Below are 55,037 nucleotides of genomic sequence, written 5' to 3'. Positions count from 1 at the left end.
CGACGAGCTGCTCGCCGAGGTCGACGACGCGTTCGCCGCCGCGCGCGACGAGCACCCCGAGTTCGCGGGCAAGACCGCCGTCATCGGGTCGTACTGGGCCGAGGGCTTCGGCGCCTACGTCTCGACGTCCAGCCGCGGCGAGTTCATGCAGGGCCTCGGGTTCGAGACCAAGCCCGAGATCGACGAGGCCGCCGGCGAGGAGTTCTCCGCGAACCTCGGCACCGAGAACGTCGACCTGCTCGACGCGGACCTCACGGTGATCCAGCCCATCGGCTTCACCGCCGCCGACGTCGAGGCGCTCCCGATCTTCCAGACCGTGCCGTCCGTCGCCGACGGCCGCTACGTCGTGTTCGACGACAAGGACCTCTCCAACGCCTTCTCGCTCGGCACGCCCACGGCCGTGATCTACGCGATCGACAACGTCACGCCGCTGTTCGCGGACGCGCTCGGCGGGTCGTGACGACAGGCCTCCGGGCGTCGGACCGGCCGGTCTGACCGGCCGATTCGGTGTCCGGGGGTCTGACCAGGTATCCTTCCTGGGCCGGGTTTCCCGGCGAAGGTAGCGTGTCCGAGCGGCCTAAGGAGCACGCCTCGAAAGCGTGTGTGGGTGAAAGTCCACCGTGGGTTCAAATCCCACCGCTACCGCCACCCGAAGGGCCCCACCCGCAGAATCCTGCGGCTGTGGGGCCCTTCGTCATACCCGGGCCCCCGTTTCACTCAGTTTTGCCCGGCAGGTCGTCGGTCGCGGCTTGCTGGACGAGCTGGTCGAGGACGACCCGCAGGTCCGGGGCGACGTGAGTGCGCTTCACGTAGTGCCGGACGGTCGTGCCCTCGTCAGCGTGGCCGAGCAGCGCCGTCGCGTTGCCGATCGTCGTCGAGTTCGCGACCTGCGTCGCCACGGTCCGGCGGAAGTCGTGCGGGGTGACCGTGGTGCCGATAGAGGCCTGTGCCTCGCGGAGCTGGTCGCGCACCCGGCTGGGGGAGCGCGGCGTCGCCCGTGTGGACGGGAACACCAGGGCGTCCGGCCCGCCGTCAAGGCACGGCTCCGCCGCGCTGACCTTCGTGCCGGGCGGGGCCCGCGCTCCGCTCGCTGCGCTCGCTATGCGCACGCCACCCGGCACGACGGTCGTCCGGACGCCGCCTGTAGTCTCTCGGCGTGACGCTGCGCGATGACGTGGTCCAGATGATGCGCGATCGCGCCGCGGCGCGGGTCTGGCTGACCACTTTGGCGAGCCCCACGTCAGACTTCGACGAGCTAGCGATCGCGGCAGGTCTGGCGCCACTCGGTAGGGCCTGGGTGTCGGTAGATCGTGGGCGCGCCGAGCACTTTCTTGCAGGGCTGCTCCGGGTCGACTTGGCTTACAAGAGCGAGGTGATGCCCGAGCACCGGGCGGAATGGCTTGCTAGCGAGTTCGTTCGAGCCTTCGGCCGGTACGACGTTCGCTTCGCGACCAACAGTTCAGATCTTCCCGACCGGTTCCCGTTCGGCTGGACGCCTGCGACTGGTCTTGCCTTCGATGCGGGGCTTGCGGTCATCGGCAGGCATGGGGCTGCGATCTACTGGGTGGGCGATGAGGACTAGCTCCGCCACTTCGTGCGCAGGGGTGTCGACGGCTGCGTGACCTTCGATGCCGCCGTGCGGAGTACCGCGCGCACCGGCTCGCGGACTGAATCCGTGGTCCGGTTCGCAAGAGGGGCCGTCCGGCCCCGAACCGACAGCCGAGCATCCGGCCGACTCCGGCCCGCGTCAAGGGCGCCTGCGGCGTCGCTGCGCGATGGCCTGCGGCCACCCTTGACCCGGACCTCCGCCAGCCTCCTGTGCTCCGCTGTCGGTTCGGCGCCTCCGAGTGTCCCCACCGCGGTGCGCTGCCCGAGCCCACCGGTATGCCTCCGCTTTGGCCGTCGCACGTGTGCTCCCGAGCGCAACCCGTACGAAAAGCGCTCGCGCGACGGTGCAGGTCAGGGGTGTTTCTGGGAGCGTCGTCCGAGGGCATGAATGTCGACCATCCAAGCTCACCGCTACCGCCACCTGGAGGGCCCACCCGCGAGAATTCGCGGGCGTGGGGCCCTTCGTCATTCGAGGTCAGCAGAGACTCACCTGTCTTGCGCCCGGATCGTCGCTCCCGCCGCCGAGATCAGTTGGTCGATGACGACCCGCAGGTCCAACGTAGGTGCGCTTCAGGTAATGCCCGACGGTCGTACCCGGATCAGCGCGACGTGTGCGTCGCTGCCAGCCCGAACCGCGCGAAGCGAACGTCGCCGGGCGCACCATGCGCGCCCGAGCAGAGCAACTCCAGCCACAACGGCCCCTTGCGTCGCCCCAGCAAGGAGGATGACGACGAGCTCGAGAGCGGGGAGGAGCGGGTGCGTCGCAGGAAGGTCGATGAGGGCGAGCATCACCAGCGTCGTCCCGAGCGAGGCCCAGGGGAACATCAAGCCGTAGTACCAAGCGAGCCCAGCAAGATCACCGTCGAGCCCGCCGCCGGTCAGCGCCAGGGCGAGCAGCGCAGAGAGGGCTGAGGCAGCCGCGACGAGCCATCGCGCTCGACGAGTCATGGCGGGCTCCTTGGTAGAGGTGAGGTGATGGTACCGATTCGCCGTCGTGCGAGGCGCCGTCTCGGGGAGGGTGCCTAGCGAGGATCCTCATTCGCCCCTGAATCGACGCCGAACACCGGGCAGGTTCTGCTCCGGGGACGCCAGCCGTGTCGCCGCATCATGTGATCCGCCTCTGCTTCCATGCAGGCTCTCCATCCGCAGGTTGGATGAGAGCCATCGCTGCAGCGAGGAAGTGTCCAGGCGAGCTGCTTGAGCGCGCGGTCCGACTCGGGCTGGACGCGACTTCCTGAGGCACCGCGGGACGGTGATCAGGCTCCTCCGGCGAAGAGGTGGTGGAGGTGCTGGTCGATCGCTGCCAGCGCGGCCTGCGGCTGGATCACCTCGAGCTCGAGCAACGGAGTGAACCCGGTCAGCGCCAGAAGGAGATCCGTCTCGATGTCCGGGTCGCGGTCCGGTGCGATCTGGCCCTGGGCGATCGCCGCTCGGACAAGCTGCGCGACCAGGGCGCGGCCGTCACGTAGCCCGAGGCTCGCCTGCTCGTGCAGCGCCGGGTCGTGCAGCGCCTCGAGGACATAGGCGGCGCTCATGCGGCTCGACGCCCGCGCGTCGGGACCCAGGGGGAGCATCTCGACGAGGACCAGCCTGAGCACGTCCCGCGGGTGCGGAGGCTGCTCGAGCGCGGCCAGCCCCCGTGCGACCCGGTCGGCGGTCTGCTCGGCTGCAAACTCCATCGCGAAGGTCAACAGCTCGGTGCGTGAGGCGAAGTAGTGCTGCACGTGCCCGACCGAGACCCCGGCCTCGCTCGCGACCGTCCGCATGGTGGCCTTCGTCCAGCCCTGCTGGTCGACGACGCGCCACAGCGCACGCGCGATCGCCGCGCGACGCTCCTGGTGGTCCACCAGCTTCGGCACTCAGGCCCTCCCTCGTTGACGATACCCGTGACACAATACAGCCGTATGGTCAACGACGGAACGGAGGAGCGATGACCGACCCCCACCCACCCCCGGCGTTCTTCAATTCCTCCGCGGTCGCCATCGACGACGAGATGGCGATCGCCCTGCTGGCCGACATGCACATCCGCAGAGCGATCGAACGCGGCGAGTTCGACGACCTTCCCGGCAGCGGCAAGCCGCTCCCCATGCCGGACCGCTACGACCCCGACTGGTGGCTGAAGAACCTCGTCAAGCGCGAGCGGCTCGTGATCCTGCCGCCGTCCATCGAGCTACGCAGAGAAGACGCCGCGCTCGACGAGCGCCTCGACGAGATCTGGGTCGAGGAAGACGTGCGGCACGAGGTCGAGGAGTTCAACCGGCGCGTGCTGCGCGGCCGCTACCAGCCGCCCGCGGGCCCGCCCCTGGTCACCATGCCGCGGGACGTCGACGAGACGGTCGCCGCATGGGCACGCCGCCGGGCCGCACGCGCCGCGGAGGCGGAGGCGCGGGCGTGTGCGGACGCGCCTGCCGAGGGTCGACGTCGCCGTCGGCGCTTGCTGGGGCGGCACCGCTAGCCGCACGTTCCCCTCAAAGCCCGACCTCGGCTGCCGCGGCTCGCAGCGCGTCGGCGGACCGGTGCAGCGCGGTGAGCTCCGCGTCGGACAGGGGTGTCGGCAGCAGGGCCCCGGCGCCGTCGTGGCTGACCATGGTCGGGACGGAGAGGCACACGTCGTCGATGCCGCGGTACGCGCTCACGAGCGAGGAGACAGGCATGATGCGGTGCTCGTCGTTGGTGATCGCCTCGACGATCCGGGAGGCGGCGAGGCCGATCGCATAGGCGGTCGCGCCCTTGCCCGCGATGATGTCGTAGGCGGAATGGACGACGTCGTGCGCGATGGCGTCGCGGACTTCCTGGGTCAGCGGCTCCCGCCCGTCGAACGGGTCGAGCTCCAGGAGCGGCACGCCGCCGATCGTCGCGGACGACCACAGCGGCACGGCGGTGTCGCCGTGCTCGCCGGCGACGTACGCGTGCACGTTCTGCACGGCCACGCCGACGTGGTCCGCGATGAGGTACCGGAACCGAGAGGAGTCCAGCACCGCGCCGGATCCGAGCACCTGCGCGCGCGGCAGCCCGGAGTACTTCAGGGCTGCGTAGGTGACGACGTCCACCGGGTTCGTGACCATGAGGTACACGGCCTGGGGCGCGACCTCGACGAGCTGGGGCATGAGCGTGCGTGCCAGCCCGACGGTCCGGGCTGCGAGGTCGATGCGCGTCTGGCCGGGCTGCTGCTTGGCTCCCGCGGTGACGACGACGACGTCCGCTCCCGCGCACACCGCGACGTCGTCGGAGCCTTCCACGCGCGCCATGGGCATGAACTGGATGCCGTGCGCGAGGTCGAGGGCCTGTGCGCGGACCTTGGCCGTGTCGACGTCGTACAGGGCCACCTCCCGCGCCGCACCGCGGATCAGGACGGCGTAGGCCAGGGTGGCCCCGACCGAGCCAGCCCCGACCACCGCGACCTTTGCGGTCGTGCCTGCCTGGATCCCGCCTGTCCCGGTTCTCGTCTCGCCGGTCTGGATGTCGCTCCGCTCCTGCCTCACCGCAGTCACTCCCTCGTCGCGTGCGTCGCATGAGAAGTACGGGCCGCTTCCAGGCTAGGACGTCTCGGCGGACGGTGACGCGGGAGCGTGTGTTCGGCCGTTGGCCGGGCAGAGGGTCGCCGACTCCTGGACGGGTGTCCACCGGCCCCGAGTGGGCCGTCCAGCGCAGGAATCTCCGTGCGGGCGAATTTCGTTCGGACCCTGGCGTAAACACCTTCGTCCAGGTACGTTGCAGGAGACCGAACAAATCCCGGGATCCCCAGCCCGGGCCGAAGAGCAACGAGGCCTTCATGAACGATCGATCGACACCCAGCGCGGCCTCCTCGGGCCGCTCGCTCGCCAAGACCTCGCCCGCACCGACCGCCCGCTCGCGCGTCGTCGCCGCCACCGCCGTCGCCGGGGCGCTCGCCCTGACCGCGGCGACCTTCGCGTCGCCCGCCGTGGCGGCGCCGCAGCCCACGGCCAAGCCGGCGGCGTCCGTCGCCGGACCGTCGGACATCAACGGGTTCCGCAGCGTCGGCTACGTGATGGCCGACTCGCGCGTGACCCGCGACTTCCACGTGGTCGACCTCCTTCGCACCGGCGCGATCGAGGACCTCACGCACATCAACTACGCGTTCGGGAACGTCACCACCGACCTCGTGTGCGACATCGCCGACGTCCCGGGCGAGGGCGACCCGCTCAACGACTTCGTCGCGCAGGTCGCGGCCAAGGACTCCGTCGACGGCAAGGCCGACAAGCCCGGCCAGAAGCTCGCGGGCAACTTCAACCAGCTCAAGAAGCTCAAGGCCGTCAGCCCCGACACCAAGATCCTCATCTCGCTCGGCGGATGGACCTGGTCCGACAACTTCTCCGAGGCGGCGTCCACGGCCGAGGGCCGCACGGCGCTCGTCGACTCGTGCCTCGACCTGTACATCGACGGGAACCTGCCGGTCGTCGACGGCAAGGGCGGCCCGGGTGCAGCGGCCGGCATCTTCGACGGCATCGACATCGACTGGGAGTGGCCGGTCACCGGTGGCGAGACGGCGAACGCCCGCCCCGAGGACAAGGAGAACTTCCTGCTCCTCATGGAGGAGTTCCGCACCGAGCTCGACGCGCGCGGCGCGGCGAACGGCGAGGACTACCTCCTGACGGCGTTCGCGCCGGCGGGTGGCTGGAACGCCGGCCAGGGCGGCTGGCTCGACCCGCGCCTGTTCGCGGTCGTGGACTTCCTCAACGTCCAGGGCTACGACTTCCACGGCGGCTGGGTGCCGAACCAGACGGGCCACCAGGGCAACCTGCACCCGGACGGCACGCAGAACTGGGGACTCGGGCTCGACGGCGCGCTCGGCATGTACGTCAACGCGGGGGCGGACCCGTCACAGGTCAACGCCGGCCTCGCCGCCTACGGGCACGGCTGGTACGGCGTCGAGGACGGCACGCAGGGCTGGCAGCCCGCCGCCGGGTACGTCGGCACCAAGACGTACGCCGAGCTGCGCTCGTTCGGCGGGAAGAAGTTCTTCGACCCGGAGATCGGCGCGAGCTGGCTGTACAACGGCGACCAGTGGTGGAGCTACGACGACCCGGCGTCGGTCACGGCCAAGGCCGAGTTCGTCGCGACGCAGGGCTACGGTGGCGCGATGTGGTGGGACCTCTCGGGCGACTACCGCAACGAGCTGGGTGACGCGCTGGGCTCGACGCTCCGCGCGGCGACCCCCGGCCCGGGCGTGGCCGACGAGTGCGCCGTGCCCTGGTACGGCACCGGCGTCTACACCGGTGGCGAGGTCGTCTCGCACGAGGGGTCGGAGTACAAGGCCCAGTGGTGGACCCGCAACCAGGAGCCCGGCGCGAGCAGCGCCTGGAAGAAGATCGGCCCGTGCGGCACGGCGCCCGAGGTCGCGGTCGCGGACTGTGCTCCCGCCTGGTCGCGCGAGGCCGTCTACACCGGCGGTCAGACCGTGTCCCGCGCGGGTGTGAACTACACGGCCCAGTGGTGGACCAAGGGTGAGCTGCCCGGGTCCGTGACGTGGGGCTCGTGGGACCCGGTGGGCCTCTGCGCGTGATCTGACGGGTCGCCCGGGCGCGCGCATCGCCCTGACGACCACCGCACGACGACGGCGGGCCCGGTCTCAAGACCGGGCCCGCCGTCGTCGTGGGAGGGATGTGCAGACCAGCGCTCTCTCCGCGCAGAGTCCGCCTCTGTCAGCGCTGCGCGCGGACGTCGCGGCGCAGGTAGTTCCAGGCGAGCACGCAGCAGACGATGCCGTTGATCAGGCCCACCACGACGTCGGCCGGGCCGTGGGCGCCGCGGTAGAGGCGCGAGAGGCCCACCGCGAGCGGCACAAGGCAGCACAGGACCGTGACGACGACGCGCAGGACGGGGTGGGTGATGCGCTGCGCGAGCAGCGCGAGGGTCAGGTAGAAGGCCGCGGACGCGCCGGTGTGACCCGACGGGAAGCTCGACGTGGGCGGCGCCTCGTCGAGCCGCGAGACGTCCGGGCGCTCGCGCCCCACGACGATCGACGACGTGAGGAAGATCAGGGCCTGGAGCGCGACGGCGAGCGCGGGCACGACGGCGAACCACCACTGCCGGGTGCGCCACCAGACGAGCAGGATCGTGAGCACGGTCCCGCCGATGATGAACTCGGTCGTCGCGATGAGGGAGAACACGTCGGTCACGCTGTCCCAGAAGGGCGTGCGCCGCTCCTCCAGCCAGCGGTTCACCCCGACCTCGCCGGGCAGGTCGCCCAGCGGACCCGTCACGAGGAACCCGGTCGCGACGATGAGCACCCACAGGACCGCGCCGGGGAGGAACGCCCGGAGCCCGACGTCGCGCAGCACCTCCTTCGCGGTGGGTCGGGTCGTGTCGAGCTCGTAGCGGTGCACGAAGGGATGCATCAGACCTCGTTCCCGGGAGCGGAGCCGGAAGAGCGGGCGGTCCGGGCGGACGTCCACCCGTGGTAGCCGACGGCGGACGCCCCCGCGACGGCGCCGCCGAAGAGGATCCCGCCGACGACGTCGGACGGGTAGTGCGCGCCGAGCAGCACGCGGTCGGCCGCGGTGACGAGCGCGAGCACGGTCGAGCCGCTCACCACGGCGACGCGGCCGCGGCGCCCGAGCAGGGGCCACACCAGGACCGTGAGGCTCACCCCGACGGCGGCGGCGTTCATCGCGTGCCCGGACGGGAAGCTGGACCCGGGCACGACGGTCACCGCGTCCTCGACGACGGGCCGCGCGCGGTCGACGAGCTCCTTGGCCCCGAGGCCGAGCGCCCACGCGCCCCAGATGGTTCCCGCAGCCCAGGCCGCGCGCGACCCGAGGCCGCGGCGTCGCCAGGCCCAGAGGCACACGCCCATCGCTGCGAGGTTCATCCACCGAGCGGCGAGCACCTCCTGGCCCACGAGCAGCGTGCGTTCGAACGCGGGCCGCTCGCCGGTGAACCGGGTCGCCGCAGCGACGGCAGCCCGGTCGGCGTCGACGACGAGCCCCGACTCCGCGCGCACGAGCCACGCGAGCACGAGGACGGGGACGGACGCCGCGACCCCGTACGCCGCGGCCCGACCCAGGGCGCGCCCGAGCGAGCGGCGTGGGGCAGGCTCGGCGGGCACCCCCGGACAGTAGCGGGGGGCGCGGAACCACGCCCGTGGAGACGGGGTCAGGTGAGGGGCGTCACGGCCGGAGTGCCGCGACCGCCTCGATCTCGACGAGCGCGCCGGGTCGGCCGATCCCGACCCGCAGGACCGTCACGGCGGCCGGGTGCGGGCCCCAGACCTCGCCGACGGCGGCGAAGCCCTCCATGAGGTCGGCCTCGGGGTCGAGGTAGACGGCGAGCCGCGCGACGTCCTCCGGCCCGGCGCCGGCCTCGGCCAGCACGGCGAGGACGTTGCGCAGCGCCTGCGCCGTCTGGGCCGCGATGCCGCCCTCGACGATCGCGCCGTCCGCGTCGGTGCCGTTCTGGCCGCCGACGTAGAGCGTGCGACCGGTCTCGACGATCGTGCCCTGGGAGAACGCCGGGTTGCGGTGCAGCCCGGCAGGGTTGAGGTGCGTGACGCTCGGCGTGGTCATGGTCGTCCCCTCCTGCGTTCTGGTCCTGAGACGGCCGACGCTACGCCGCGCCACCCACACGCTCCGGGCGGGCGCGCACCGGTTCTGCGCCCCGGACCGGGCTCGCGGCTCACCCGCCGACGGGGCGGCGACCCGGCCCCGACGGGCCGTCCCGCCGTCGGCTGTGTAGGAAGGAGGGGTGAAGCAGTCAGCAGGGCTCGTGCTCTACCGGTTCCGTGACGACGTCGTCGAGGTGCTCCTCGGGCACATGGGCGGTCCGCTGTGGGCGCGCAAGGACGCGGGCGGCTGGACGATCCCCAAGGGCGAGGTGGAGCCGGGCGAGGACGGCCACGCCGCGGCGCTGCGCGAGTTCGCGGAGGAGCTCGGCGTCCCGGCCCCCGCGGCGGAGGCGCCTGACCTGGACCTCGGCACCGTGCGCCAGCGCGCCGGCAAGATCGTCGCGGCGTGGGCGCGCGAGGCGGACCTCGACGTCACGGCGATCTCCAGCAACACGTTCGCGCTCGAGTGGCCGCCGCGCTCGGGGCGGATGCAGGAGTTCCCCGAGCTCGACCGGGCCGGCTGGTTCCCGCTCGCTCGAGCCCGCGGGCTCGTCGTCGCGGGCCAGGTCCCGCTGCTCGACCGCCTCGAGGAACGGCTCGCGCTGCGGGCACCGGGTTCGGCACGGCCGGGCGCCACGCCGGACGTCTGAGGAGCGCCCCGACCCCCCGGGGCGTACCGCGCGGGGGAGGGGCGTACTGTCAGGCGATGGACTCCGCATGAGTGTCATCGAGAAGTGGGTCGGCGTGACGTGCCCGGACTGCGGCGCGCCTGCGCGCGCCCGCGTCCTGCACATCATCGCGTGGGGTGCGATCCCGGGTTCCGCGGTCCCGCACCACGTCAGCATCGTGTGCGAGCACCTGTGCCGGGTCACCGGCATCGCCGCGAGGGAGACCGTGTGCCTCTGCCCGCACTGCCGGGCTTTCATGGGGTGACGTCCGTGCGCGGGAGACCGCGCAGCTTCGCGACGGCCGACGTCGAGACACTGGACCGGCTGCAGCCGGTCCAGCGCCTCAACGGGCTCACGTCTGAGCCCCGGCAAGGGGCCCGAAGCCTCTTCTCAACGACGAGACCGTCACCACGACGATCCTTGCACGGCCCGCCGCCCCACACCGCGCTGGGCTCCGGTGCCCGCCGGCGGGCCTGACCGTCAGCCGAGCAGGTACGGCGCCGCGGCGAACCCGGCGGCAAGGCCGACGAGCGCGACGGCGACGGCGGACAGGTGCGAGTGGCGCGCGCGGCTCGCGGTGCGGCGGGCTGCCTCGGTCACGGTGGTCATGACGGTCCTCTCGTCGGGGGCGGTTCCAGGGAGAGAGACCGCGCCCGACGCGATCCATGACGCGGTTTCGGCCGACCTCGGCGCGATCTGCGTCACACCGCGGCGACCGAAGCGCGCCAACCCTGGTGCAGCATCGTGCACCAGGGTCGGATCGTTCGCGCGGGCAAGCGCGTGCGGCGGGGTCGCGCTGCGCCCGACGAGGGCGTCAGGCGCGCAGGATCAGCGCGTCTCCCTGCCCGCCGCCGCCGCACAGCGCCGCTGCACCGATGCCGCCGCCACGGCGCCTCAGTGCGAGCGCGAGGTGCAGCGCGAGGCGGGCGCCCGAGGCGCCGACGGGGTGGCCGAGCGCGATCGCGCCGCCGTCGGTGTTCACGACGTCCGCGTCGATGCCGAGGTCCGCGACCGACTGCAGCGCGACCGCGGCGAACGCCTCGTTGATCTCCACGAGGTCGAGGTCCGCGGCGGCGATCCCCTCGCGCTTCACGGCGGCCTCGATGGCCCGCGCAGGCTGGGAGTGCAGCGAGTTGTCGGGTCCCGCGACCTGGCCCGCCGCACCGATCTCGGCGAGCCACTGCAGGCCGTTGCGCTTCGCGAAGGCACGGCTCGCGACGACGACCGCCGCCGCGCCGTCGGACAGCGGCGAGCTCGACCCGGCGGTGATGGTCCCGTCCTTCACGAAGGCGGGGCGCAGGCGCTCGAGCGCCTCGAGCGTCGTGTCGGCGCGCACACCCTCGTCGTGCTCGACGACGACCGGCTCGCCCCGTCGCTGCGGCACCTCGACCGGCGCGATCTCCTCGGCGAGGCGGCCGGCGTCGCGCGCGGCGGCGGCGCGCTGGTGCGAGCGCAGCGCGAACGCGTCCTGCTCGGGGCGGCCGATGCCGCGCGTCGCGCAGCCGCGGTCGGTGAGCTCGCCCATGACCTCGCCGCTGAACGGGTCGTTCAGGCCGTCGTGCGTGAGCGAGTCCGCCATCGTCACGTCGCCGAACGCGAACCCGGCGCGCGACCCGACCACCAGGTGCGGCGCGTTCGTCATGGACTCCTGCCCGCCCGCGACGACGACGCTCGCCTCGCCGGTGCGGATCAGCCGGGCCGCGTCGATGATCGCGGTGAGCCCCGAGAGGCACAGCTTGTTGATCGTCACGGTGGGGACGTCCCAGCCGAGGCCCGCGAGGATCGCGGCCTGGCGTGCGGGGCCCTGCTTGGCGCCCGCCTGCACGACCTGCCCGACGATCACCGTGTCGACCTGCTCGGGCGCGACGCCCGACGCCGCGAGGGCGCCGCGGATCGCGTGCGCGCCGAGCTCGGCGGCCGAGAGCGAGGCCAGCGCCCCGCGGAAGCGCGCGAACGGGGTGCGCGCGCCGTGCAGGAGGACCGGAGTGACCTCGTCCTCGGGGGTGACGGCGGCGTCGGGCAGGGGGGTGGCGTCGGTGCTCATGGGGTCCGTCCGGGGAGAAGGGCAGGAGAGAAGGGGAAGCCCCGGCGCCGCGAGGAGGGGCGAGCGGCGCCGGGGAGCGGGGGGAGGGCGTGCGCCCTCGGGACCGTCAGACGAACGCGGAGACGCCCGTGATGTCGCGCCCGACGATGAGCGCCTGGACGGACTCGGTGCCCTCGTACGTGTGCAGGGCCTCGACGTCCGCGAAGTGCCGCGCGACGCGGTTCTGGAGCAGGATCCCGTTGCCGCCGAGCAGGTCGCGCGCGCTCGCGGCGACCTCGCGCGCCCCGCGGGTGCACGTGTACTTGGCGAGCGACGCCTGCGGCCCGGTGAGCGTCCCGGCCTCGTCGAGCCGCGTCATCTGCGCGACCAGGAGCTGGAGCTGCGTGATCGTCGAGAGCATCTTGGTGAGGCGCTCCTGCACCATCTGGTTCGCGGCGAGCGGGCGGCCGAACTGGACGCGCTGCTTCGCGTACGCGACCGCGGCCTCGTAGCAGGCCACCGCGTGCCCGACGGCGGCCCACGCCACCCCGAGGCGCGTCGCGAAGAGCACGCGCGAGGTGTCCTTGAACGACCGCGCGCCGGGCAGCGCGTTCTCGGCCGGGACGAACACGTCGTCGAGCACGACGTGCGCCTGCCAGATCGCGCGCAGCGACACCTTGCCGGTGATGGTCGTGCCCGTGTAGCCCGGGGTGTCCTGCGGCACGACGAACCCGTGCACCTGGTTGTCACCGCCGTCACCCACGAGCCGCGCCCACACGACCGTGATGTGTCCCGACGACCCGTTGCCGATCCACTTCTTCTCGCCGTTGAGCACGTAGCCCTCGACGCCGTCGCGCGTCTCCTTGCGCGCCGTGGTCTCGAGCGAGACGGAGTCCGAGCCGTGGGTGGGCTCGGTGAGCGCGAACGCGCCGAGGATCTCCCCGCGCGCCATGGGCTCGGCGTACTTCGCCCGCTGCTCGTCGGAGCCGAGCATCTGGATGCTGCGCAGCGCGAGACCGCCCTGGACGCCGCAGATCGTCGCGACGGAGCCGTCGCCGCGCGACATCTCCATCGCGGCGAGGCCCGCGCCGAGCAGGCTCACGCGCGGGCGGCCCTCGACGTCGACGCCGTCACGCAGCAGGTCGAGCTCGCCCATGCGCTTGACGAGGTCGAAGGGGACCTCGGCGCGCTCCCAGTAGTCGTCGATGACCGGGAGCACCTCGTCCTGGACGAACTGCCGGACGCGCTGCTGGTGGGCGCGGTCCTCCTCGGTCGCGTCGGCGAACGCGCCGGCGTAGTCGAGGTCGAGCGGGGTCGCGAGGTCGTAGGTGGGCTCGGTGACTCCGGGCATGATCGGGGTGGTGGGCATCGGTGCTCCCCTGGGAGGGCGGCTGCGGTCGGTCGTGCGCGACCGGCTCCGGCGCGGGGTTCCCGGGTGCGGGCCCGGCGTCGGCGGCGGTCTCTCCCATAGTGCAGCGATACCGGGTATCAGTCAATCTGAGACGGCGTATCGCGCCGCTCGGCGACGCCGTGCGGCCCCCGTCCTACCGTCGAGAGATGGACCTCGACCTGTTCGTGACGATGCACGTGCGCGACCACGACCCCGCCCGCGACTGGTACGTGCGCCTGCTCGGGGCGGAGCCGGCGTTCGTCGCGACGCCCACCGAGTCCGTGTGGGAGCTCGCCGAGCGCCGGTGGCTCGTCGTCGAGCAGGTGCCCGAGCACGCCGGCCACGGCGTGGTCACGGTGTTCCGCGACGACGTCGACGTCTTCCTCGCGGCGGCGTCGGACCGGGGGGTCGAGCCGGACCGCCGGGAGACGTACGACGGCGGGGTCGTGAAGACCGTGTTCCGCGACCCCGACGGCAACGAGATCGGGCTCAGCGGCGCGCTCCCGTCGTCGTAGGGTGCGCGCGTGACGACGACGGCCGGCCGGGTGACCTGGGACGACGACGCCTCCGCGGGCGCGTGGATCGCGCCGCGCCTCGGGGAGTTCGGCCCGCGCGTCGACGGTACGGTCCCGCGCGGGTACGCGGCGTACGCGTGCGTCCCGCACCCGGGCTGGGACGACGACGTCACGCTCGCGGCGCGGACCGACGCCCTGGCCGCGGCGCTCGCACCCTTCACCGGCGACCAGCCGGTGCACCTCGCCCTGTGGACGGGCCACGCGTTCCTCTACGACCACGGCACGGACCCGCGTGCGAGCTCGGGGGTCGCGCCGCTCGTCGGGTGGCCCGAGGACGAGCCGCGGCCGACCCCCGAGGAGATCGAGCGCGCGGTCGCCGAGGCGTGGGAGCACCTCGCGCCGACGCTCGTCGAGCGCCCGGCCGCCCCGATGCTCCTGCTCCCGCACCGCGAGTACCACCTGTGGACGGGGACGCTCGCCGACGCCGGCGCGTTCCGCGACCACGAGCAGCCGCCGAACCTGTGGTGGCCCGAGGACCGCTCGTGGTTCGTCGGGACGGAGATCGACGCCGCCGCGACCTACGTGGGCGGGAGCGAGGTGCTCGTCGAGGCGCTGTGCGCGGACCCGACGCTGCGCGCGAGCCGGGTGGCGCCGTCGGACCCGATGCTGTTCGAGGACTGACCTGCGACCCCTGTCCGGGCCGCGGACCCGCGGGTCAGGCGGGTGCGCCCGCCGCCTCGGCCTCGGCCGTCGCGCGGCGGTTGACGCGCCACCACACGAAGAACCCGACGAGCGTGAAGGCGCCGTAGAACACGTACATGAACGCGGACGCGTAGAAGCCGGCCGAGATCAGCAGCGGCACGCCCACGACGTCCACCGCGACCCAGATCAGCCAGAACTCGACCCAGCCCTTCGCCATGCCGTACGTCGCGAGCAGCGAGCCCATGAAGATCCACGCGTCGGCCCAGACGGGTTCGTACGACTCGAGCGCGCGGAACACGGGGGTGAGCAGCGCCGTCCCGCCGACGAGCGCGACGACGAGGAACGCACGCTGGCGCCACGACGCCCAGCGCGGCACGACGGCGACACCGTGGCTGTCCGCGTCGGCGTCGCCGAGCCGGGCCTGGGTCTTGCGCCACTGCACCCAGCCGTAGACCGACACGACGACGAACATCACCTGGCGGCCCGCCTGGCCCAGCAGGTTGACGGGGTTGGGCGTCGCGAAGACCGCGCCGAGGAACACCGTGAGCAGCAGCAGGTTGCCGACGATGCCCACCGGCCACGCCCACACCTTGCGCCGCATGCCGCCCAGCGCCGACGCCAGGCCGAACCCGTTGCCCACGATCTCGCGCCACAGCAGGTGCTGGTCGCCGATCGTCAGCTGCGCGTCGAACAGCGCGTGGATCAGGTCCATCGGATGTCCTCGTCCTCCCGGGCACGTCGGCTCCGGGGTGAGGGCGGGCGGCGGGGCCGGGCCACGAGGGCCCGACGGCGTCGCTCACCACGGCGGGGCCGTGCCTCGTCGCGCGGGCTCGTCAGAGCCCGGCCGAGGACGGCCGCGCCGCACGTGCTTCCTCCCATCCGGACTGTCACCGTCGGTCCTGGAGTTCCACCAGGTCAACCGCGCGTGGGCGCGGGTCGCGGACTGTCACCGCCGGCTCGGAATTGCACCGACCCCGGAGCACGTTCGTGCGTACTGCGTTCTGCAACCGCCGATGCTACTCGGGCATTCCCCGCGCGCGACGTGGTCGCGCGGCCGTCCCACGGGCTGGGACGGGTGGCGTACAGGCTCAGGCGAGCGCGTCGCGGACCGCTCGGGCGACGTCGTCCGCGACGCCCTGCGCGTCCGCCCCCGCGTCGACCACGGTGACGACGACGCGGCGGCCGGGCAGGCCGTCCCCGGGGTCGCGGCGCTGGGTGGTGGCTGCGTCGGGCGCGGCGTACCGGCCGACGGCGGCGCGGCGCAGGTCCGCGAACGCCTCCTCGAGCTGGGGACGCAGGTCCTGGTCGGGGGAGCGCAGCCACCGGCGCAGGAGCGCGTTGTGCACGGCGACGACCGACGCGGCGAACGCGATGGACGCGGTGGAGCGGCGCTCGTCCGGCGGGAGCGCGTCGCGCAGGTACGCGGTGAAGGCGCGTTCGTAGCGGTGGGTCGTGACGAGCTCGCGGTCGCGCAGCGCCGGCACCTGCTGGAGGAGCTGCCAGCGGGCCAGGGACGTCTCGCGCTGCCCCACGTGGTGGTCGAACACGAGCCGCGCCGCGCGGCAGACCTCGACGTACGGGTCGACGGCGGGGTCCGGCGTGAGCCGACCCTCGGCGTCGGGCACGGGTCGCGTCGCGGCGAGCATGACGACGACCTCGTCGAGCAGGAGCTCGTGGTCCGCGAAGACCACGTCCTCCTTGGACCCGTAGCGACGGAAGAAGGTGGCGCGGCTGACCTGGGCGGCGTCGGCGATCTCCTCGACGGTCGTCTGCTCGTAGCCCTTGCGGGTGAAGAGCTCGATCGCTGCGTCGACGGCCTGGGCATGGGTGCGGCTGCGGACGTCGGTCATGCACCGGACGGTACACCGGTACCCGCCGCTCGCCCGGTCCGGGTGGTGGTCGTGCGGCCCGGCCAGGTGCGAGGCTGGGAGCATGCCCGACCAGCCCCGCGTGCACACGATCCACGTCGCCAAGGCCCGGCGGCTGCCGACCCGCGTCGTCGAGCAGGTGGAGGCCGAGGAGGGCAAGGGCCTCGTCGGCGACCGGTACCACGGCTCCAAGCACCGGCACGTGACGATCCAGACGCTCACCGACCTCGCGGACGCGTCCGCGGACCTCGGGCAGGAGATCGACCCCGGACTCACGCGTCGCAACGTCACCTTCACCCACGGCGACCTGCCGACGAAGCCGGGCACGTTCCTGCGGATCGGGGACGTCGAGCTCCAGGTGCTCCGGATCGCCGCGCCGTGCCGGCTGCTCGACGACTGGATCGCGCCCGGGGCGATGCGCGCGATGCACGCCCGGGGCGGGGTGGTGTGCCGCCTGCTGTCCTCGGGCACGATCCGCGCGGGCGACGCCGTCGTGTGGGACGACCCGACCGACGCTCAGGGCACGAGCCGGTAGAACCGGAAGAACGAGAAGTCGTCCACGGGCAGCACCTCGACGTCCGCGAACCCGGCCTCGCGCGCGTAACGGCGCAGCGTCGCGGGGCGCATGACGGTCCCGGTCCCGACGGACGGCGGCGACGACAGCCCGTCGGGCAGGCACACGAAGAGGCTGTACCCGTACATGACCCGGTCGACGTCGTCGGCGGGCGCGGTGAACTCCTCGCCGACGGCCTCGTCCATGACCACGACGACGCCGTCGGGCCGGACCGCGCGGCGCACGGCGTCGAGCACCGCGGCGGGTCGCGGCATGTCGTGCACGCACTCGAACGCGAAGGCCGCGTCGAACGGCAGCCCGGCGGGCTCGACGAGGCCGAGCTCGGCCGCGTCCGCGAGGTGGAACGTCACGCGGTCCGCGAGCCCTGCCTCCTCGGCCGCGGCGCGGGCCGCCGCGACCGACGGCCCGTCCACGTCGACGCCGTGGAGCACCGCGTCCGGGTAGGCGCGTGCGAGGGCGAGCGTCGACCACCCGAACCCGCACCCGACGTCGACCACCCGGGCCCCCGGCCGGCTCAGCACGTCGTGGACCGCGGGGACCTGCGCGAGCGTCGGCGCGAGCCGGCGCTCGAACCACGGCCGGTTGACCTCCGCCTGGGCCTCGCGCGCGTCGTCGCCGAGCTGGTCCCAGGAGACGCCGCCCCCCGTGCGGTAGGCGTCGAGCAGGTGCGGGAGCTGCGGGCCGATCGCGCCGACGAAGCGTGCGAGCGGGGCCACGTACGCGAGCGAGGCCGTGTCGGTGAGCACCTCCGCGTGCGCGGCAGGCAGGGCGTAGAGGCGCTCCCGGGCTGCCGCGCCCGGGTCGGCGGCGAGAGCGGGACCGGCGCCCGGGTCCTCGGCGGCGAGGATCCCGCTGGCCGCCTGCTGCTCCAGCCACTCGCGCGCGTAGCGCTCGTGGGTGCCGGTGCGCTCGGCGAGCCCGGTCGAGGTGAGAGGCCCGGCGTCGACGAGCGCGCGGTACCACCCGAGCCGGTCGCCGACGTGGACCGCGAGGACGTCGATCGCGCCGAGCGTCGCGGCGAACAGGCGCTCGGCGAACGCGTCGGCGTCCGACGTCGTGCCCGACGGCGCCGGGTCGTTCCCCGCGCGGTCGTCCCCCGGGCCTGAGGGACCGTTCTCGGCTGTGGCGACCATGCGCGGCCTCCGGCTGGACGTTGGCCGGGCGCGTGCCGTGGGCAGCGGCGCCCGTGGTTCGACGGTAGACCTCCGGAGCGTCCGCGTCGATGGGTGGAGCGGCTGAAACGTGGGCCGTCCACAGTCGCTCGTCCGTCCACAATCCCGGTGCCCCGCCCGGCGCCGGATGGCACCATGGCGGCCATGCTCGTGACCCTCGCCGCGACGGCGTCCCCAGGGACGCTCGACGACGCCACCGACCTCGGGTTCCTCCTGCACAAGCACCCGGACCGCGCCCAGGTGTTCGACCTGCCCGTGGGCCGCGCGCACGTGTTCTACCCCGAGGCGACGGCGGAGCGGTGCGAGGTCGCGCTGCTGCTCGAGGTCGACCCGGTGGGGATCGTGCGGAACAAGCGCTTCGGCGGAGGGGACGCCTTCGCGCTCGCGCAGTACGTCAACGACCGCCCGTACGCGGCGTCGTCGATGGTCGCCGTCGCGCTGGGCAAGGTGTTCGCGACGGCGATGGCGGGCCGGTGCGACGCCCGGCCGGACCTCCCCGACGTCGCGCTCCCGCTCGACGTGCACGTCCCGTCGCTGCCCTGCCGGGGAGGCGTCGACCTGGCGCGCCGGCTCTTCGAGCCGCTGGACTGGCACGTGACCGCGACCGCGGAGCCGCTCGACCCGACCGTCCCCGCGTGGGGCGCCTCGCGGTACGTCGACCTGCGCCTGCGCGGCTCGCGCCGGCTCGCCGACGCGCTCGCCCAGCTCTACGTGCTGCTGCCCGTGCTCGACGACGCGAAGCACTACTGGGTCTCGACGGACGAGGTGGACAAGCTCGTGCGCGCGGGCGGGGGCTGGCTCGCCGACCACCCCGAGCGCGAGCAGATCCTGCGCCGCTACCTCGCGCACCAGCGCCGCTACGTCGAGGACGCGACGGCGCGCCTCGCCGCGCTCGACGGCGCCGCGCCCGCGGAGGAGCAGGTCGTGCCCGACGGCGGGGTCTCGCCCGACGGCGCGGCGTCACCCGAGGCGGACGCGCCGGAGCCGCCGCTCGCCCGGCAGCGCGCGGACGCGGTGCTCGGGGTGCTGCACGAGGTCGGCGCGCGGACGGTCGTCGACCTCGGCTGCGGGGAGGGCGCGCTCCTGCGCCGCCTCGCCGCAGACCGGACGTTCACGCGCGTCCTCGGCACCGACGTCTCGGCGCGCGAGCTCGAGCGTGCGGCCGCGCGGCTGCGCCTGCACGACGCGAGCGACGCCGAGCGCGAGCGCGTGCGCTTGCTCCAGTCGTCCCTCACGTACACCGACGACCGGGTCACGGGGTTCGACGCCGCGGTGCTCATGGAGGTCGTCGAGCACGTCGACCCGTCGCGCCTCGACGCCCTGGCGCAGGCGGTGCTGGTGCACGCGCGACCACGCGTCGTCGTCGTCACGACGCCCAACGCGGAGTACAACGTGCACTACCCGAACCTCTTGGACGGGCCGGGCGGGAGCCGGGTGCGGCACTCCGACCACCGGTTCGAGTGGACGCGCGCCGAGCTGCGCGCGTGGGCGGACGCCGCCGCGCGCCGGTACGGGTACGCGGTCGAGCACCGCGACGTCGGTCCGCTCGCGCCGGACGTCGGGGCGCCCACCCAGATGGTGGTCCTCACCCTGGACGGGGCCGCGCCGCTCGGCGGGACGGCCGCGGCAGGGTCCGGCACGCACGACGGAGGGGAGGCGCGATGAGCGAGCACGTGACCGAGCAGGCCACCGAGCCGACGACCGAGCGTGCGACGGCGACGCGCGACCTGCGCGTCCCCGCGTCGAGCCTCGTGGTGCTCGTCGGGGTCTCCGGATCCGGGAAGTCGACGTTCGCGCGCGAGCGCTTCGGCCCGTACGAGACGGTGTCGTCGGACGTGTGCCGCGGCCTCGTGTCGAACGACGAGAACGACCAGGCGGCCACCCAGGCCGCGTTCGAGGTCCTGGAGACCATCGTGTCCAAGCGCCTCGAGGCGAACCTGCTCACCGTCGTCGACGCGACGAACGTGCAGCGCGAGGCCCGCAAGTCCCTCGTCGCCCTCGCGCGCGCCCACGACGTGCTGCCCGTGGCGATCGTCCTCGACGTGCCCGAGAAGGTCGCGGTCGAGCGCAACGCGGCGCGCGCGGACCGCGGGTTCGGCGCGCACGTCGTGACGCGTCAGCGCGCGGCGCTGCGGTCGTCGCTCAAGAGCCTGTCGCGCGAGGGGTTCCGCACCGTGCACGTCCTGCGCGGGGAGGACGAGGTCGCGGCGGCGCGCATCGTGCGCACGCCGCTGCTCACCGACCGCCGCGCCGAGCACGGCCCGTTCGACGCGATCGGCGACGTGCACGGCTGCCTCGACGAGCTCGTGGCGCTCCTCGGCGAGCTCGGGTACGCCGTCGTGCGCGACGACGCAGGCCGGCCCGTCGACGCCGCCCACCCCGAGGGCCGTCGCGCGATCTTCCTCGGCGACCTCGTGGACCGCGGCCCCGACTCGCCGGGCGTGCTGCGGCTCGCGATGGGCATGGTCCGCGCGGGGCACGCCCTCGCGGTGCCGGGCAACCACGAGCACAAGCTCGTGCGCGCGCTCGGCGGACGCGACGTCAAGGTCTCCCACGGCCTCGAGACGACGCTCGCCCAGCTCGCCGAGGAGCCCGAGGAGTTCCGGCGCGAGGTCGCGGAGTTCTGCCGCGACCTCGTGTCCCACCTCGTGCTCGACGACGGCCGCCTCGTCGTCGCGCACGCCGGGCTCAAGGAGTCCTACCAGGGCCGGGCGTCGGGCCGGGTGCGCAGCTTCGCGCTCTACGGCGACACCACGGGCGAGACCGACGAGTTCGGGCTGCCCGTGCGCTACCCGTGGGCGGACGACTACCGCGGCCGCGCCACGGTCCTGTACGGGCACACGCCGACGCCCGAGGCCGAGTGGGTCAACAACACGATGTGCCTCGACACGGGCTGCGTGTTCGGCGGGAAGCTCTCCGCGCTGCGCTACCCGGAGAAGGAGGTCGTGCAGGTGGCGGCCGCGCGCGAGTACTACGCGCCCGCGCGCCCGTTCCTGCCCGACGGGTCGGACGGCTCGGGCTCGCCCGCGCGCGAGCCCGACCTGCTCTCCGTGGCCGACGTGCTCGGGCGCCGCGTCGTCGAGACCTCGACGCACGGGCGCGTGACCGTCGGCGAGGAGCAGGCGGCGGGCGCTCTCGAGGTCATGAGCCGGTTCGCCGTCGACCCGCGCCTGCTGCTGTACCTGCCGCCGACCATGAGCCCGGTCGCGACCTCGATGCTGCCCGGCCTGCTCGAGCACCCCGACGGCGCGTTCGCCGCGTACGCGCGCGACGGCGTCGACCGGGTCGTGTGCGAGGAGAAGCACATGGGCTCGCGCGCGGTCCTGCTCGTCGCGCGCGACTCGGGGCCGGACGGCTCACGCGTCGTCGCCGAGCGGTTCGGCATCGAGGCGCCCGGCGCCGTGCACACGCGCACGGGGCGGTCGTTCCTCGACGAGCCGACGACGGCGCTGCTGCTCGGGCGGGTCGCCGCGGCCCTCGAGGAGGCCGGGACGTGGGACGCGCTCGGCGCCGACTGGGTGCTGCTCGACGCCGAGGTGCTCCCGTGGTCGCTCAAGGCCGACCAGCTCCTGCGCGACCAGTACGCGAGCGTCGGGGCGGCCGCTCGGGCCGTCATGCCGTCCGCGCTCGCGGCCCTGGCCGCCGCGGAGGCGCGGGGAGTGGACGTGGGCGAGCTCCGCCGTCGGACCGCGCGGCGCGCGACCGACGCGGAGCTGTTCGTCGAGTCCTACCGACGCTACCGGTGGGACACGGGGGTCACCGTGGACGGCGAGGACGTCCAGGGCGGGGCCGACCCGCTGCGCGGCGTGCAGGTCGCGCCGTTCCAGGTGCTCGCGAGCGGGACGTCCGTGCGACCGAGGTCTGCGGAGGCAACCGGGACGACGTACGCCGAGCGCGACCACCTGTGGCACCTCGACGTCGCGGACGGCCTCGTCGCCGCCGACCCGGCCCTGTTCCGCACGACGCGGCGCGTCGTCGTCGACCTCGCGGACGACGCGTCGCGCGCGGAGGGGACGGCGTGGTGGGAGGAGCTCACGGCGGCCGGGGGAGAGGGCATGGTGGTCAAGCCGCTGGCCAACCTCGTGCGTCGCCGCGGCGCGGCCGGGAAGGGCGGTGGGCTCGTCCAACCGGGCCTCAAGGTCCGGGGCCGGGAGTACCTGCGCATCATCTACGGCCCCGAGTACACCGATGAGCGCCACCTCGAACGGCTGCGCGAGCGGTCGCTCGGACGCAAGCGCTCGCTCGCGCTGCGCGAGTACGCGCTCGGCCTCGAGGCGCTCGACCGGGTCGCGCGCGGGGAGCCGACGTGGCGCGTCCACGAGCCGGTGTTCGCGGTGCTCGCGCTGGAGTCGGAACCGGTCGACCCGCGGCTCTGACCGCCCGCACCGTCCCCCGTCGCGAGCGGGGTCTCGTCACGCGGCTTAGGTTCGCCTATCCTGAGCCGCGTGATCGCGGACGAGACGTCGAACGGCACCCCGGAGCCGCTGCTCGCGGTACGGGGCGTGAGCGTCCGGTACCACGAGCACGACCCTGCGGGACCCGGCGCGGACCCCGCGCCGCGCGCGGCCGGGCGCCCGACGCCGGACAGCGTCACGTTCGACGTGCGCCCCGGCGAGGCGGTGCTGCTGCTCGGCCCGTCGGGCTGCGGCAAGTCGACCCTCGCGCTCGCGACGAACGGGCTCGTCCCGCACGTCGTCGGGGCGGACCTGGAGGGAGCGGTCCGCGTGCGCGGGCGGTCGACGGCCGAGACGACGCCGCCCGAGCTCTCGCGCGACGTCGCGATGGTCTTCCAGGACCCCGACGCCCAGGTCGTCACGGGCACGCTGCTCGACGAGGTGTGCTTCGGCCCCGAGAACCTGCGCCTCCCGGTGGACGACGTGCTCGCCCGCGCCGAGGACGCGCTGCGCCGCGTCGGCCTGTGGGATCGTCGCGACGACGACCCCGCCGTGCTCTCGGGCGGTGGCCGTCAGCGGCTCGCGATCGCGTGCGCGCTCGCCCTCGGGTCCCCGCTCCTCGTGCTCGACGAGCCGACGGCCAACCTCGACCCGCAGGGCACCGAGGAGGTCTACGCGGTGCTGCGCGACGTCGTGGCGCGCGGCGACCGCGCGGTGCTCCTCGTCGAGCACGACCTCGACGCCGCGGTGTCGCTCGTCGACCGGGTCGTCGTGCTCGACGGCGCCGGGAGGCTCGCGCACGACGGCGCCGTGCGCGACGTGCTGGGCGAGCGGGCCGAGGAGCTCGCGGCGCTGGGCGTCTGGCTCCCCACCGCGACGCTCGCCGCGCTGGCTCTGCGCGCCGCGGGCGTGCACCTCGACCCCGTGCCGCTCACTCCCGACGAGCTCGGGACGGCCCTGGCGACCGTGACGCACCTGCCCGACGCGTCCCCGCGCCGTCGCGAACCCGGACCGGCTGCGCCCGAGCCGGTGCTCGTCGTCGACCGCGTGACGCTGCGGCGCGGCGACCGCCGCGGGCGCGGAGCGACGTCCGTGCTGCGCGACGTGTCGCTCGCGGTCGCGCCCGGCGAGCTCGTCGCCGTCGTCGGCGCCAACGGCGCGGGCAAGACGACGCTCGCGCAGCTCGCCGCGGGCGTGCTGCGGCCGCGCCGCGGGACGTTCGACGGCCGTGTGACCGTCGCGGGCCTCGACCCGACGCGTGCCGACCCGCGCGAGCTCTCCCGGCACGTCGGGTTCGTCTTCCAGAACCCCGAGCACCAGCTCGTCACGTCCCGCGTCGACGACGAGCTCGCGCTCGGACTGCGCGTGCGCGGCGTGCCCGAGGACGAGGTCGCGGCGCGCGTCGAGGACGTGCTGCGCCGGTTCGGTCTCGCCGACCTGCGCGCCCGGCACCCGTTCCTCCTGTCCGGCGGGCAGAAGCGGCGGCTCTCGGTGGGGACCGCGATCGTGTGCCGCCCCGAGGTCCTCGTGCTCGACGAGCCGACGTACGGGCAGGACCGCGAGCGCGCCGCCGAGCTGCTCGACCTGCTCACCGACCTGCACCGCGACGGGACGGCGGTCGTCGTCGTGAGCCACGACATGCAGCTCGTCGCGGAGCACGCGACGCGCGTCGTGGCGCTCGCGGACGGGAGCGTCGTCGCCGACGGCTCCCCGGGCGACGTCCTCGCGGACGAGGACGTGCTGCGCCTCGCCGGCCTGCGCACGCCACCGCTCGCGCGCGCGACCCGGCACCTGGCCGACCCCGCGTGGCGGCGCGTCGCGCGCCTCGCGGACCTGCCGGTCGCCCCCGTCCCCGCGGGGGTCGGGGCATGAGCGCGGGCACGCTCGACGCCCGGCCCCGCCCAGCCCGCGCGACACCGGACGACGCGCGCCTCGGCCGGTTCGCCGGACCGGCGTGGGACCTGCGCACCTACGACCCGCTCGTCACGGCGTTCGGCCCGCTGCCCGTGGTCGTGTGGGTGTTCACGACCCGCGACCTGCTGACGCCCGCGCTCGTCGGGCTCGTTGCGCTCCTCGTCATCCTCGTCATGGTCCGGCCGCCGCGGCGCGTCGTCGCGGTCCTGCTGCTCGGCCTGCCCGCGCTCGTCGCCGTCATGACGGTGTCGTTCGGCGTGCTCACCGACCCGCGCGACGTCGACGGCACGACCCTGCTCGCGACCGTGGGCCCGTTCCACCTGTGGTCCGGCGCGCTGGAGACCGGGCTCGCGACGAGCCTGCGCACGTGCGCGCTCCTGCTGCTCGTGCTCGTCGGCGGGCTGTCGACGACCGGGCAGGACGTCGTCCGCGCCCTGGTCCAGCAGCTCCGCGTGCCGTACCGCGTGGGATACGCGGCGCTCGCCGCGCTGCGGTTCGTCCCGCGGTTCGGGCACGAGCTCGAGGTGATCCGCGCGGCGCACCGCGTGCGCGGCGTCGACCACGGGCGCGGGCCCGTCGCGGCGGGACGGCGCCATCTCGGCTACGCCGTCCCGCTCCTCGCGGGCGGCATCCGCCACGGCGAGCGCGTCTCGCTCGCGATGGAGGCGCGCGGGTTCGGCGCGCACGCGACCCGCACCGAGCGGGTTCTCGTGCCGTTCCGCGTGCGCGACGTCGTCTTCCTCCTCGCGACGTGGGGCGTCGCGGCGGGCATCGCGCTCGTCGTGGTGCCCGCGCTGACCGGCTGACCGCGGCTTGCCGCCCGACCCCTCGCGCCCTGGCTCGACCGCTTCCATCCACCCCGCCCAGACCCTCGACGCCCCGGAGCCCACGATGCCCAGCACCACCCGCCGTCAGTCCCTCACGACGCGCTACCTCATGACGTGCGCGGCCATCGGCGCGGCGACGGGCGTGCTGCTCGTCCCCGCGAACTTCGTCGCCGCGGCGCTGGCCTCGACCGTCCCCGTCCTCTACTCCGCCATGCTCGGCCTGTGGATCGTCGGGCCCGTGCTCGCGCTCGCCCTCGTGCGCCGCCCCGGCGCCGCGGTGCTCACGATGCTCGTCGCGGGCGTCATCAGCTCCGCGTCGCCGCTCGGGGCGTCGTCGATCCTCACGTGCCTCATGGTGGGTGCTGCGCTGGAGGTCGCGTTCCTCGTCACGCTCTACCGCGTGTGGGCGCCGTGGCTGTTCTACGTCGCGACGTTCGTCTTCTCCGCGCTGTACACGTGGTCGGCGTTCGTCGCCTTCGACGCCGCGTCCATGGCGTCGGTCGTGCAGGTGCTCATCGTGGCCCTCATGATGGCGAGCTCGCTCGTGGGGACGTGGGCGGGGCTGCTGCTCGCCCGCCGCCTCGAGCGCGCGGGCGTCGCGCGGGGGCTCGCGCCGACCCGTCGCGTGGCGGCCGCCGACGCCGGGGCCGCGGGCGAGGGTTCGCCCGCGGCGGCCGGTCAGGGCTGAGCGGGGATCCTCAGCCGCCGAGGAACGCGTTCATCGCGAGCACCGAGAACAGCACCGCGCCGGCCACGACGGCCACCGCGACGAGCCAGCCGTTCGCCCGCTCGACGGGCGGGACGGCGGGGCGCGGCGCGGGGCGGACCGCGCGTCGTCGGGCACCCCGGCCACGGCGCGCGGTGAAGCGCAGGCCGCGCGCGGCCGCGCGGGCCGACGGCTGCTCGGAGGACCGGTCGGGGAGGGCCTCGGGGAGCTTCTCGGGGAACGCCGCGTCCCGGGCGGGGGTGGGGGTCGTCACGGTGCGCCTCCGGAGGTCTCCGGCGCCGCTGCCCGACGCCGTGCCGCCAGTCTTCCCGCCGAGCCGCCTCGGGCGCGTCGGCCGTCCGGTGGATCCTGCGGTCCACCGGGGTGCGACCTCCGGATGACGAGCAGCGCCACCCCGTGGCCCGTGCGGGCGACGGCGCCCCGGGAGTCAGCGGGGCGCGTTCTCCTGGTAGCGGGGTCGGCCGCCGCGTGCGGCGCGCTGGAGGTAGCGGACCTCGCGGAGCGCGACGGCCGCGGCGACGAGGAGCGGGAACCAGGCCCAGACGCGCCCACGGAGCACGAGGACGAGGCAGACGAGCGCGACGGCGATCCCGCCGAAGACGGTCGCGACGCTCGCCCAGCGCACGCCCGTGCGCACCTCGTCGGCCCGCTGCCACCAGCGCCGCAGCCGTTCGCCGATGCCGGGCCGCGGGGCCGGGCCCGGGGCGGTGCTCACGGGCGGCCCTCGCGGGCGAGCGCGACGCCCTCGATGCTGCGCACGGCCATGCGCAGCGCGTCGGCGCGCGACACCTCGCCCTCGTCATGCATCGCCCACGCGTTGAAGAGCATCCACCACAGGGTGCGGACGAGCCACGAGACGCTGAGCTGGTCGTCGAACACGCCGTCCGCCTGGCCGCGGCGCAGGAGCTCGCGCACCGGCTCCTCCGCGGCGTCGGACTCCGCCCAGAACTCGGGCTCGCCGCCCGCCAGCTCGTTGAACAGCACCATGTACCAGGGGCCGAGGTCGAAGTACTCGAACGCCAGGCGGCGCAGCGCCGCCGCGGGGCTGCCGTCGTCGAGGCGCGCCGCGGCGATCGCGGCACGCGTGCGCTCGACCGCCTCGGCGCCGATCGCGTCGACGAGGTCGGCGCGCTCGGGGAAGTAGCGGTGGAGCGTCGTGCGCCCGACCTGCGCGGCCTGGGCGACGTCGCCGAGCGACGCGGACTTGTCGGTGCTGAGCACGGTGACCGCGGCGTCGAGGATCGCACGCCGGGTACGGGCGCGGGCGCCGCTCTCCGGCGGCGACCCGTCGCCCGGCTCGCTGGGAGGCGGCGCCGTGGTGGCGTCTCGCGCGCTGGTTCGTGCCGTCACGCGCCCACGATAGCCCTCCTCGCCGTGGTACACCTCTTGCCACTAGTGGAACAGTCATGTTCCACGAGTGGCCAAACCTGCTCCGTTCTCGGAAATCCACCCGCGCGTCAACCACAGTTGACACGAGAGAGGATGTCAACCATGGTTGACGCCATGTCCACGACCGACGCGTCCGACCCGCCGACCACGCCGCCCGCCACGGCAGACGCTCCGAAGGGCCCGTTCCTCCCGCGGCTCAAGGTGCTCTGGGAGTTCGTCCGACCGCACCGCCGCACGCTCCTGCTCGGGCTCGTCCTGGGGCTGGGCACCACGGCCGCGGCGCTCGCGACCCCGATGGTCACCAAGTGGGTCCTCGACACCCTCGGGACGGGGGAGTCGCTGACCCCGGCCGTCCTCACGCTCGTCGGGCTGCTCGTCGTGGGCCTCGTGCTCGGGCTGTGGCAGTGGATCCTGCTCGGCACGCTCGCCGAGCGCGTCGTGCTCGACGCGCGGTCGTCGATGGTCCGCCGCTACTTCCGCGCCCGGATCGGCGCGCTCACCGGCCGCCCGACGGGCGAGCTCGTCACGCGCGTCACCTCCGACACCGTGCTGCTGCGCGAGGCGGCGTCGTCGAGCATCGTCAACCTCGTCAACTTCGCGGTGTCGCTCGTCGGGACGATCATCCTCATGGGCGTGCTCGACATCGTGCTGCTCGGCACGACGCTCGGCGCGATCGTCGTCATCGCGGTGCTCGTCGGCGGGCTCATGCCGCGGATCGCCAAGGCGCAGGAGAAGGCGCAGGAGTCGCTCGGCAGCTTTGGCGGGACGCTCGAGGGCGGCCTCCGCGCGATCCGCACCATCAAGGCCAGCCGCGCCGAGGGCCGCCAGATCGAGCGCGTGCTCGACGACGCGCAGGCCTCCGCGCGGCACAGCGTCCGGGCCGTGCGCACCGAGGCCGTCGCGTGGACCATCGCGGGCGGCGGGATCCAGCTCGCGATCATCGTCATCCTCGCGCTCGGCGCGTGGCGCGTCGACGAAGGGCTGCTCGCCGTGTCGAGCCTCGTCGCGTTCCTCCTCTACGCGTTCCAGATCGTCGAGCCCGTCACCGGGCTGACCATGAACGTCACCCAGCTCCAGGCCGGCATCGCCGCCGCGGGCCGGATCAGCGAGGTCCAGGCGATCGAGCCGGAGGAGGACGACGACGCGGCACAGCCGGTCCGGGCAGGCTCGGCGACGCTCGACCCGGCCCGGTCGGAGACGGGCCGGCCGGCGGAGGCGGGTGCGGCGTCGGGCACCGACGGGACCGCGGCCGGGACGCCGCGACTCTCCCTGCGCGGCGTCACGGCGCGCTACCTGCCGGGCGGCGAGCCCGTGGTCCGCGACCTCGACCTCGACGTGCCCCACCGCGGGCAGGTCGCGATCGTCGGGCCGTCCGGAGCGGGCAAGACCACGACGTTCTCGCTGCTCCTGCGGTTCCTCCTGCCCGAGTCGGGGCAGATCCTGCTCGACGGCGTGCCGTACGACGACCTCACGTTCGACGACGTCCGGCGCCGGTTCGCCTACGTCGAGCAGGAGACGCCCGTCGTCCCGGGGACGATCCGCGAGAACCTGCACCTCTCCGACCCGGGTGCGACCGACGAGGCCATGTGGGCGGCGCTCGCGAAGGTCCGGCTCGAGGCCAAGGTGCGCTCGCTCGCCGACGGGCTCGACACGTCGCTCGTCGGTACCACCGTCTCGGGCGGCGAGAGGCAGCGCGTCGCTCTTGCGCGTGCCGTCCTGCACGCGCCCGACGTCCTGCTCCTCGACGAGGCGACGGCCCAGGTCGACGGGCTCACCGAGGCAGCCGTGCACGCCGTCATCGAGGACCTCGCGCGCGACCGCGCGGTCGTGACCATCGCGCACCGGCTGTCCACCGTGATCGACGCCGACCTCATCCTCGTCATGGAGGACGGCCGCGTCCGCGCCCGCGGCACGCACGCCGAGCTCCTCGCGACCGACGAGCTCTACCGCGAGCTCGTCGCCGCCCTGCGCATCGCGACCGAGGAGGCCGCCACGTCGAGGTAGTGGGCGCGATGAGTTCGGGACCCGCGTCCGGTCGGAGGTGGCGACAGGAGTGACGACGGCGGTCGCGGCTCGCGCCGGCCGCGGAGGGTGAGGGTGGCATGGGGAACGTGACGTGCGACGTGGCGGTGTCGGTGGACGGGTTCTCGTCCCGGCCCGACCAGACGCTGGAGCACCCGTTCGGCGAGGGCGTGGACCTGCACCGGTGGATGACCGAGACGGCCGACGAGAACGCCGCCGAGATGGAGGCGATCGTCGCCGCGGGGGCGTTCGTCATGGGGAGGAACATGTTCACGCCCGGGCGAGGGGAGTGGGACCTCGGCTGGCGCGGCTGGTGGGGACCCGAGCCGCCGTACCACGGGCCCGTGTTCGTCCTCACGCACCACCCGCGCGAGCCGCTCGTCATGGAGGGCGGGACGACGTTCTTCTTCGTCACCGACGGCATCGAGTCCGCCGTCGCGCAGGCGCGGGAGGCGGCAGGCGACCGGGACGTCTCCATCGCGGGCGGCGCCGCGACCATCAACCAGGCGCTCGCGGCGGGTCTGCTCGACGAGCTCCGGCTGCACGTCGTGCCGCAGGCCCTCGGTCACGGGGACCGCGTGCTCGACGGCGTCCCGCCCCTCGCGTTCGAGACGGTCGCCGTGCGCGCGGCGTCGCTCGTCACGCACGTGACGTACCGGGTGCTGGGGCCGCTCGGCTGACGGGTCGGTCGCGGGCGGGGCGTCAGCCGAGCACGGCGAGAAGGAGCGGCGCCGCGACGACGAGCACGACGACGGCCCCGACGACGAGGACCCGGCGCCACGGCGCGGTGTCCTGCGACGCGCGGCGCGCGCGGGTGCGGTCGGTCCACTCCGCGCCGTCGTAGAAGCGCTCGCTGCCCGATCCCGGCGCGTCCGCGTACCATCCCGCCGCTGCCTTGCGCACGTCGCCTCCTCGCGTCGCGTCCCGTGAGCCCCTTCGTACGGAACATGTGTCACGGGACCCTCACCTCTTACACGCAGCGGGGCGCTCGCAGGTTCCCTCTGCACGATCGGAGGTCCCGCGACCGATACGTCGAGCCGCCGGCACACTGTGCGCGTGGAGGACGGTCATGAGGCGCGGCACAGCCGTGGATACGACCCCGTGGCGACCTGGGGCCTCGTCGTCAGCCTCGTGCTGGGCGCGGTCGCGGCGGCGCTGTCGGTGGCCGGCTACCTGGTCGACCTGCCGATGTGGCTCGTCGGAGTCTCTCTGGGCGCTGCTGTCCTGGGCGGGCTCGCGGCGGCGGTCTTCGCAGCCCGGCAGGCCCGGCTCGAGCACCGGTCCGCCGGGCGCATCCTCTGGGAGACGGCGACCGCACCTGTCCGCTTCGTGTTCGACGTCCTCTTCTAGGCCCTACAGCCCATCGACCTGCGTGGCACCCTCCGTGGCGATCTGCTCGAAGACGCGCTGGTCGGCGGCGAACTGCGTTCCCGGGATGGGCCAGTGGACGACGATCTCCGTGACGCCGACCTCCGCGTAGCCGCGCGCCGTCTCGACGAACGCGTCGACCGACTCCAGCGCGGGGTCGGGCGTGAAGCCGGTGAGCAGGATCCGCTCGACCGATCCGGGGTCCCGCCCGGCGTCGGCGCACGCCCCCTCGAGCCGCTCGACCTGGTCGCGGACCGCCGCCCGCGACTCCGCCGGGGTCGCGTCGTCGCCGAGGCGCCCGTCGCCCGTCGTCACCCACGCCTGGCCGTAGCGCGCGGCGAGCCGCAGCCCACGCGGACCCGTCGCGGCGATCGCGAACGGCACGCGCGGGGACTGGACCGGGCCCGGAATGGTCCGCGCCTCGTGCGCGCGGTAGTGGCCCTCGTCGTGCGTCACCGCGGGCTCGGTGAGCAGCCGGTCCAGCAGGACCGTGAAGTCGCGCAGCCGGTCGGCGCGCTCCCGCGCGGACCACGCCTCGCCGCCGAGGACCGTCGCGTCGAAACCCGTCGTCCCCGCCCCGAGGCCGACGGTGACCCGTCCGCCGGACAGGTCGTCGAGCGTCATGACGTCCTTCGCGAACGTCACGGGCTCGCGGAAGTTCGGCGACGACACGAGCGTGCCCAGCCGCACGCGCTCCGTCACGCCCGCCGCGGCGGCGAGCGTCGGGACGGCGCCGAACCACGGCCCGTCACGGAACGTGCGCCACGACAGGTGGTCGTACGTGTAGGCGGCATGGAACCCGAGGTCGTCGGCGGCCCGCCACACGTCCCGGCCCTCGCGCCACGGGTAGATCGGCAGGATCACGGTGCTCACGCGCATGGTCGCCAGCCTAGGGTGGGGGAGTGATCCAGCACACCGTCGCCTTCCGCCTCGTCCACCCCTCCGGCAGCGCCGAGGAGGCCGAGTTCCTCGGCACCGCGCGTCGCACGCTCACCGCGATCCCGGGGGTGCGGGACTTCACGGTCTCGCGCCAGGTGAGCGCCAAGAGCCCGCTGACGTTCCAGTTCTCCATGGTATTCGACGACGACGCCGCGTACGCCGCGTACGACGCCCACCCGGACCACCGCGGCTTCGTCGCCGACCGCTGGGTCCCCGAGGTCGCGGAGTTCCAGGAGCTCGACCTCGTCTCCTTGACGGACTGACGGCACCACCTCGGCATCCCCGCCGAAGTAGAACGTCCGGTCTCGAGGTAGGGCACGCGGGTTTCTACCTCGCGACCGGACGTTCTATCTCGCGGATCGGGGTTTCCCGCGGGCGGAGGCAAGCGGGCCCGTGTGGCAGGGTGACGGCATGACCCAGATCGACCTGCGCATCTTCACCGAGCCCCAGCAGGGCGCGTCCTACGACGACCTCCTCGCTGTCGCGAAGGCGACCGAGGACCTCGGTTTCGACGCCTTCTTCCGCTCCGACCACTACCTCGTCATGGGCGACGGCGACGGCCTGCCCGGCCCGACCGACGCGTGGACGACGCTCGCGGGCCTGGCCCGCGAGACGAGCCGCATCCGGCTCGGCACGCTCGTGTCGTCGGCGACGTTCCGGCACCCGGGCGTGCTGGCGATCCAGGTCGCGCAGGTCGACCAGATGTCGGGCGGTCGTGTGGAGCTCGGGCTCGGCGCCGGCTGGTTCGCGCGCGAGCACGAGGCGTACGGCATCCCGTTCCCGGAGAAGCGGTTCGGGATCCTCGAGGAGCAGCTCGCGGTGATCACGGGACTGTGGGAGACGCCCGTCGGCGAGACGTTCTCGTTCAGCGGCGAGCACTACACGCTCACGGACTCCCCGGCCCTGCCCAAGCCGGCGCAGGAGCGGGTCCCCGTGATCGTCGGCGGCCACGGGCCGCGGCGCACGCCGGCGCTCGCGGCCCGGTACGCGAGCGAGTTCAACGCCGCGTTCCCCGACCCGGGCGTGCTGCCGGAGCGGTTCGAGAACGTGCGCGCCGCGTGCCTCGACGCCGACCGCGACCCCGACTCGCTCGTGTACTCGGCCGCGTTCGTCGTCGCGGTCGGCAAGGACGAGGCGGAGTTCCGCCGTCGGGCCGACGCGATCGGTCGCGAGCCCGACGAGGTGCGCCGCAACGGCCTGGCGGGCACGGTGAGCGAGGTCGCGGACAAGGTCGCCGCCGCGGCCGAGCAGGGCGCGACGCGCTTCTACCTCCAGGTGCTCGACCTGCACGACCTCGACCACCTCGACCTCATCGCGTCCGAGGTCGTGCCGCAGCTGCCCTGACGGCTCAGTCCGACGCCCGAACCCGCGTCGCGACGAGCGGATCGTCGCGACGCGGGCGGGCCGGTCTGGCGGGCACGGTGCCGACCGTCAGCCGACCGTCAGCCGACCGTCAGCCGACCGTCAACCGACCGTTAGCCGACGGAAGACGGTCCGTAGACGGTCACCTGGACGTTCCCGCCGACGAAGAGGTCCACGCGGGCGCACGCGGCGCTCTCGTCCGGGACGCTCGTCGTCGGGAACGGGCCGTCGACCGAGGTGAGGGCCTCGTCGGCGATCGCCCGGGCCTCGCCGAGGGAGACGCACCCGTCCGTGATCCCGCTCTTCAGCGCGGACACGATCGCGGCGACCACCGGGTCCTCGAGGATCCCGTCGGAGCTGCCTGAGGCGCCGACGACGACCGCGCGCCCGCCGACGTCGACGGTCGCGAACGCGCACACCGGCGTCCCGTCGGCACCCTCGGGCAGCGCGTCGTGCTCGCCGACGGACCAGTCGTCCAGGCCGAGCCGGTCGAGCTCGTCCTCGGCCCAGGCGACACCCTCGGCGACGGTGCGGCACGTGCTCGCCCCGCCGTCGACCCGGTCGGTCACGCTCTGCTGCAGCTCGACCACGGCGGGGTCCACCGCCGAGCGGCCCTCGAGCCGCTCGACGCCGTCGGGCACCTGGTCGGCCGGGGCGACGTACGTCTGGCCGTCCCAGGCGAAGGCCACGGCGTCCTCGATCGGCGGCAGGCCCTGCTCCGCGAGGAGCGTGGTGCAGTCCGCGTACGGGTCGCCGGTGAGCCACGGTCCGGCCGCGTCGACGTCCAGGCCTTCGGCGACGTCGGGGCTCCAGGCGGTCACGCAGGTGACGCCCTCACCCGACGAGCCGCGGAACGCCTGGATCGCTGCGTACGCGACGCCCCCGCCCGCGAGCACCGTCGCCAGGCCGAGCGCGACCGCGCCACGGCGTCCGAGCCGTCGCCGACGCGACGGCGGAGCGGCGGGGGCCGCGTTCGTGGGGTCGAGCGTGGTGGTCATGAGGATCTCCTCCCGCAGGGCGGCGAACGCCGCCTCGTCCACGGCACCGAGACCCGCACGGCGGGCCGGGTCCACGCTGCGCAGCTGCATCATCGGGTCCGTCATCGTGCCTCCTCGGTTCCGGGGCGGGGCCGTCCCCACCCGGTGACCACGTGTCCGGTCGGGTCGTCCCGTTTCCTCTGCGGTGCTGACGCCGGTGCGCCGGGTGCGCCGGGCGCCACGAGCCCGTCGAGCTGCTCGGCCAGCCGCCGGCGCGCCCGGTGCAGGCGCACCCGGACCGCGGCCCGCGAGATGCCGAGCACCAGGGCGATCTCGTCGCGCGCGAGCTCCTCCCACGCGACCAGGCGCAGCAGCTCCTGGTCGTCGGGGCCGAGCCGCGCGAGCGCACGCTCGACGTCGCTCACCTCGCCGGTCGGAGGCGGGACCGCTTCCGCGACCTCGGCGCGGAGCCTGTCGGCGAGGGCGAGACGGCGCCGCGCGCCCCGGTGGAGGTTGGCCAGGACACGGCGTGCGACGCCGAACATCCACGGTCGCGCGTCGTCCCCGACGGGGACGTCGTCGAGGCGTCGCCAGGCGACGAGGAACGCCTCGGCGACGACGTCAGCGGCGTCGGACGGGTCGGCCACGCGTCGCACCGCGTAGGCGAGCAGGGGACGGTGCGTGGCCTCGAACAGGGCCGTGAACCGAGCCGCGCGGTCCTCGTCCGGCGGTGGGGCCGACGGGGTCCGCTCGGGCGGGCGGTCAGGGGCGGGCATCCGGGGTCCTCTCGACCGGGTGACGTGGACGACCGTCTCATGTCCGGTGCTCGCCGGTGCGTTACACCCTCCCGGTGCGGTGGCGGTGACCGTCCCTCGGTGCGCGACGGCGCGATCCTTGTGGACGGCCGGCTCGCCCTCCGGGGCGTCCACCCGTCGGACGTGCGGCGCGTCGGCGCCGTGAATTCTCCGTTTCCGCCCGTGAACGGCGCGTTTCCGGGTCGTGCGAGCCACCGCTCGGGTGAGCGCTCACCGCGTGGGGCGGGACGGCGTCGGGCGGGGACGGGAGCGGCGCCGCGCCAACGATCCGGGCCGCGAGGACGGTGCAGCGCCGGGTCCCGACCGTTCCGTTCACATTCGCCGTCGTGCGCCGACATCGTGGCGGTCACCGCTCGCGCGACCCGTGACACGGCCGCCTCGTACCGCTACCTTCGGCGCAGACGACGAGGTGGCCCGCTCCCGGCGGGCCACCTCGACCCGTCTCCGGGTCTCTCCGCACGAGGGCACCGGCAGGGGGCTCGACAGCACCGCCGCGCACGCACTCACGACGCCGACGACGTCGCCGCACCCGGGCTCAGGAAGCCGGCGGGCATCCGCTCGCCGACCTCACGTCCGATTCCCGACCCGCGAGGTCCCCGCACGGGACCTGTCGAGAGCCGAGGACCCGCGATGGCCGTCTCCGAGTTCGACCGCCTGGTCGTCACCCCGCGCCGCACGCAGCACGTGCGGCCCGCCCCGTTCGGCCCGCGGGCCGACGCCGACCGTCCGACCGGCCCGCCGCGCGACGAGAACTCCGCCGCGCGCTCGCCGTCGCTCGTCATGATCATGCTGCTCGCGACGCTCGGCGTCGTCGCGTACGCGGTGTTCCTGCTCAACCCCGCGAACCGCGGCGACGCGCTGCCGTACGTCATGGTCATCACGGCCGAGACGGTGCTCGTCGCCCAGGCGCTGCTGGCGATGTGGACCGTGCTGTCGAGCGGGCACGACCCGCGCGGGTTCTCGTTCCACCACGCCAAGGACCGCCTGTTCGACGTCCCCGAGATCATCCGGGACGGCGCCGAGGACGACCCGACGCGCTGGAACCTCTATCTCCACGACCGCCCCGTCGCCGTCGACGTCCTCATCACCACCTACGGCGAGGACCTCGACACCATCGCGCGCACGGTCCGCGCCGCCGTCGCGCTGCGCGGCACGCACCGCACGTGGGTGCTCGACGACGGACGGTCCGACGACGTGCGCGACCTCGCCGCCCAGCTCGGCGCACGCTACGTGCGGCGCCTGTCGAGCAACGGCGCGAAGGCCGGCAACGTCAACCACGCGCTCGCCATCGCCAAGGGCGACTTCTTCGTCATCCTCGACGCCGACTTCGTCGCGAGGCCGGAGCTCCTCGTGGAGACCGTGCCGTTCTTCGTCAAGGACGACGTCGCGTTCGTCCAGACGCCCCAGACGTACGGGAACCTCGACAACCTCATCTCGCGCGGCGCCGGGTACATGCAGGCCGTCTTCTACCGGTTCGTGCAGCCCGGCCGGAACCGCTTCAACGCCGCGTTCTGCGTCGGCACCAACGTCATCTTCCGCCGTGCCGCGATCGACGACATCGGCGGCATGCACACCGACTCCAAGTCCGAGGACGTGTGGACGTCGCTCATGCTCCACGAGCGCGGGTGGCGCACGATCTACATCCCCACGACGCTCGCCGTCGGCGACACCCCCGAGACCGTCGAGGCGTACACCAAGCAGCAGCTGCGCTGGGCGACCGGCGGGTTCGAGATCCTGCTCCAGCACAACCCGCTCAGCCCGCGCCGCTCCCTCACACTCGACCAGCGGCTCCAGTACACCGTCACCGCGACGCACTACCTCGCGGGCATCGCGCCGCTCGTGCTGCTGCTCGTGCCGCCGCTCCAGATCTACCTCGACCTCACGCCCATGAACCTCACCATCTCGTGGGGCACGTGGCTGCTCTACTACGCCGGGTTCTACGTCCTCCAGATCGCCATCGCGTTCTTCACGCTCGGGTCGTTCCGGTGGGAGGTGCTCATGCTCGCGTCCGTGTCGTTCCCGATCTACACCAAGGCTCTGTGGAACGCGCTGACGGGCAAGGAGCAGGCGTGGCACGTGACCGGGAGCAAGGGAAAGGTCTCCTCGCCGTTCAACTACATGATCCCGCAGGTGCTGTTCTTCGCGTTCCTGCTCGTGACGTCGGTGGTCGGGGTCTGGAAGGAGTGGGGCGACCCGATGCCGAGCCTCGCGCTCGCGTGGAACGTCACCAACACGCTGATCCTCGGGGCCTTCGTCGTGACGGCCCTCCGGGAGTCGCAGTCTGCCCGGCGCGCGGCGCGCTCGGTCCGGCGGCGAGGAGGGGCGGCCGCGGCCGTCGTCGACGAGGCGCTGTCGGAGCGCCTCGGCGTCGAGGTGACGGTCGGCGTCGGGACGCGGGCCGGGAGGCGGCGGGCGCGCCGTGGTGGGGTTACGTCCGGACCTGTCGGAGGCGTCGCATGACCTGGTCGAACCGGTTCCGCCTCGTGGGCGGGCTGCTCGTGGTGGTGCTCGTGTGCGCCGCGCTCACGCTCGTGATGAACCGGCGCCTCGGGCAGGCGACGAGCACGACGGCCACCATCCGGGCGGAGGTGCTCGACGTCGGCAGCGACTACGCGGGCACCGTCACCGCGGCCGAGGTGGCCGAGGGGGACGAGGTCGCCGCGGGCGACCCGTTGTTCACCGTGAGCAGCCTGACGCTCCAGCACGACATCGCGCTCGGGCTCGTCAGCGCGGACACGTCCGCGTACCAGGTGGCGCCCGACGGGACGATCACGCTCGTCGCGCCCTACGACGCCGTCGTCACCCACGTCGCGGCCCGCGAGGGCGGGTTCGTCCAGGCGGGAGAGGTCGTCGCGTCGCTCGAGCGGGAGGGGTCGCTGTTCGTCGACGCCCGCCTGACGCTCGACCCGAGCGACTTCGCACGCGTCCGCCAGGGCGCGGAGGTCACGGTGGTCCTCCCGAACCAGGCGGAGGTCGCGGGCGAGGTCGCGTCGGTCGCGGTGCAGAACGCCGCCAACCAGGCGGAGGCCACGATCGAGGTGACGAGCGACGCGCTCGTGCGCGGGGCCGAGCACGGCCTCGTCGCGTCGGGCACGCCGGTCACGGCGAGCATCGAGCTGCACGACGACGGCCCGCTCGCCGGGGTCGACGAGTCGTTCGGCGAGTTCCTGCGGAAGGTGGGGCTGTGACGCCCCGCCGAGGTCGACCCGAGCGTCGCGAGGTCGACCTCCCGAGGGTCGATCTGGGACGCTCGGGCCGATCTCGGGGCCGGGTGGTCGCGGCGGTGCTCGCGTCGGTAGCTCTTGCCGCGGGGTGCGGGCTGTTCGAGCCGGACACCTCACCGGGGGCGACGGGCCCGCCCGGGGCGGGTGTCGCCGTCGGGCATCCCGCCGCGGACCTGACCGGAACCGTGCCCGACGTCGACCCGTCGATCCTGCCGCAGGAGTCGCTCGCCCCGATGCCCGCCGCGCGGCTTGCCGACGGGCTCGTCCCCCCGACGAACCGATGGTTCTCCGGACTCGTGTTCGGCGCCGAGCCCTTGCCGGTGTTCCCCGTGCCGCTCGCGTTCGGCGCGACCGACGGCGGCTTCGCGTTCGGCCTGCCCGACGTCCAGGTCACCGAGCAGTCGATCCTCGGGCCGTTCGTGCCGCAGGTCGGTGTGGACGTCGGGGCGTCGTCGGTCGTGGTCACCGCCTACGACACCGCGTCCGTCACGCTCGACCTGCTCGACGGCGCAGGCTCCGTCCTGGGGGCGGTGACCCTCGTCGAGGGGTCGCCCGTGCTGCGGTACACCGCGGCGACGGACCAGACGGCGGAGCTCACGGTCGCCTTCGCCGAGACGGGCGGGCTCGTGAGCGCCGAGGCCGGCGGGCGCGAGTTCGTGCTCGTCGGGTCGGGCGACGCGCTGTCGGGAGGCGGCCGGTCGCTCGACCTGGCGGAGGGAGACTCCGTCGCCTGGTTCCCCGTGCCCGACGACGCCCCGGACGGCGCGGTCGCGACGCTCGCCGAGGCGGCCGCGCACCCCGTGACGGGCACGACGCTCGCCTACGGCGTGGCGGACGACGCCGTCACCACGGCGATCACGTACGAGACGGGAGACGACCCTTCCGGCGCGGCGACCGTCGTCGTGCGGCTGCCGCACCAGCGCGAGAGCGAGGGCGCGACGTGCGGCCTCGGCACCTACGCGACCGTGCGCGGGACGGTCGACGTGTGCACGGCGAGCACGCTCGCGTGGACGAGCCCCGCCGTCGAACCCGCCGGGACGCTCGACGTGACCGCGCTGGGCGAGGACGAGAAGACCGAGCTCGCCGAGCAGGTGCGCGCCGACGCCTCTGCGCTCGAGCCGCGCCCGTCGGACACGTACTTCGGGGGCAAGGCCCTCGCGCGCGACGCGAACCTGCTCGCGCTCGCCGAGCAGCTCGGTCTCGACGACGTCGCGGCGCCGCTGCGCGACGACCTCGCCGCCGCGCTGCGCGAGTGGGCCGAGCCCTCCGGCTGCGCGGAGCGCGACGCGCGCTGCTTCGTCGACGACCCCGAGGTGCGCAGCGTCGTCGGGAGGACGCCGTCGTTCGGGTCGGACGAGCTCAACGACCACCACTTCCACTACGGGTACTTCCTCTACGCCGCGGGCGTGGTGGCGGCCGACGACCCGGCGCTCGCGGCCGACCTCGCTCCCGTGCTCGACCTGCTCGCGGCGGACGTCGCGTCCGGTGCGGGCGGCGAGGACTTCCCGGCGCTGCGGGTGTTCGACGCCTACGCCGGCCACTCGTGGGCGTCGGGGTACGCGCCCTTCGCGGACGGGAACAACCAGGAGTCCGCGTCCGAGGCGGTGTCGGCGTGGAACGGGCTGGCGCTGTGGGCGCGCGCGTCGGGGGACGCGACGCTCGAGGCGCAGGCGCGCTGGCTGCTGTCCGCCGAGGCGGCGTCGGCGCGCGCGTACTGGACGGACTTCGACCGCGAAGACCCGGCGATCGAGGGGTTCGGGCACACCGTGACGTCGCTCGTGTGGGGCGGCAAGCGCGACTGGGCCACGTGGTTCAGCGCCGAACCGAGCGCGATGCTCGGCATCCTCGTGCTGCCGATGCAGCCCGTCGCCGGGTACCTCGCGGGCGACCCGGAGCGCATCCGGGCCAACCTCGACGAGGCGCTCGCGGGCCCGCGCGAGGACCCGGCGTCGTGGGACGTGATGTTCGGCGACCAGCTCCTCATGTACGCGGCCCTCGCCGGCCCGGACGACGCTGCGGCCGCCCTGAAGTTCGCACGCAGCCTGCCCGCCGAGCGCATCGACGACGGCAACACCCGCAGCTACCTCCTCGCGTGGCTCCTGGTGCACGCGGCCGCGTAGCACCGCCGACCGCCGAACCCGTGGTTGTCGCCGGGCTCGGCGACCTGGCGTGCGACAAGCCCGGGTTCGGCGGGCACTACCCTGCTCCGGGGGTCTTCACACGAACTTCACGGACGGGAGAGACATGAGCGCCATCGGGTGGCGGTTGCACGGGAACGGGAAGACGGTCGCGCCGGGGGACGTCGTCGACCCGGACGAGCGGCTGACCTGGCCGCGGACCATCGGGATCGGCATGCAGCACGTCGTCGCCATGTTCGGCGCGACGTTCCTCGTGCCGCTGCTCACCGGGTTCTCGCCCGCGACGACGCTGTTCTTCTCCGCGATCGGCACCGTCGGGTTCCTGCTCATCACGCGCAACCGGCTGCCGAGCTACCTCGGGTCGAGCTTCGCGTTCATCGCCCCGATCGGCGCCGCGACGGCGTCCCAGGGCCAGTCCGTGGCCGTCGGCGGGATCCTCGTCACCGGTCTCGTGCTCGCCGCGGTCGGCCTGCTCGTGCACGTCGCGGGCGCGCGGTGGATCGACATCGTCATGCCGCCGATCGTCACGGGCACGATCGTCGCGCTCATCGGCCTCAACCTCGCCCCGGCCGCGTGGGACAACTTCAAGAAGGCGCCGGTCACGGCGCTCGTCACGCTCGGGTCGATCATCCTGGTGAGCGTCCTGTTCAAGGGCATCCTCGGACGTCTGTCGATCCTCGTGGGCGTCATCGTCGGGTACGTCGCGGCGCTGCTCCAGGGCGAGGTGGTGTTCGACGCGGTGCGCAAGGCCGCCTGGATCGGGTTCCCCGAGTTCGTCACGCCCACGTTCGACGTCGCTGTGCTCGGCCTGTTCGTCCCGGTCGTGCTCGTGCTCATCGCGGAGAACGTGGGGCACGTGAAGTCGGTCGCGGCGATGACGGGCAAGAACCTCGACGACCTCACCGGCCGCGCGCTCTTCGCGGACGGCCTCGCGACCACGCTCGCGGGCGTCGGCGGCGGGTCGGGAACCACGACGTACGCCGAGAACATCGGCGTCATGGCCGCGACGCGCGTGTACTCGACGGCGGCGTACTGGGTCGCGGCGGCGACCGCGCTGGTCCTCTCGCTCTCGCCGAAGTTCGGCGCGCTCATCGCGACCATCCCTGCCGGCGTCCTGGGCGGCGCGGCGACGATGCTCTACGGCATGATCGGCATCCTCGGCGCGCGCATCTGGGTGCAGAACAAGGTCGACTTCTCCAACCCGGTCAACCTGACGACCGCCGCCGTGCCGCTCGTCGTCGGCATCGCCAACTTCACCTGGGTCGTCGGCGACCTGACGTTCGCGGGCATCGCGCTCGGCACGGCCGCCGCGCTCGTGATCTACCACCTCATGCGGACCATCGCGCGGTGGCGCGGCACCACCCAGGAGCCTGCCAGCCCGGCGTCGGCCCCTGGCGGCGACGAGCCGATCGTCCACGACGCGGTCGAGGACGCCCGCTGACCCAGCCCCGCCTAGGCCGAACCCGGGGATGTCGCAGGACTCGTCGCTTTGATGAGCGACAACCCCGGGTTCGACGTCGGTGGCTGAGGCGACGACGTCGTTCACAGGCCCAGCATTCAGGTGTCTCGTCCACAGACCGTCGACGGCGTCTCGCCACCGGCACAGGGTTTCGGTGTGATGCGGGCATGCCGATACCCGCACCCGTCAGAGGCATCGACGCGATCGACGCCGTCGCGGCCGAGCAGGAGTGGCTCGTCTCCGCTCGACAGTGCCGCGAGGCCGGCGTCGACCATGGCGTGATCCGGCTCCTGCTCCGGCGTGGAGCATGGCGGCGCGTCACACGCGGGGTGTACGACGTCGACCCGTTTCCCGGGGAGCGCGGCTCGTACGACCGACGACGTCGGCGCGCGGCGTGGTCGGGTCTGCTCGCGTACGGCCCGGATGCGGTCGCCGTCGGGCCGAGCGCGCTCGCGCTGCTCGGGGTCTCGGGCCTCCCGGTCGACGTGGCGCCGCAGGTGGCGTTGCCGGCCGCGAGGTCGCTCGAGTCGCGGGACGGGATCTGGCTGCGCATGTTCGACGACGGGATGACCGTGACCCGAGCGGGACGCGCCGTCGTCGCGTCGCCGTGGTGGGCGCTGGCGCAGGCCGTCCCGGAGCTCGACCGCGAGCACGCCGTGTCCGTCCTCGACTCCGCGGTGCACCGGGGAGTGGTCACGGTCGACGAGGTGGCGCACGCCCACGACCTGGCGCGCGGTCGACGCGGCGTCGCGCGTACGCATTCCTGGTGGGGGCTCGCGGACGGGCGGTCGGAGTCACCGCTCGAGACGCGTGTCCGTCTCGACTGTCACGACGGTGGGGTCGGTCCCGACGCGCTCCAGGTGCCGCTCGTCGACGCGTCGGGGGTCGTGCGGCGCGGTGACCTCGGGTGGCGGACGCGCGACGGCCGCTGGCTGGTGGCCGAGGCCGACGGCGCCGAGTTCCACGGCTCGCTCCAGGCGGCGTACGCCGACCGGGCTCGGCACGACGAGCTGGTCGGGGGTGGCGTCGCGGGCACGCTGCGATTCACGTTCGACGACGTACGCGTCGCCGGCCGGTGCGCGCGCACGGTCCGTCGGGCGCTGCACGCCCTAGGATGACGGCCCCGGTGACGCCGAACCCGGGGTTGTCGTCGCGGAGGGCGTCGAACCCGGCGATAACCCCGGGTTCGGCATCGGGGGTCGGGTCAGAGGCGGAGGCCCAGGAGCAGGCCCTCGTCGACGTCGAGGCGGGTGAAGCCGAGGTGCTCGTAGAAGCCGATCGCGGAGACGTTGTCCTCTGCAACGCCGAGGTGGACGCCCTTGACCCCGGCGGCGCGCAGGGCGTCGAACAGCGCGTCCATCAGCCGGCGGCCGTTGCCGCCGCCCTGCGCGACGGGCAGCAGGTCGACGTGGAGGTGCGCCGGGTAGTCGGGGAGCACCGAGGGGTCGGTGCGGTGCGGGCGGTGGATCTGACGGACGAGCGCCTCGTCGCGGGAGCCCTCCGGGAAGCTGCCCAGCGGGTACCGCTCGCGCAGCGGCGGCCACCACTCCCGCTCGGACCGCGCCTCGAACGCGGCGGTGTCGCGCGCGCCCAGCACGTAGCCCGCGGCCACGCCGTCGACCTCGACGACGAACGCGAGCGACGGCTCGAGGGCGAGGTACGCCCCGAGGTAGACCTCGCCGAGCAACCGCGGGTCGGTGTACAGGGAGGTCGCGTCCGCGCCGGACGCGCCGGTCCGCAGGCAGATCTCGTAGAGGCGGTCGACCTCGTCGGGGTCGGTGGTCCGGGCGGGCCGGAGGGGCAGGGTGCTCATGGGTACCGTTCGGCGGTCGTCAGGCTCGGCGGGGCGCCGGGCGAGGGACGTGCTCAGCCCTCCGCGGGCGGCACGGGCAGCGGCTGGGGGGTGATCTCCTCGATCGCGACGCACCCGGCGCGGCTCTCGAGCGGCACGTCGCTGGACAGGCCGACGAGCTCGGGGTCCACGACGTCCTCGAAGTCGGCCCCCACGTAGAGGTCGACGGTGGAGGCTTCGCGCGTGTCGAGCACCAGGCCCGGGTTGTCGTAGTGCGCCGCGAGCGTGTACGCCTGCGCGAGCCCCGTGACGCCGAAGTGGATCTGCGTCTGCGCCACGACGTCCGAGCTGCCGTCGCCGTCCAGGTCCGGCGCGTTACCGGTGGTGAGCACCGTGAAGCCCCGGGACGTGAGCAGTTCCTGGTTCAGCCGCCCGAGGGGGGCGTCCTTGCCGGACGCGTTGTAGACGTTGACCTGGACGTCGGCCGCCGCCGCCGGGAGCGTGCCCTCGGGCAGGCAGGGGACCTTGACGTCCGCGAGGTCGTCGACCGCCTCGGGCGACGACAGCGGCCGGTCGAACGGGGCGTCGATCGCCCCCGTGTAGACGGCCAGCGCACCCAGCCCGACGACGGCGAGCGCGGCGATGAGGAGCCCGAACACGACGGCCTGGCGCTCGTGCATGCGTCGGCGACGCTCGGCGCGTGCGGTGTCGGGGCGGGTGGTCACGCCAGAAACCTACCGGACCCCGCGCTCATCGCACGGTCAGGACGCGGGCGTGCAGGATGGCGCGCTGCTGGAGCGCGGCGCGGACCGCGCGGTGCAGTCCGTCCTCGAGGTAGAGGACCCCCTCGTACTCGACGACGTGCGCGAAGAGGTCGCCGAAGAACGTCGAGTCCTCGGCGAGGAGCGCGTCGAGGTCGAGCGTGCGCTTGGTCGTGACGAGCTCGTCGAGGCGCACCTGACGAGGGGGCACCTCGGCCCAGTCCCGCGCGGTCACCCGGCCGTGGTCCGGGTAGGGGCGCCCGTCGCCGACGGCCTTGAAGATCATGCGGCACATCCTAGAGGCCGGACCCCGCTCCTCGCCCGGGTCGGCGCGGTGCCGGTCACGCAGTCGTCACGATCTCCCCACGTGGAGCACCCGGGTCCTCCGCGTCAGGCGGCGTCGGGCGGCCCGTCCGGTCGGGCCCTGAGCAGTCGCCGCCGGCCGAGCCGGCGTCCGAGGTGGAGCTGGACGAACAGGGTCACGACCCCGGCGGCGAGCAGCCCGGCGACGTTCACGAGGAGCTGGACGCCCGCGCCGAGCGCCTCGTCCCACGCCCCGACGGCGAGCGTCAGGCCGATGGCCCCGACAGCGGGCACGGTCGTGATGGAGATGAAGACGCCGACGAGAGCAGCCGACTTGGAGGTGGTGAGGGAGAGCACACCCGCGACGCCCGCGAGGAGCGCGATGACGAACGACCAGGCGTCGGGCGACACGATGAACTCGGTCTGCGGTCCGGTCGTCGCCTGCTCGTAGGTGATGAGACCGGCCGCGTAGGCGAGGCTCCACACGGCCCAGGCGACCGCGGCGCAGCCCGCGAACCCGCCGAGGAGCGTCGCCAGTGCCGACCCCGCGATCCCGCGCCGTCGCCGCACGACCGCGTAGCAGATGGCCGCGATGGGGGCGAACTCCGGCCCGACCACCATGGCCCCGATGATGAGGATGGGCTGGTCCAGCAGCCGCCCGATCCCGGCGATGAGCGTCGCGAGGAGGAGGAACACGAAGAACGTGGCGGAGGGGCGGGAGTCCTCGCGCGACGTGTCCGCGAGCTGCGCCCACAGGACCCCGTCGGCGGGGTGGCCCGGCGCCGCCTCCTCGGCCGCGACCGCGGCGTCCGCCACGACCGTCACCGGCTCCGTGACGACGATGCTCCCGTCGGCCGGGACGCCCGCGTGCCGGAGGGTCCGCATGACGTTGTTCGCGTTCTCCCGCGCCATCTCGAACCACAGGACGTCGCCCCGGCCGTCGAGCGCCGCGCCGGGCACGACGGCCAGGTCGCACACGGTCGGGTCGGCGTCGAGGACGGGACGCAGACGTTCGACGAGGTCGTGCCCCGCGGTGACCCGCACACTCAGCATGGCGCCATCGTGCCAGCCGGGCGCCGCCCGTCGGGGACGCGTCCCGTCAAGGTTCCGGCAGAGGGCGTCAAGGTTCCGTCAGAGCCCCGTCCGGAGCCCTCCCGCCGGGCGTAGAACGGCAGTGCGCCCGGGTTCCGGACGCCGGCACCACGCCCCGCCGCGGGCGCTCGCCGACCCTCGTCGAGAAGGCGTTCCCACCATGGCCGACCTGGCCTTCCTCCTCCTCACCGTCGCGTTCTTCGCGACGGTCGCGCTCGTCGCGCGTCGTCACGGCTCCTCCGGAGGTGCCCGGTGATGGTCCTCGACTGGATCGCGCTCGGTGCCGTCGTCGCCGTGCTGGGCTACCTCTTCGTCGCGCTGCTCCGCAGCGACCGGGCCCGGTGAGCGCCGTGCCGACGACGGTCGACGCGGCGGTCGTGTGGGCGGCCGTCGGTCAGGTCGCGCTCCTCGTCGCGGCGCTCGCGGCGGTGCACGCGCCGCTCGGCGCGTACATGGCGCGCGTGTACACCTCGTCGCGCCACCTGCGGGTGGAGCGCGCCGGCTACCGGCTCGCGCGCGTGGACCCCGACGCGGAGCAGCGCTGGAGCACCTACCTCTTCTCGCTGCTGGGCTTCTCGCTCGCCTCGGTCCTCCTCCTCTACGCCCTGGGCCGCCTCCAGGACCACCTGCCGATGAACCTCGGGTTCACGGGGCTGGACCCCGCGGGTGCCTGGAACACGGCGGTCTCGTTCGTGACGAACACGAACTGGCAGTGGTACTCGGGCGAGGCCGCGGCGGGCCACCTCCTCCAGATGGCAGGGCTGGCCGTGCAGAACTTCGTCTCGGCCGCCGTCGGGATGTCGGTCGCGATCGCGCTCGTGCGCGGGTTCGCGCGCTCCGGGACCGACGCGCGGATCGGGAACTTCTGGACCGACCTCACGCGGTCCGTGGTCCGGATCCTGCTCCCGATCGCGTTCGTCGCGGCGGTCGTGCTCGTGGCGAACGGCGTGATCCAGAACCTCGGCCCGCACACCGCGGTCGAGACGCTCGCCGGCGGGACGCAGCACGTCCTCGGCGGTCCCGTCGCCTCCCAGGAGGCCATCAAGGAGCTCGGGACCAACGGCGGCGGGTTCTTCAACGCGAACTCGGCGCACCCCCTGGAGAACCCGAACCCGTTCACGAACGTCTTCGAGATCTTCCTCATCCTGCTGATCCCGTTCACCCTCCCGCGCACGTTCGGCCTCCTGGTCGGCGACCGCCGTCAGGGCTGGGCCGTCCTCGGCGCGATGGCCGGGCTGTTCGCCGTCGCGCTCGCGCTGACCACGTGGGCGGAGCTCGCCGGGCCGGGTGCCGCGCCCCAGGCCGCGGGCGCCGCGCTGGAGGGCAAGGAGACCCGGTTCGGTCTCGCCGCGAGCGCCCTGTTCGCGACCGCGACGACCGGCACGTCGACCGGCGCGGTCAACGCGATGCACGACTCGCTCACCGCGCCCGGCGGAGGAGTGGTGCTCTTCTCGATGCTGCTCGGCGAGATCGCCCCCGGCGGCGTGGGCGCGGGGCTCTACGGGATGCTCGTGGTCGCCGTCGTCGCGGTGTTCGTCGCGGGACTCATGGTGGGCCGCACGCCCGAGTACCTGGGGAAGAAGATCGGGCGCCAGGAGATCACGCTCGTCGCGCTGTACGTCCTGACGACCCCGGCGGTCGTGCTCGCCGGCACGGCGCTGTCCGTGGTCCTGCCCGATGGGCTCGCCGGGCAGCAGGAGGGTGGCCCGCACGGGCTCACCGAGGTGCTGTACGCGTTCGCGTCGGCCGGGAACAACAACGGCTCCGCGTTCGCCGGGCTGTCGGCCGGGACGCCGTACTACAACACGCTGCTCGGGCTCGCGATGCTCGTCGGCCGCTTCGTCCCCATCGCGCTCGTCCTCGCCCTCGCGGGGCGCCTCGCCTCCCAGCGGTCGGTCCCGCCGTCCGCCGGCACGCTGCCGACCCACCAGCCGCTGTTCGTCGGCCTGCTCGGCACGGTCGCGCTCGTCGTCGTCGGCCTCACGTTCGTCCCCGTCCTGTCCCTCGGTCCTGTCGTGGAGTCCCTGTCATGAGCACGCCGCTCGCTTCCGTCCCTCAGCTGCCCGGCACCCCGGCGTCCCCCGCGGGTGCGCCCGACGGCGGCCCGCACGGCGACCGTCCCGGCGGCGGGCGTCGTGCCCCGCGGGCGCTGTCTCTCGCACAGGTGGGCGCGGCGCTGCCCGCCGCGGTGCGCAAGCTCGACCCGCGGGTGCTGTACCGGTCGCCGGTGCTGTTCGTCGTGGAGCTCGGCGCGGCCGCGACGACGGTGCTCGCCGCGCTGGACCCGGACCTGTTCTCGGTCCTCGTCGCGGCGTGGCTGTGGGCGACGGTCCTGTTCGCGACGCTCGCCGAGTCCGTCGCGGAGTCGCGGGGCAAGGCGCAGGCGTCGAGCCTGCGCGCGACGCAGCGCAGCACGACGGCGCGCCGCGTGGACGCGCCGGCGGACACGCTCGCGGCCGGGTCGAGCCTGCACCTGCTGCCGACGGTCGACGTGCCGTCGTCGAGCCTGCGGGTGGGCGACGTCGTCGTGGTCGTCGCGGGGGAGACGATCCCGGGCGACGGCGACGTGATCGAGGGCGTCGCGTCGGTCGACGAGTCGGCGATCACGGGCGAGTCCGCCCCGGTGATCCGTGAGTCGGGCGGCGACCGCTCGGCCGTGACGGGCGGGACGGTCGTCCTGTCCGACCGCATCGTCGTGCGGATCACGGCGCCGGCCGGCCAGACGTTCGTCGACCGGATGATCGCGCTCGTCGAGGGCAGCGAGCGCCAGCGCACCCCGAACGAGATCGCGCTCAACGTGCTGCTCACGTCGCTGACGACCGTGTTCGTCCTCGCCGTCGCGACGCTCCAGCCGTTCGCCGTGTACTCGGGGGCGCGGCAGTCGCTCGTGGTGCTCGTCGCCCTCCTCGTGTGCCTCATCCCGACGACGATCGGCGCGCTGCTGTCCGCGATCGGCATCGCGGGCATGGACCGCCTGGTCCGGCGCAACGTGCTCGCGATGTCCGGGCGCGCGGTCGAGGCGGCGGGCGACGTCGACGTGCTGCTGCTCGACAAGACCGGCACGATCACGCACGGCAACCGGTTCGCGACCGAGGTGCTGCCCGTCGGCCGTGTGGGCGCGGGCGAGCTCGCCGACGCGGCGCGCCTGGCCTCCCTGTCCGACGAGACGCCGGAGGGGCGCAGCATCGTCGACCTCGTGACGTCGACGGACGGGCGTCCGGCGGCGGACCTGGTGCGCGAGACCGACGGCGCGGAGTTCATCCCGTTCACGGCGCAGACCCGGATGTCCGGCGTGGACCTGCCGCTGCCCGACGGCGGCGTGCGGCGCGTGCGCAAGGGCGCGGGCTCCGCGGTCCAGCGCTGGGTGCACTCCACGGGCGGGAGCGTGACGGGCCCGGAGACGGACGAGCTCGCGGCGCACGTCGAGACGGTCAGCGGGCAGGGCGGCACGCCGCTGGTGGTCGCCGAGCAGGTGGGCGACGGCCCGGCGCGGGTGCTCGGCGTCGTCCGGCTCAAGGACGTCGTCAAGGACGGGCTGCGCGAGCGGTTCGACCAGCTCCGCGCGATGGGCATCCGCAGCGTCATGGTCACGGGCGACAACGCGATCACCGCGCGGGCCATCGCGGCCGAGGCGGGCGTGGACGACGTGCTCGCCGAGGCCACGCCCGAGGACAAGCTCGCGCTCATCCGGCGCGAGCAGGAGGGCGGGCGCCTCGTCGCGATGGCCGGCGACGGCACGAACGACGCGCCCGCGCTCGCCCAGTCCGACGTCGGCGTCGCGATGAACACGGGGACGACGGCCGCGAAGGAGGCGGGCAACATGGTCGACCTCGACTCGAACCCCACGAAGCTCCTGGAGATCGTCGAGATCGGCAAGCAGCTCCTCATCACGCGCGGCGCGCTGACCACGTTCTCCGTCGCGAACGACGTCGCCAAGTACTTCGCGATCCTGCCCGCGATGTTCCTGGGCGCGTTCCCCGCGCTCGAGGTGCTCAACGTCATGCGCCTGTCGAGCCCCCAGTCCGCGATCCTCTCCGCGGTGATCTTCAACGCGCTGATCATCGTGGTGCTCGTCCCGCTGGCGCTGCGCGGGGTGCGGTACCGCCCGGCATCCGCGTCGGCGCTGCTCCGGCGCAACCTCCTGGTCTACGGGCTCGGCGGCCTCGTGGCGCCGTTCGTCGGGATCAAGCTCGTCGACCTCCTCGTCTCCCTCCTCCCGGGCTTCTGAGCCCGGTGCCGAAAGGAACTCCCGTGCCCACCTCCTCGCAGGTCCCGTCCGGCGCCCGTCCGTCGACCGCCGGCGGCGCCGTCTCCTTCGTCCGCCAGTCGTGGGCGGGGCTGCGCGTCCTGCTCCTCATGACCGTCCTGCTCGGCGGGCTGTACCCGCTCGCGGTGACGGGGGTCGGCCAGGCCGCCTTCGGGTGGCAGGCGAACGGCTCGCTCGTCCGCGCGGACGGGACGCGGGCCTCGTCGGTCGACGACACGGGGGCCGACGGCGCCCCGGTCGTCGGGTCCGCCCTCGTCGGCCAGGCGTTCGGCGAGCCGGGGACGGCGCCCGAGTGGTTCCACGGCCGCCCGTCCGCGGCCGGGGACGGCTACGACACCCTCGCGTCCGCGGGGTCGAACCTGGGGCCGAACAACCCCGACCTGGTCGCCGCGATCGAGGCGCGCCGGGCGGCCGTCGCCGCGGAGGACGGCGTCGACCCGGCGAGCGTCCCGCCGGACGCCGTGACGGCGTCGGCCTCGGGCCTCGACCCGCACGTGTCGCCCGCCTACGCGGACCAGCAGGTCGAGCGCGTCGCCGCGGCGCGCGGGCTCGACCCCGCGGCGGTGCGCGCGCTGGTCGACGACGCCGCGGCCGGGCGCGTGGCCGGCGTGCTGGGCGACCCGCGCGTGAACGTGCTCGCGCTCAACCTCGCGCTCGAGAGCCTCGCGCCCACCGGCTCGGACGCGTCCTGACGTGCGGCGTGATGGACTGCGCACATGAGTGCCGACACGCCTGACGGGCGGCGCCGGGGGAGGCTGACGGTCTACCTCGGCGCCGCGCCGGGCGTCGGCAAGACCTTCGCCATGCTCGACGAGGCGGTGCGCCGCCAGGCCCGCGGGACCGACGTCGTGGTGGGCCTCGTCGAGACGCACGGGCGCCCGGCCACGGCGGCGAAGATCGGCGACCTCGAGGTGGTGCCGCGCCGCGCCGTCGGGCACCGGGGCGTCGAGCTCACCGAGCTCGACGTCGACGCCGTGGTCGCGCGCGGCCCGGACGTCGCGCTCGTGGACGAGCTCGCGCACACGAACGCGCCCGGCTCGCGCCACGCCAAGCGGTGGCAGGACGTGCACGACCTCCTCGACGCCGGGATCGACGTCGTGACGACGGTGAACGTGCAGCACCTGGAGTCGCTCACCGAGGACGTCGAGGCGATCACGGGCGTCCGCCAGCGCGAGACCGTCCCCGACCACGTGGTGCGCGAGGCCGACCAGATCCAGCTCGTCGACCTCTCTCCCCAGGCGCTGCGCCGACGGCTCGCGCACGGCAACGTCTACCGGGCCGAGCAGATCGACGCGTCCCTCTCCGCCTACTTCCGCGAGGGCAACCTCACGGCGCTGCGCGAGCTCGCGCTCCTGTGGCTCGCGGACCGGGTCGACGACGCCCTCACGCGCTACCGCGCCGACCACGCGATCTCGGGGACCTGGCCCGCGCGCGAGCGCGTCGTCGTCGCCGTCACCGGTGGGCCGGAGAGCGCGACGCTGCTGCGGCGCGGCGCCCGCATCGCCGAGCGGGCGGCCGGGTCGGAGCTGCTCGCCGTGCACGTGCTCGCGACCGACGGGTTGCCCACGGCGTCGCCCGCGGCGATCGCGGCCGACCGCGCGCTCGTCGAGTCGCTCGGCGGCACCTTCCACACGGTCGTCGGGGAGGACGTCGCGTCGGCGGTCGTCGACTTCGCGCACGGCGCCAACGCGACGATGGTCGTCGTCGGCGTCTCACGGCGCTCGCGATGGCGCGAGGCGTTCCTCGGCTCGACGAGCGCGGAGATCGCCCGGCTCTCGGGCTCGCTCGACGTGCACCTCGTCACCCACGAGCGCGCGCGGTCCGGGAGGGTCGCCCGTCGGGGCTGGAGCCCGTTGTCCGCCCGACGGCGCGTCGCGGGTTTCGTCCTCGCCGTCGCCGGCCCGATGGGTCTCACCGCCCTGCTCGACGCCGGCCGGGAGGCGGTCGGTCTCCCGACGCAGGTCATGCTCTTCCTCGCGCTGTCGGTCGGCGTCGCGCTCGTCGGGGGCATGTGGCCCGCGCTGGCGTGCGCCGTCGTGTCCTTCCTGTGCCTCAACTGGTTCTTCACGCCGCCCACGGGCCTGCTCACCGTCGCCGACCCGGAGAACCTGCTCGCACTCCTCGTGTTCGTCCTCGTCGCGGCCGCCGTCGCGTCGGTCGTCGACCTCTCCGCGCGGCGCACCGTGCAGGCGTACCGGGCGCGCGCCGAGGCGTCGACGCTCGCCGCCCTCTCCCGGTCCGTCCTGTCCGGCGAGGACACGGCCGAGGCCGTCGTCGCGCGCCTCGCCCAGACCTTCCAGCTCCGCCGCGTCGCGCTGGAGGAGCGGGCGCGCACGGACGGGCGGGCCCAGGCGTGGTCGACCGTCGCGGTCGCGGACCGCGCCGTCGACACCGGGATCCCGGGCACCGCGAGCACGGACACCACGAGCCCGGTCGGTCGCGCCCGGCGCGGCCACGGACACGGTGAGGAGACCCGGACCGTGGTGAGCGTCGACGACGACCTCCGGCTCGTGCTCGACGGCCGTCCGCTGCCCGCGGGCGACCGCCAGGTGCTCGAGGCGTTCGGCGCGCAGGCCGGCATCGTGCTCGAGTACCGGCGGCTGCGCGAGGAGGCCGCGCACGCGGCCGTCCTCGCCGAGGCGGACGCGACCCGCACCGCCCTGCTCGCGGCCGTCTCCCACGACCTGCGCACCCCGCTCGCGGCGATCCGCGCGGCCGTCGACGGGCTGCGCTCGCCCGGCGCGGTCCTGGAGCCCCAGGACCGGACGGCACTCGTCGAGACCGCCGCGTCGGAGACCGAGCGGCTGGAGCAGCTCATCGACAACCTGCTCGACCTCTCGCGCCTCCAGACGGGGTCCGTCGCCCCGGTCCTGCGGGACGTGTCGCTCGAGGAGATCGTCCCGGTCGCCGTCGAGCCGCACGGCCCGCGCGTCGCGCTCGACGTGCCCGAGGACCTGCCCCTCGTGCGCACCGACCCCGGCCTCCTCGAGCGCGTCGTCGCGAACGTCGTCGCCAACGCCGTGCGGTTCGCGCCCCCGGCGGAGCCCGTCCGCGTCCGGGCGTCCGCCTCGGGCGGCATCGTCGAGGTGCGGGTCGTCGACCTCGGGCCGGGCGTGCCCGACGACGCCAAGGAGCGGATGTTCGAGTCCTTCCAGCGGCTCGGGGACGCCGGCGGGCACGGCGTGGGGCTGGGGCTCGCCGTCGCGCGGGGGTTCTCCCGCGCCGTCGGCGCGACCCTCGTCCCCGAGGACACCCCGGGCGGAGGCCTCACCATGGTCCTGACCGTCCCCGTCGCGCCGCCGCGCGAGCCGGTGGCACGCACCGAGCGGGAGGAGCGCGCGTGAGCGACGACCCGGCGACCCACCACGTCCTCGTCGTCGACGACGACCCCGGCCTGCTGCGCGCGATCGCCATCACGCTGCGCACCCACGGCTGGAAGGTCAGCACCGCCACGTCGGGCGGGGCCGGCATCGACCTCGTCGCGACCGACACCCCCGACGTCATCCTGCTCGACCTCGGCCTGCCGGACCTCAGCGGGTTCGACGTCATCCGGGCCGTGCGGGCCTGGAGCACGGTGCCGATCGTCGTGCTCTCCGCGCGCCACCTCGGTGACGACAAGGTGGACGCGCTCGACGCCGGCGCCGACGACTACGTCACCAAGCCGTTCGCGATGCCCGAGCTCATGGCGCGGCTGCGTGCCGCCGTCCGGCGCTCGGCCGGCTCCGCGCGCGACGGGTCCGCGGTCGTCGAGGCGGGCGACCTGCACATCGACCTCGCCCGACGCCGCCTCCTGCGGCGCGGCGCCGAGGTGCGGCTGAGCCCCACGGAGTGGGCGCTCCTCGAGATCCTCGTCGCGCAGCGGGGCCGCGTCGTCGAGCGCGAGCACCTGCTGCGCGAGGTGTGGGGGCCGACCGCCACGCGCGACACCCACTACCTGCGGGTCTACCTCGCGCAGCTCCGCCGCAAGCTCGAGGACGACCCCGCGGCGCCCCGCCACCTCATCACGAGCCCCGGCATCGGCTACCGGTTCGAGGAGTGACCCGACGCGTCGTCCACGACGCGCGCGAGCTCGCGCACGACGGCGCCCGGCAGCGCGGGCGGGAACAGCAGCGCGCGCTGGAGCTCGCCCGCGCGCCAGCCGTCGCACGCGAGCGCCGCGAGCACGAGCGACGACGGCGCGCCCTCCTCGCGCCACGCGCGCAGCACGAGCGCGTGCACCGCGTGCTGCCCCTCGGGGACGTCGTCGCGCGCGACCCCGCCCAGCGCGTACAGGCGCAGGAGCGCCGCGGCCTTGCGCGAGTCGTCGAGCGCGGCGACCGACGCCGCGACCGCCGCGCGCGACGGGTCGAGGCGCAGCGGCGAGAGGTCGTCGAACCCGGACTGCAGGACCTCGAGCGCGACGTCGTCGACGAGCGTCTCCGCGTCGCCGAACATCGAGCGCAGCGTCGACTCGCTGCGCTCGCAGCGGCGGGCGACCGCGGCGAGCGTGACGTTCTCGACCCCCTCCTCGAGCGCGACCCGCAGCACGGCGTCCACGAGCGGGCGCTCGTCGTCGCGGAACGGGTCCTCGTCGAGGTCCACGTCGCGGAAGACGACGGCGCTCGCCGGCGGCCGCACGTCCGCGTACCGGGAGAGGTCGCCGATCAGGTCCTCCCACTCGGCCTCGGTGAGGTCGTACGCGTCCTGGTAGAGACCGAGCCACGTCCCCTCGAGCGCGAGCGCCGCGACCCACGTGCGCGGGTCGGGGACGCCCGCGGCGCCGTCCGGCCCTCGGCTCGGCTCCTGGGTGGGGATCGCGGCGACCCACTCGTGCAGGGTGGCCCTGGCCGAGCGCGTCGCGTCGCTCCGGTCGGGCGTGGACATGACCGTCACCTCCGTGGTCGGAAAAGGTGGATCGAGCCTAGCCGGAGGCCGCGACGGTCTCGCGTCAGGGACGCGGGACGTCGCGGCGGCGGAAGCCGACCAGACCCAGCGTGACGAGCGCCACGGCGAGGAGCGTGAGCCAGACGAACGGCCACGCCTCGACGTCGGCCCCCGGGAGCTGGGGGACGTGCCAGAACGGCGAGACGCCGCTGGCCCAGGACGGGAGGTCGAGCAGGGCACCGAACATCGTCACGACGAACGAGTAGGCGAGGAGCGCCCAGGCGAGCGCCGCGAGCCCCGGACGCCAGCCGAAGGCCGCG

Annotated in this window: 56 protein-coding genes, 1 tRNA gene and 1 riboswitch (2 of these 58 running past the window's edge); of the genes, 31 read left to right on the top strand and 26 right to left on the bottom strand. The window is 74.2% G+C overall.

What is annotated here, in order from left to right; all coding sequences use genetic code 11:
- Positions 1–460, top strand: the end of a protein-coding gene (locus FB00_RS07900) for an iron-siderophore ABC transporter substrate-binding protein (RefSeq protein WP_047232329.1). The gene continues 572 nt to the left of window position 1, outside the view; 460 of the gene's 1,032 nt are visible here — the last part of the coding sequence; its start codon lies beyond the left edge, outside the window; its stop codon occupies positions 458–460.
- A 98-nt stretch (positions 461–558) separates the two neighbouring features.
- A tRNA-Ser gene (locus tag FB00_RS07895) sits at positions 559–648 on the top strand.
- Between the two features lie 65 nt (positions 649–713).
- On the opposite strand, the gene FB00_RS22685 is transcribed toward FB00_RS07895, so the two are convergent.
- A complete protein-coding gene (locus tag FB00_RS22685; RefSeq protein ID WP_269429998.1) occupies positions 714–1,013 on the bottom strand; it encodes a tyrosine-type recombinase/integrase in 300 nt (99 codons plus the stop codon).
- Positions 1,014–1,156: 143 nt separating this feature from the next.
- Between FB00_RS22685 and FB00_RS22680 the strand changes: the two genes are divergently transcribed.
- A complete protein-coding gene (locus tag FB00_RS22680; RefSeq protein ID WP_047232328.1) occupies positions 1,157–1,582 on the top strand; it encodes a hypothetical protein in 426 nt (141 codons plus the stop codon).
- A 596-nt stretch (positions 1,583–2,178) separates the two neighbouring features.
- Here FB00_RS22680 and FB00_RS07880 read toward each other — a convergent pair.
- Together FB00_RS07880 and FB00_RS07875 are read right to left on the bottom strand one after the other, a co-directional pair.
- A complete protein-coding gene (locus FB00_RS07880) occupies positions 2,179–2,556 on the bottom strand; it encodes a hypothetical protein (RefSeq protein ID WP_047232327.1) in 378 nt (125 codons plus the stop codon).
- 308 nt (positions 2,557–2,864) lie between these two features.
- Positions 2,865–3,467 (bottom strand): TetR/AcrR family transcriptional regulator, encoded by a 603-nt coding sequence (locus FB00_RS07875; RefSeq protein ID WP_047232326.1) that lies wholly within the window; start codon positions 3,465–3,467, stop codon positions 2,865–2,867.
- A 71-nt stretch (positions 3,468–3,538) separates the two neighbouring features.
- Here FB00_RS07875 and FB00_RS07870 point away from each other — a divergent pair, with 71 nt between their 5' ends.
- On the top strand, positions 3,539–4,063 hold the full coding sequence (locus tag FB00_RS07870) for a DUF1992 domain-containing protein (RefSeq protein ID WP_047232325.1): 525 nt from the start codon (positions 3,539–3,541) through the stop codon (positions 4,061–4,063).
- Between the two features lie 13 nt (positions 4,064–4,076).
- Here the strand turns inward: FB00_RS07870 and FB00_RS07865 are convergent, their stop codons facing one another.
- Positions 4,077–5,069 (bottom strand): L-lactate dehydrogenase, encoded by a 993-nt coding sequence (locus FB00_RS07865; RefSeq protein ID WP_082141121.1) that lies wholly within the window; start codon positions 5,067–5,069, stop codon positions 4,077–4,079.
- Between the two features lie 311 nt (positions 5,070–5,380).
- Between FB00_RS07865 and FB00_RS07860 the strand changes: the two genes are divergently transcribed.
- Positions 5,381–7,132 carry a glycosyl hydrolase family 18 protein gene (locus FB00_RS07860; protein WP_052877534.1) on the top strand — a complete coding sequence of 584 codons (1,752 nt, stop codon included), beginning with the start codon at positions 5,381–5,383 and terminating at the stop codon, positions 7,130–7,132.
- Between the two features lie 139 nt (positions 7,133–7,271).
- Here the strand turns inward: FB00_RS07860 and FB00_RS07855 are convergent, their stop codons facing one another.
- The 3 genes from FB00_RS07855 to FB00_RS07845 all read right to left on the bottom strand — a co-directional run bounded on the left by FB00_RS07855 (position 7,272) and on the right by FB00_RS07845 (position 9,134).
- Positions 7,272–7,967 (bottom strand): phosphatase PAP2 family protein, encoded by a 696-nt coding sequence (locus FB00_RS07855; protein WP_047232324.1) that lies wholly within the window; start codon positions 7,965–7,967, stop codon positions 7,272–7,274.
- The gene (locus tag FB00_RS07850; protein ID WP_047232323.1) at positions 7,967–8,677 is read right to left on the bottom strand and encodes a phosphatase PAP2 family protein; all 711 of its coding nucleotides are present in this window, start codon (positions 8,675–8,677) and stop codon (positions 7,967–7,969) included. The genes FB00_RS07855 and FB00_RS07850 overlap by 1 nt, the downstream gene beginning before the upstream one ends.
- 61 nt (positions 8,678–8,738) lie before the next feature.
- On the bottom strand, positions 8,739–9,134 hold the full coding sequence (locus tag FB00_RS07845) for a RidA family protein (protein WP_047232322.1): 396 nt from the start codon (positions 9,132–9,134) through the stop codon (positions 8,739–8,741).
- Positions 9,135–9,312: 178 nt separating this feature from the next.
- On the opposite strand from FB00_RS07845, the gene FB00_RS07840 reads away from it, so the two are divergent.
- Positions 9,313–9,822: an NUDIX domain-containing protein gene (locus tag FB00_RS07840; RefSeq protein WP_047232321.1), complete on the top strand. Its 510-nt coding sequence runs from the start codon at positions 9,313–9,315 to the stop codon at positions 9,820–9,822.
- 67 nt (positions 9,823–9,889) lie between these two features.
- A complete protein-coding gene (locus FB00_RS07835; protein ID WP_047232320.1) occupies positions 9,890–10,105 on the top strand; it encodes a hypothetical protein in 216 nt (71 codons plus the stop codon).
- 215 nt (positions 10,106–10,320) lie between these two features.
- Here the strand turns inward: FB00_RS07835 and FB00_RS22970 are convergent, their stop codons facing one another.
- The 3 genes from FB00_RS22970 to FB00_RS07825 form a co-directional block, all read right to left on the bottom strand.
- The gene (locus tag FB00_RS22970) at positions 10,321–10,449 is read right to left on the bottom strand and encodes a hypothetical protein (RefSeq protein ID WP_255318705.1); all 129 of its coding nucleotides are present in this window, start codon (positions 10,447–10,449) and stop codon (positions 10,321–10,323) included.
- Positions 10,450–10,654: 205 nt separating this feature from the next.
- Positions 10,655–11,884 (bottom strand): acetyl-CoA C-acyltransferase, encoded by a 1,230-nt coding sequence (locus tag FB00_RS07830; protein WP_047232319.1) that lies wholly within the window; start codon positions 11,882–11,884, stop codon positions 10,655–10,657.
- 106 nt (positions 11,885–11,990) lie between these two features.
- Positions 11,991–13,232 carry an acyl-CoA dehydrogenase family protein gene (locus tag FB00_RS07825; RefSeq protein WP_047232318.1) on the bottom strand — a complete coding sequence of 414 codons (1,242 nt, stop codon included), beginning with the start codon at positions 13,230–13,232 and terminating at the stop codon, positions 11,991–11,993.
- A 188-nt stretch (positions 13,233–13,420) separates the two neighbouring features.
- Here FB00_RS07825 and FB00_RS07820 point away from each other — a divergent pair, with 188 nt between their 5' ends.
- Positions 13,421–13,768 carry a VOC family protein gene (locus tag FB00_RS07820; RefSeq protein ID WP_047232317.1) on the top strand — a complete coding sequence of 116 codons (348 nt, stop codon included), beginning with the start codon at positions 13,421–13,423 and terminating at the stop codon, positions 13,766–13,768.
- Positions 13,769–13,777: 9 nt separating this feature from the next.
- Entirely contained in the window at positions 13,778–14,449 is a 672-nt protein-coding gene (locus FB00_RS21025; protein ID WP_052877533.1) for a hypothetical protein, read from the top strand.
- A gap of 34 nt (positions 14,450–14,483) precedes the next feature.
- On the opposite strand, the gene pnuC is transcribed toward FB00_RS21025, so the two are convergent.
- Together pnuC and FB00_RS07805 are read right to left on the bottom strand one after the other, a co-directional pair.
- On the bottom strand, positions 14,484–15,182 hold the full coding sequence (gene pnuC / locus FB00_RS07810) for a nicotinamide riboside transporter PnuC (protein ID WP_047232316.1): 699 nt from the start codon (positions 15,180–15,182) through the stop codon (positions 14,484–14,486).
- A 149-nt stretch (positions 15,183–15,331) separates the two neighbouring features.
- A riboswitch (FMN riboswitch) is annotated at positions 15,332–15,457 on the bottom strand.
- 101 nt (positions 15,458–15,558) lie between these two features.
- Positions 15,559–16,320: a TetR/AcrR family transcriptional regulator gene (locus FB00_RS07805; RefSeq protein WP_047232315.1), complete on the bottom strand. Its 762-nt coding sequence runs from the start codon at positions 16,318–16,320 to the stop codon at positions 15,559–15,561.
- Positions 16,321–16,402: 82 nt separating this feature from the next.
- Between FB00_RS07805 and FB00_RS07800 the strand changes: the two genes are divergently transcribed.
- The gene (locus FB00_RS07800) at positions 16,403–16,873 is read left to right on the top strand and encodes an MOSC domain-containing protein (RefSeq protein WP_047232314.1); all 471 of its coding nucleotides are present in this window, start codon (positions 16,403–16,405) and stop codon (positions 16,871–16,873) included.
- Here FB00_RS07800 and FB00_RS07795 read toward each other — a convergent pair.
- Positions 16,855–18,045: a class I SAM-dependent methyltransferase gene (locus FB00_RS07795; protein WP_052877532.1), complete on the bottom strand. Its 1,191-nt coding sequence runs from the start codon at positions 18,043–18,045 to the stop codon at positions 16,855–16,857. The two genes, FB00_RS07800 and FB00_RS07795, sit on opposite strands and share 19 nt — an antisense overlap.
- A gap of 183 nt (positions 18,046–18,228) precedes the next feature.
- Here FB00_RS07795 and FB00_RS07790 point away from each other — a divergent pair, with 183 nt between their 5' ends.
- From FB00_RS07790 to FB00_RS07770, 5 genes are all read left to right on the top strand, one after another.
- A complete protein-coding gene (locus FB00_RS07790; RefSeq protein ID WP_047232379.1) occupies positions 18,229–19,749 on the top strand; it encodes a 3' terminal RNA ribose 2'-O-methyltransferase Hen1 in 1,521 nt (506 codons plus the stop codon).
- Positions 19,746–22,460 carry a polynucleotide kinase-phosphatase gene (locus FB00_RS07785; protein WP_082141108.1) on the top strand — a complete coding sequence of 905 codons (2,715 nt, stop codon included), beginning with the start codon at positions 19,746–19,748 and terminating at the stop codon, positions 22,458–22,460. Before FB00_RS07790 ends, FB00_RS07785 begins: the two co-directional genes overlap by 4 nt.
- A 69-nt stretch (positions 22,461–22,529) precedes the next feature.
- Entirely contained in the window at positions 22,530–24,350 is a 1,821-nt protein-coding gene (locus FB00_RS07780) for an ABC transporter ATP-binding protein (protein ID WP_231581768.1), read from the top strand.
- The gene (locus FB00_RS07775; RefSeq protein WP_082141120.1) at positions 24,347–25,198 is read left to right on the top strand and encodes an energy-coupling factor transporter transmembrane component T; all 852 of its coding nucleotides are present in this window, start codon (positions 24,347–24,349) and stop codon (positions 25,196–25,198) included. Before FB00_RS07780 ends, FB00_RS07775 begins: the two co-directional genes overlap by 4 nt.
- An 85-nt stretch (positions 25,199–25,283) precedes the next feature.
- Positions 25,284–25,907 (top strand): ECF transporter S component, encoded by a 624-nt coding sequence (locus FB00_RS07770; protein WP_047232312.1) that lies wholly within the window; start codon positions 25,284–25,286, stop codon positions 25,905–25,907.
- 10 nt (positions 25,908–25,917) lie between these two features.
- On the opposite strand, the gene FB00_RS07765 is transcribed toward FB00_RS07770, so the two are convergent.
- The 3 genes from FB00_RS07765 to FB00_RS07755 form a co-directional block, all read right to left on the bottom strand.
- Positions 25,918–26,199, bottom strand: coding sequence for a hypothetical protein (locus FB00_RS07765; RefSeq protein WP_047232311.1), 282 nt, complete (start codon positions 26,197–26,199; stop codon positions 25,918–25,920).
- A gap of 174 nt (positions 26,200–26,373) precedes the next feature.
- Positions 26,374–26,661, bottom strand: a complete 288-nt coding sequence (locus FB00_RS07760) for a hypothetical protein (protein ID WP_231581767.1) — start codon at positions 26,659–26,661, stop codon at positions 26,374–26,376.
- Positions 26,658–27,296, bottom strand: a complete 639-nt coding sequence (locus tag FB00_RS07755) for a TetR/AcrR family transcriptional regulator (RefSeq protein WP_052877531.1) — start codon at positions 27,294–27,296, stop codon at positions 26,658–26,660. The genes FB00_RS07760 and FB00_RS07755 overlap by 4 nt, the downstream gene beginning before the upstream one ends.
- A gap of 141 nt (positions 27,297–27,437) precedes the next feature.
- On the opposite strand from FB00_RS07755, the gene FB00_RS07750 reads away from it, so the two are divergent.
- Entirely contained in the window at positions 27,438–29,339 is a 1,902-nt protein-coding gene (locus tag FB00_RS07750; protein WP_231581766.1) for an ABC transporter ATP-binding protein, read from the top strand.
- A gap of 98 nt (positions 29,340–29,437) precedes the next feature.
- The gene (locus tag FB00_RS07745; protein WP_047232310.1) at positions 29,438–30,037 is read left to right on the top strand and encodes a dihydrofolate reductase family protein; all 600 of its coding nucleotides are present in this window, start codon (positions 29,438–29,440) and stop codon (positions 30,035–30,037) included.
- A 22-nt stretch (positions 30,038–30,059) separates the two neighbouring features.
- Here FB00_RS07745 and FB00_RS07740 read toward each other — a convergent pair whose 3' ends face one another.
- The gene (locus FB00_RS07740) at positions 30,060–30,260 is read right to left on the bottom strand and encodes a DUF2510 domain-containing protein (RefSeq protein ID WP_047232309.1); all 201 of its coding nucleotides are present in this window, start codon (positions 30,258–30,260) and stop codon (positions 30,060–30,062) included.
- A gap of 153 nt (positions 30,261–30,413) precedes the next feature.
- Here FB00_RS07740 and FB00_RS07735 point away from each other — a divergent pair, with 153 nt between their 5' ends.
- Positions 30,414–30,707 carry a hypothetical protein gene (locus tag FB00_RS07735; protein WP_156186333.1) on the top strand — a complete coding sequence of 98 codons (294 nt, stop codon included), beginning with the start codon at positions 30,414–30,416 and terminating at the stop codon, positions 30,705–30,707.
- Positions 30,708–30,710: 3 nt separating this feature from the next.
- Here the strand turns inward: FB00_RS07735 and FB00_RS07730 are convergent, their stop codons facing one another.
- Positions 30,711–31,604, bottom strand: coding sequence for an LLM class flavin-dependent oxidoreductase (locus FB00_RS07730; protein ID WP_047232307.1), 894 nt, complete (start codon positions 31,602–31,604; stop codon positions 30,711–30,713).
- Between the two features lie 23 nt (positions 31,605–31,627).
- Here FB00_RS07730 and FB00_RS07725 point away from each other — a divergent pair, with 23 nt between their 5' ends.
- Complete coding sequence (locus FB00_RS07725) at positions 31,628–31,927, top strand: Dabb family protein (RefSeq protein WP_047232306.1); 300 nt, start codon at positions 31,628–31,630, stop codon at positions 31,925–31,927.
- A gap of 157 nt (positions 31,928–32,084) precedes the next feature.
- On the top strand, positions 32,085–33,008 hold the full coding sequence (locus tag FB00_RS07720; protein ID WP_047232373.1) for an LLM class F420-dependent oxidoreductase: 924 nt from the start codon (positions 32,085–32,087) through the stop codon (positions 33,006–33,008).
- A gap of 131 nt (positions 33,009–33,139) precedes the next feature.
- Here FB00_RS07720 and FB00_RS07715 read toward each other — a convergent pair whose 3' ends face one another.
- Both FB00_RS07715 and FB00_RS07710 read right to left on the bottom strand, forming a co-directional pair.
- Entirely contained in the window at positions 33,140–34,129 is a 990-nt protein-coding gene (locus FB00_RS07715; RefSeq protein WP_047232305.1) for a hypothetical protein, read from the bottom strand.
- Positions 34,126–34,779 (bottom strand): RNA polymerase sigma factor, encoded by a 654-nt coding sequence (locus tag FB00_RS07710; RefSeq protein ID WP_047232304.1) that lies wholly within the window; start codon positions 34,777–34,779, stop codon positions 34,126–34,128. The genes FB00_RS07715 and FB00_RS07710 overlap by 4 nt, the downstream gene beginning before the upstream one ends.
- A gap of 669 nt (positions 34,780–35,448) precedes the next feature.
- Between FB00_RS07710 and FB00_RS07705 the strand changes: the two genes are divergently transcribed.
- From FB00_RS07705 to FB00_RS07685, 5 genes are all read left to right on the top strand, one after another.
- Positions 35,449–37,278, top strand: coding sequence for a glycosyltransferase (locus tag FB00_RS07705; RefSeq protein WP_082141106.1), 1,830 nt, complete (start codon positions 35,449–35,451; stop codon positions 37,276–37,278).
- Entirely contained in the window at positions 37,275–38,006 is a 732-nt protein-coding gene (locus FB00_RS07700; protein WP_047232303.1) for an HlyD family efflux transporter periplasmic adaptor subunit, read from the top strand. Before FB00_RS07705 ends, FB00_RS07700 begins: the two co-directional genes overlap by 4 nt.
- A gap of 221 nt (positions 38,007–38,227) precedes the next feature.
- On the top strand, positions 38,228–40,162 hold the full coding sequence (locus FB00_RS07695; protein ID WP_231581765.1) for a glycosyl hydrolase: 1,935 nt from the start codon (positions 38,228–38,230) through the stop codon (positions 40,160–40,162).
- Positions 40,163–40,286: 124 nt separating this feature from the next.
- The gene (locus FB00_RS07690; protein ID WP_047232302.1) at positions 40,287–41,621 is read left to right on the top strand and encodes a uracil-xanthine permease family protein; all 1,335 of its coding nucleotides are present in this window, start codon (positions 40,287–40,289) and stop codon (positions 41,619–41,621) included.
- Positions 41,622–41,806: 185 nt separating this feature from the next.
- Entirely contained in the window at positions 41,807–42,757 is a 951-nt protein-coding gene (locus tag FB00_RS07685; protein ID WP_052877528.1) for a type IV toxin-antitoxin system AbiEi family antitoxin domain-containing protein, read from the top strand.
- An 86-nt stretch (positions 42,758–42,843) separates the two neighbouring features.
- On the opposite strand, the gene FB00_RS07680 is transcribed toward FB00_RS07685, so the two are convergent.
- From FB00_RS07680 to FB00_RS07665, 4 genes are all read right to left on the bottom strand, one after another.
- Entirely contained in the window at positions 42,844–43,452 is a 609-nt protein-coding gene (locus FB00_RS07680; RefSeq protein ID WP_047232301.1) for a GNAT family N-acetyltransferase, read from the bottom strand.
- A 53-nt stretch (positions 43,453–43,505) separates the two neighbouring features.
- Positions 43,506–44,156, bottom strand: coding sequence for a LytR C-terminal domain-containing protein (locus tag FB00_RS07675; RefSeq protein WP_231581764.1), 651 nt, complete (start codon positions 44,154–44,156; stop codon positions 43,506–43,508).
- A 25-nt stretch (positions 44,157–44,181) separates the two neighbouring features.
- The gene (locus tag FB00_RS07670; RefSeq protein WP_024841670.1) at positions 44,182–44,478 is read right to left on the bottom strand and encodes a type II toxin-antitoxin system VapB family antitoxin; all 297 of its coding nucleotides are present in this window, start codon (positions 44,476–44,478) and stop codon (positions 44,182–44,184) included.
- A gap of 104 nt (positions 44,479–44,582) precedes the next feature.
- A complete protein-coding gene (locus FB00_RS07665; RefSeq protein ID WP_047232299.1) occupies positions 44,583–45,548 on the bottom strand; it encodes a DUF389 domain-containing protein in 966 nt (321 codons plus the stop codon).
- A 294-nt stretch (positions 45,549–45,842) separates the two neighbouring features.
- On the opposite strand from FB00_RS07665, the gene FB00_RS21990 reads away from it, so the two are divergent.
- The 6 genes from FB00_RS21990 to FB00_RS07640 are packed head-to-tail and all read left to right on the top strand — an operon-like array spanning position 45,843 to position 53,893.
- Positions 45,843–45,932 carry a potassium-transporting ATPase subunit F gene (locus tag FB00_RS21990; RefSeq protein ID WP_141389068.1) on the top strand — a complete coding sequence of 30 codons (90 nt, stop codon included), beginning with the start codon at positions 45,843–45,845 and terminating at the stop codon, positions 45,930–45,932.
- A gap of 5 nt (positions 45,933–45,937) precedes the next feature.
- Positions 45,938–47,620 (top strand): potassium-transporting ATPase subunit KdpA, encoded by a 1,683-nt coding sequence (gene kdpA / locus FB00_RS07660; protein ID WP_047232369.1) that lies wholly within the window; start codon positions 45,938–45,940, stop codon positions 47,618–47,620.
- Positions 47,617–49,815 (top strand): potassium-transporting ATPase subunit KdpB, encoded by a 2,199-nt coding sequence (kdpB, locus tag FB00_RS07655; protein WP_047232298.1) that lies wholly within the window; start codon positions 47,617–47,619, stop codon positions 49,813–49,815. The genes kdpA and kdpB overlap by 4 nt, the downstream gene beginning before the upstream one ends.
- Positions 49,816–49,838: 23 nt before the next feature.
- The gene (gene kdpC / locus FB00_RS07650; protein ID WP_082141105.1) at positions 49,839–50,546 is read left to right on the top strand and encodes a potassium-transporting ATPase subunit KdpC; all 708 of its coding nucleotides are present in this window, start codon (positions 49,839–49,841) and stop codon (positions 50,544–50,546) included.
- 24 nt (positions 50,547–50,570) lie between these two features.
- Positions 50,571–53,198 (top strand): DUF4118 domain-containing protein, encoded by a 2,628-nt coding sequence (locus FB00_RS07645; protein ID WP_047232297.1) that lies wholly within the window; start codon positions 50,571–50,573, stop codon positions 53,196–53,198.
- Positions 53,195–53,893, top strand: coding sequence for a response regulator (locus tag FB00_RS07640; protein ID WP_047232296.1), 699 nt, complete (start codon positions 53,195–53,197; stop codon positions 53,891–53,893). Before FB00_RS07645 ends, FB00_RS07640 begins: the two co-directional genes overlap by 4 nt.
- Here FB00_RS07640 and FB00_RS07635 read toward each other — a convergent pair.
- Together FB00_RS07635 and FB00_RS07630 are read right to left on the bottom strand one after the other, a co-directional pair.
- Positions 53,875–54,717: a hypothetical protein gene (locus tag FB00_RS07635; RefSeq protein WP_047232295.1), complete on the bottom strand. Its 843-nt coding sequence runs from the start codon at positions 54,715–54,717 to the stop codon at positions 53,875–53,877. The genes FB00_RS07640 and FB00_RS07635 overlap by 19 nt on opposite strands.
- A gap of 64 nt (positions 54,718–54,781) precedes the next feature.
- A protein-coding gene (locus FB00_RS07630) for an ABC transporter permease (RefSeq protein WP_197088772.1) crosses the window boundary here: on the bottom strand, positions 54,782–55,037 show its 3' end. Its footprint extends 1,421 nt past the window's final position; the window shows 256 of its 1,677 coding nt (coding positions 1,422–1,677); its start codon lies beyond the right edge, outside the window — the gene reads right to left on this strand; the stop codon is at positions 54,782–54,784.

The sequence above is a fragment of the Cellulosimicrobium funkei genome, assembly GCF_001019615.1.
Classification (GTDB): domain Bacteria; phylum Actinomycetota; class Actinomycetes; order Actinomycetales; family Cellulomonadaceae; genus Cellulosimicrobium; species Cellulosimicrobium cellulans_E.
This window is presented reverse-complemented; position numbering and strand designations above follow the sequence as displayed.

Excerpts from the sequence above, each read along its gene's own strand:
- FB00_RS07880 (WP_047232327.1), bottom strand. The coding sequence starts at position 2,556 with ATGACTCGTCGAGCGCGATGGCTCGTCGCGGCTGCCTCAGCCCTCTCT.
- FB00_RS07870 (WP_047232325.1), top strand. The coding sequence starts at position 3,539 with ATGACCGACCCCCACCCACCCCCGGCGTTCTTCAATTCCTCCGCGGTC.
- FB00_RS07860 (WP_052877534.1), top strand. The coding sequence starts at position 5,381 with ATGAACGATCGATCGACACCCAGCGCGGCCTCCTCGGGCCGCTCGCTC.
- FB00_RS07855 (WP_047232324.1), bottom strand. The coding sequence starts at position 7,967 with ATGCATCCCTTCGTGCACCGCTACGAGCTCGACACGACCCGACCCACC.
- FB00_RS07845 (WP_047232322.1), bottom strand. The coding sequence starts at position 9,134 with ATGACCACGCCGAGCGTCACGCACCTCAACCCTGCCGGGCTGCACCGC.
- FB00_RS07835 (WP_047232320.1), top strand. The coding sequence starts at position 9,890 with ATGAGTGTCATCGAGAAGTGGGTCGGCGTGACGTGCCCGGACTGCGGC.
- FB00_RS22970 (WP_255318705.1), bottom strand. The coding sequence starts at position 10,449 with ATGACCACCGTGACCGAGGCAGCCCGCCGCACCGCGAGCCGCGCGCGC.
- FB00_RS07830 (WP_047232319.1), bottom strand. The coding sequence starts at position 11,884 with ATGAGCACCGACGCCACCCCCCTGCCCGACGCCGCCGTCACCCCCGAG.
- FB00_RS07825 (WP_047232318.1), bottom strand. The coding sequence starts at position 13,232 with ATGCCCACCACCCCGATCATGCCCGGAGTCACCGAGCCCACCTACGAC.
- FB00_RS07820 (WP_047232317.1), top strand. The coding sequence starts at position 13,421 with ATGGACCTCGACCTGTTCGTGACGATGCACGTGCGCGACCACGACCCC.
- pnuC (WP_047232316.1), bottom strand. The coding sequence starts at position 15,182 with ATGGACCTGATCCACGCGCTGTTCGACGCGCAGCTGACGATCGGCGAC.
- FB00_RS07805 (WP_047232315.1), bottom strand. The coding sequence starts at position 16,320 with ATGACCGACGTCCGCAGCCGCACCCATGCCCAGGCCGTCGACGCAGCG.
- FB00_RS07800 (WP_047232314.1), top strand. The coding sequence starts at position 16,403 with ATGCCCGACCAGCCCCGCGTGCACACGATCCACGTCGCCAAGGCCCGG.
- FB00_RS07795 (WP_052877532.1), bottom strand. The coding sequence starts at position 18,045 with ATGGTCGCCACAGCCGAGAACGGTCCCTCAGGCCCGGGGGACGACCGC.
- FB00_RS07790 (WP_047232379.1), top strand. The coding sequence starts at position 18,229 with ATGCTCGTGACCCTCGCCGCGACGGCGTCCCCAGGGACGCTCGACGAC.
- FB00_RS07785 (WP_082141108.1), top strand. The coding sequence starts at position 19,746 with ATGAGCGAGCACGTGACCGAGCAGGCCACCGAGCCGACGACCGAGCGT.
- FB00_RS07775 (WP_082141120.1), top strand. The coding sequence starts at position 24,347 with ATGAGCGCGGGCACGCTCGACGCCCGGCCCCGCCCAGCCCGCGCGACA.
- FB00_RS07770 (WP_047232312.1), top strand. The coding sequence starts at position 25,284 with ATGCCCAGCACCACCCGCCGTCAGTCCCTCACGACGCGCTACCTCATG.
- FB00_RS07750 (WP_231581766.1), top strand. The coding sequence starts at position 27,438 with ATGGTTGACGCCATGTCCACGACCGACGCGTCCGACCCGCCGACCACG.
- FB00_RS07745 (WP_047232310.1), top strand. The coding sequence starts at position 29,438 with ATGGGGAACGTGACGTGCGACGTGGCGGTGTCGGTGGACGGGTTCTCG.
- FB00_RS07730 (WP_047232307.1), bottom strand. The coding sequence starts at position 31,604 with ATGCGCGTGAGCACCGTGATCCTGCCGATCTACCCGTGGCGCGAGGGC.
- FB00_RS07715 (WP_047232305.1), bottom strand. The coding sequence starts at position 34,129 with ATGACGGACCCGATGATGCAGCTGCGCAGCGTGGACCCGGCCCGCCGT.
- FB00_RS07710 (WP_047232304.1), bottom strand. The coding sequence starts at position 34,779 with ATGCCCGCCCCTGACCGCCCGCCCGAGCGGACCCCGTCGGCCCCACCG.
- FB00_RS07705 (WP_082141106.1), top strand. The coding sequence starts at position 35,449 with ATGGCCGTCTCCGAGTTCGACCGCCTGGTCGTCACCCCGCGCCGCACG.
- FB00_RS07700 (WP_047232303.1), top strand. The coding sequence starts at position 37,275 with ATGACCTGGTCGAACCGGTTCCGCCTCGTGGGCGGGCTGCTCGTGGTG.
- FB00_RS07690 (WP_047232302.1), top strand. The coding sequence starts at position 40,287 with ATGAGCGCCATCGGGTGGCGGTTGCACGGGAACGGGAAGACGGTCGCG.
- FB00_RS07685 (WP_052877528.1), top strand. The coding sequence starts at position 41,807 with ATGCCGATACCCGCACCCGTCAGAGGCATCGACGCGATCGACGCCGTC.
- FB00_RS07680 (WP_047232301.1), bottom strand. The coding sequence starts at position 43,452 with ATGAGCACCCTGCCCCTCCGGCCCGCCCGGACCACCGACCCCGACGAG.
- FB00_RS07670 (WP_024841670.1), bottom strand. The coding sequence starts at position 44,478 with ATGATCTTCAAGGCCGTCGGCGACGGGCGCCCCTACCCGGACCACGGC.
- FB00_RS07665 (WP_047232299.1), bottom strand. The coding sequence starts at position 45,548 with ATGCTGAGTGTGCGGGTCACCGCGGGGCACGACCTCGTCGAACGTCTG.
- FB00_RS21990 (WP_141389068.1), top strand. The coding sequence starts at position 45,843 with ATGGTCCTCGACTGGATCGCGCTCGGTGCCGTCGTCGCCGTGCTGGGC.
- kdpB (WP_047232298.1), top strand. The coding sequence starts at position 47,617 with ATGAGCACGCCGCTCGCTTCCGTCCCTCAGCTGCCCGGCACCCCGGCG.
- FB00_RS07645 (WP_047232297.1), top strand. The coding sequence starts at position 50,571 with ATGAGTGCCGACACGCCTGACGGGCGGCGCCGGGGGAGGCTGACGGTC.
- FB00_RS07635 (WP_047232295.1), bottom strand. The coding sequence starts at position 54,717 with ATGTCCACGCCCGACCGGAGCGACGCGACGCGCTCGGCCAGGGCCACC.